Raw genomic sequence first — 57,671 nt, 5'->3', positions numbered from 1 at the left:
CGATCGGTGTGGCTCGGACCAACGGACGGTCTATGCATCTGGGCTCGCGCTCGCTTCGGCGGGTGCGGGCTTAGTTCGTTTCTGCCTGCCATCCCGTCGGCCGTCGACCCAGGGCCCCGGCAAAGTCGTGCCGTGTCCGACTTGAGCGGTCTGGAGTAGAAGCGCCGCTGCTGGCGGCAGTAAGACGGGCATGATCGGTTCAGAAGATCCCTGGGCATCGCCCCGGACCGGCGCCCGTCCGAAGCGATGATCCGCCGACTGTTGCAGGCGATGGACCCGCAGCTGCTGACCGCGGCGATCGGTGTCTGGCTCGCCGGGCGGGCCGTGGCCGACACCCGTGCGGGCCGGCGGGCGATCGCGGTCGACGGCAAGACGCTACGCGGATCCCGCACCACCGACACCACCGCCCGGCACGTTCACGATTGTCGTCACCCTGACGCGGCACCTCGACTGGTCCGGCGCGGCCGAATACGACCTCGACAGCCCCGGCCGCAGGATCCGAGGTCGCCGTCACGGTGTCCCGGGTGTTCGTCCTGCTTAGTTGCGTCAAGGCGCAGCAGCGCAGGCACCGGCGGGGCCGCAGTCAGGGTGCTGGCGTGCCACCCGCGCCCCTCGGACGCGATCTTGGGCGTTTCTACACCGCGGGGCGTGGTTGTCTACCCAAGGTCCACAAGCTCGCCTCGACTCGAACTGGACTACCGCGGCCCTGGTGGGACGGCGTGCGGCGTGGCCCGAGGTGGAAGCCGGTGGCGCCGGTGGGAGCGTGAGAGGGTTGAAGCATGGCCAACCGTCTTGCTGATGCCGCCTCGCCCTACCTGCAGCAGCACAAGGACAACCCGGTCGACTGGTGGCAGTGGTCGGCTGAGGCGTTCGAGGAGGCGCGGCGGCGGGACGTGCCGGTGCTGATCTCGGTGGGGTATGCGGCCTGTCACTGGTGTCATGTGATGGCGCACGAGTCCTTCGAGGATGCCGGCGTTGCGAAGTTGCTGAATGACGGGTTCGTCTCGATCAAGGTGGATCGGGAGGAGCGGCCGGATGTGGACGCCGTTTACATGACTGCCACGCAGGCGATGACCGGGCAGGGTGGCTGGCCGATGACGGTTTTCGCCACGCCTGACGGGGACCCCTTCTTCTGCGGCACCTATTTCACCAAAGCGCAGTTCACCAGGTTGATCGCCTCGGTCACCACCGCGTGGCGGGACCAGCGGGAGGATGTGGTCAAGCAGGGTGCCGCGGTGGTTCAGGCGGTCGGTGGGGCTCAGTTGGTCGGTGGGCCTACCGCGCCGATCTCGGCGGAGCTGCTCACGGCGGCGGTTGAGGGGCTTTTGAAGGAGCACGATCAGTCGTACGGCGGGTTTGGTGAGGCTCCCAAGTTTCCGCCGCACATGAACCTTCTCTTCCTCCTGCGGTATCACGAGCGGACCGGGTCGGCCGAGGCGCTGGAGGCGGTTCGGCACACGTGTGAGCAGATGGGGCGCGGCGGGATCTACGACCAGTTGGCGGGGGGATTTGCCCGCTATGCGGTGGACAACACGTGGACGGTGCCGCACTTCGAGAAGATGCTCTATGACAATGCGCTGCTGCTTCGGGCGTACACGCAGCTGTGGCGGGTGACCGGTGACGGGTTCGCGCGCCGGATCGCTGACGAGACGGCTGAGTTTCTGCTGCGGGACCTGGGCACGCCGGAGGGTGGGCTGGCGTCGGCGCTGGATGCCGACACCGAGGGTGTCGAGGGGCTGACGTACGCGTGGACGCCCGCGGAACTGGCCGGAGTCCTCGGTGAGGAGGACGGCACCTGGGCGGCTGACCTGTTCGGGGTGACCACGGCCGGCACCTTCGAGCACGGTAAGAGCGTGCTGGTGCTGGCCCGGGACATCGACGCTGCCGAGCCGGTGCTGGTGGAGCGCTGGCAGGGCGTCCGGTCCCGGCTGCTCGCGGCGCGGGCGGAGCGTGCCCAGCCGGCCCGTGACGACAAGGTGGTGGCGTCCTGGAACGGTCTGGCGATCACCGCGCTGGCCGAGCACGGGATGCTGACCGGCTCGGCCTCGTCCCGGGAGGCGGCGGTGGCGCTGGCCGGTGTGCTGGCTGACCGGCACCTGATCGGGGGCCGTCTGCGGCGGGTGTCCCGGGACGGCGTGGCCGGGGAGCCGGCCGGGGTGCTGGAGGACTACGGGTGCGTGGCGGAGGCGTTCCTCGCGGTGCACCAGGTCACTGCCGAGCCGCGCTGGCTGGGCCTGGCCGGTGAGCTGCTCGATGTGGCGCTGACCCGCTTCGGTACCGGTGAGGGTGGCTTCTACGACACGGCCGACGACGCGGAGAAGCTGCTGACCCGCCCGGCCGACCCGACGGACAACGCGACACCGTCGGGTGCGTCGGCGGTCTGCGCGGCGCTGGTGTCCTACGCGGCGCTGACCGGGGAGACGGCCTATCGGGAGGCTGCGGACGCGGCGCTGGCGACATTGGGGCCGCTGATCGGCGGGCACCCGCGGTTCGCGGGATATTCGGCGACGGTGGCGGAGGCGGCGCTGACCGGGCCGTACGAGATCGCCGTGGCCACCGGCGATCCGGCAGGCGACGAGCTGGTCGCGGCCGCGTTCCGGCACGCACCGGGCGGCACGGTGATCGTCGCCGGGGAGCCGGACCGGGCCGGAGTGCCGCTGCTGGCCGACCGTCCGCTGATCGGTGGTGCCGCTACGGCGTACGTCTGCCGTGGTTTCGTCTGTGAGCGCCCGGTCACCACCGAGGAGGACCTGCTCACCCGCCTCGGCCGTTGACGGGTGCTGTCAGACTGCGCTGATGCGTCGGAAGAAGATCGGCATTGCTCTCTTCGTGCTGGTGGTGGTGACAGCCGGCCTCTTCGTGCGCAACAGCTCGACGCTGGCGGGCGCTGAGCAGGGGCAACAGCCTTATCTGCTCGCGCACCGGGGTATCGGGCAGACGTTCGACCTGACCGGGGTCACCGCAGACACCTGCACCGCCCAGCGCATCGACCCGCCCGGGACGAACCTCCTGGAGAACACGCTGCCGTCGCTGCGGGCCGCGTTCGACGCCGGTGCCGCGGTGGCCGAGATCGACGTGCAGCTGACCAGCGACGGGCAGCTTGCGGCCTTCCACGACGCGACGCTGGAGTGTCGTACCGACGGGCGCGGCACGATCGGCGAGAACACGATGGCGGAGCTGCGCAAACTCGACGTCGGGCACGGTTACACGGCGGACGGCGGCGACACCTTTCCGTTCCGGGGGAAGGGGATCGGCCTGATGCCGACGGTTCCGGAGGTCTTCGCCGCGGCCGGTGACCGGGAGCTGAAGCTCGACATGAAACGCGACGATGCGGCGGACGGCCGGGCTGTGGCGGAGTTCCTGGCCACCGTCACGCCCGAGGTGCGGGACCGGACGGCGGTGGCCGGCGGGGACGCGGCGGTGGCGGCCGTCCGGGAACGCTTCCCGGAGATGCGGGCGACGTCCCGGGAGCTGGGCAAGGACTGCCTGCTGAGGTACGCGGGAATCGGCTGGACCGGTCACGTCCCCGACTCGTGCCGGCGGCTCGAGCTGCCGCTGCCCGCGCGGTACGGGCGCTGGCTGTGGGGCTGGCCGAACCTCTTCGTCGAGCGGATGCGGTCGGTGGACACCCGGGTGGTGCTGGTTCGTGGCGAGGGTGACTGGTCGGCGGGCTTCGACACCGCCGAGGACGTCGAGGAGATCCCGGACGGCTGGGCGGGTGGGGTCTGGACGAACCGGGCGGATGTCGTCGCGCCGCTGCTCAAGCGCTGATCGTCCGGAGGCGGCCGTCGTGTGCCGCGGTAGCGCCCGCAGGGCGGGTACCGGACTGCTGGGGTTCGGTGAGATGTCGGCCGTACGAAAAAAATGGGGTTGATTTTTGGGGTGAGCTGGGGAATCGCTAGGCTTGCCAGGCGATGGATACCCGAACCGGTCTGCCTGTAGTCGGCATGGTGGGGGGCGGGCAGCTGGCCCGGATGACCCACCAGGCCGCCATTTCCCTCGGCCAGTCACTGCGTGTGCTCAGTGAGAAGCCCGACGACAGTGCCGCGCTCGTCGCGGCGGACGTGCCGATCGGCACCCACACCGATCTCGCCGCGCTGCGCGAGTTCGCCAAGGGGTGCGACGCCGTCACCTTCGACCACGAGCATGTGCCGACCGAGCACATCGAAGCGCTCGAGGGCGAGGGAGTGAAGATCTTCCCGGGTTCGAAGGCGCTGGTCTTCGCCCAGGACAAAGGCCTCATGCGTGAGCGTCTGGCCGCGCTGGGCGCGCCGGTGCCGCGCTGGCGGCGGGTCAGCACGGGCGAGGAGATCGAGACCTTCGCGGGCGGGTCGTGGCCGGTCGTGGCCAAGGCCACCAGAGGGGGGTACGACGGACGCGGCGTCTGGATGGTCGGCTCCCGTGAAGCCGCAGACGATCTCGCGTCGACCGGGATCTCGCTCATCGTCGAGGAGAAGGTCCCGCTCCGCCGTGAGCTGGCGGCGCTGGTCGCGCGGTCACCGTTCGGGCAGGTCGCGGCCTATCCGGTGGTGGAGACCGTGCAGAAGGACGGCATCTGCGTCGAGGTGATCGCGCCCGCGCCTGGGCTGCCGGAAGAGCTCGCTCTGGAGGCGCAGCAGCTCGCGATCGACCTGGCCAACGAGCTGGGAGTGGTCGGCCTGCTCGCGGTGGAGCTCTTCGAGACCGACGCCGGCATCGTGGTGAACGAGCTCGCCATGCGCCCGCACAACTCCGGCCACTGGACCATCGAAGGCGCCCGGACCTCGCAGTTCGAGCAGCACCTGCGTGCCGTCCTGGACTATCCGATGGGCGCCACCTCGCTCACCGCCCCGGTGGTCGTGATGGCCAACGTGCTCGGCGGCGAACCCGGTGGCATCTCCATCGACGAGCGGCTGCACCACCTCTTCGCCGAGGTGCCCGACGCGCGGGTCCACCTGTACGGCAAGCAGGTCCGTCCCGGTCGCAAGATCGGGCACGTGACGGTGCTCGGTGATGATCTGACAACGGTGCGGGCGCGGGCCGCTCGTGCCGCCCGATGGCTTCAGGAAGGCGAATGATGGCACCCGTCGTCGGCATCATCATGGGCAGCGACTCGGACTGGCCGACCATGGAGGCCGCGGCGGTGGCGCTGGCGGAGTTCGAGGTGCCGTTCGAGGTGGGTGTGGTCTCGGCGCACCGGACCGTTCGCAAGATGGTGGACTACGCGGAGTCGGCGGCGGAGCGCGGGATCCGCGCGATCATCGCGGGGGCGGGTGGGGCGGCCCATCTGCCGGGGATGGTGGCGGCGCTGACCCCGTTGCCGGTGATCGGAGTTCCGGTTCCGTTGAAGCACCTCGACGGGATGGATTCGCTGCTGTCGATCGTGCAGATGCCGGCGGGGGTGCCGGTGGCTACGGTGTCGATCGGTGGGGCTCGGAATGCCGGGCTGCTGGCGGTGCGGATTCTGGGTGCGGCTGATCCGGTGTTGAGGCAGCGGATGGTGGGGTTTCAGGCGGGGTTGGAGAAGTTGGTCGCTGAGAAGGATGCGGCGTTGCGGGCGACGTTGATGGGGTAGTGCGGGGGCGCTCCGTGTGCGCTGGCTGCTGTTGCGCGGTTACTAGGGGCGGGCGCCGCTTCTGATGTACAGGGTGGCGCCGATCGTGAAGGCGGCCAGGGCGGTCGGCCAGGAGAGGTCTGCTGTGGATGGCTGAACCGGCCAGGCCCAGACGTCCTCCCAGCCGCCGTCGCGGGCGGGCGCCGCGGCGTAGACCGCACAGACGTAGGAGAACGCGGGTACCCAGGCGAGCCGTGCACCCAGCAGGGCCGCCGCACCGGCGATCAGCCCGATGCACCCGAGGGTGTTGCGGCCCAGGGCGTATACGCCGTAGATCCCCGGGTCTGGCAGCCCGGCCGCTGCCAGTGCGGCCAGGATGGCGGCGGCTGCCCCGAGGAGGTGTCCGGTTCGGATCAGTCGCCAGCGCACCGGCAGGCTTCGCTCCAGCAGTTCGTCCGGCCCGGCCAGAGTCGGGCCCAGCAGTAGGGCGGCCAGCAACGGCGCCAGAATCACCACCGGCACGCGGGCGCCGGGGCCGTCGAAATAGGTCCGGGTGGCCAGCCAGTGTGCGGCACCGGCGGCCAGCAGAGCCACTACCAGCAGCCCTACGGCGAAGCCGGGAAGTCGGCGGGCCCGTAGGAGAAGGCTCATGGCAGGTCCAGCCGGGCCAGCGCCGCCTGATCGCACGCGCGGGTGGCAGCGAGCACGGCGCCCACCCATTTCCGCTGCTCGTTCTCGGACAGGGCGGCTACCTCGGCGGGCGGTTCCCCGCGTGCCCACTGCTCCGCCGCGAAGACCGTGTCTTGAACGCCGGCGGGGATGCCGGCGGAAATGTCGGTGGGACTGCTGGGGGGAATGTCGGCGGTGATGCCGGCGTCCGGCCAGCAGTCGACGGTGGTGAAGGGGGAGCCGAGGTTCGAGACCAGCCAGTCCTCCCGCGCCACCCCGCCGGTCAACTTCGCCTGATCGAGCAGGGAGAACCACAGAACGTCGGTGCGGTCGTCGTCGCGTTCGCGGGCGAGTTCGTCCACCGCCCGCACCGGGCCGCCGGGCACCTCGGCGAGCCGGTCCAGCCCCGGCCCGAGCACCTTCGCCACGTCGTCCAGCAGGAACGCGTTGACCTGCGCCACGCACACCCGATCGATGCAGGCCAGAGCCGTCGCGCCGGGGTCCGCGCCGGGCTCGCCGAAGTTTGCGCCGGCTCGTGCGGGTACCACCAGCAGGGCGGCGGCGAGGACGGCCGGGACGGCGGCCGCCCACCAGTGCCGGGCCGCCAGCAGGAACAGCAGAGCGGCGATCGTCATCAGCCAACCGGCCTGCCAGGCGTGGAACCGGACCGGCCAGACGTCCTCCGCCCAGGCGTAGCCGATCACCGGGGAGAGCCGGGTCCACGGAGACTCGTGGAGGTAGATCGGCACGGCGAGTCCGAGATAGACCACCAGCCCGGCAATCGGTGCCACCACCCGCAACGGCGCGAGCCGTCCGATCAGGACACCGAGCGCCGACGCCGTGACCAGGGCGATGAACCCGACGAGCATGGTCCACCACCAGCCCGTACCCGGATAGCTGCTGCGCAGGCCGACCAGCATGGCGGCCACGGCCAGCGGCGGCACCAGCCCGGCGAGACCACCCAGGGTGACCGCGGCGGAGGCGGCGAGCAGGGGCTGCCAGGTCGGCCGCGGGCTCGTGCTGAGCAGTTCCTCGAGCTGCGCGCGCCGCTCACGGCCGGCTTGCCACGCGCCTGCGGCGACGAGCAGAGGACAGAGGATCAAGAGCGAGACCCTGAGGTACGCCGAGAGCCCACCCCATTTCGCCACCCAGTCGTCCGGGTGCACCACCAGCATCCAGATCATCGCTGTTGCGGTGAGCAGCGCGGTCAGAGGAGGGGTGCCACGCCGCATCTCGGTCTTCAGGAGGCGGCGGATCACGAGCAGGTTCCCCGTACGGTAAGCGGAAGTTGACCTTGTCATTGAGCCTTTTTCAACGTGGCGAGGGCCTCGGTCGCCGGCGCCGCACAACGGCCCGGCAGCTTCAGGCCCGATGCCAGGTTGAAAATTGCTCATTGACGTGCCGCCCGAAGAACGGCGGTGTAACCGCGCTCGATGGCGGAGTCGCCGACGTCCCCGTCACCGCCAGCCGCGGCCAGCTGCTCCGGCGTGCCGGTGAAGACCAGCCTGCCCCCGTCGACCAGGCTGACCCGCTCGCACGCCATCGCCACGTCCTCCACCAGGTGGGTGCTGACCAGCACGCACGCGTCCACGCCCAGCTCACGCAGCAGGGCCCGGAACTCGACCCGCTGCTCCGGATCGAGACCCGCTGTCGGCTCGTCCAGCAGGAGAAGCCGGGGGTCGTTGACGATCGCCTGGGCGATGCCGACCCGGCGCTGCATGCCGCCGGAGAGCGTCTTCATCCGGTCGTCGGCGCGGTCCAGCAGGCCGACCCGTTCCAGCGCCCGGTCCACCGCGACCGGGATCCGGTGCGGCGGCATCTCCTTGAGCCAGGCGAAGTATTCGACGAACTCCCGCGCGGTGAACCGCGGGTAGAAGCCGAAGCTCTGCGGTAGGTAACCGAGCTGCCTGCGGACCGTGCGCAGGTCCTTCCGGTCGGTGATCGTGCTGCCCAGCAGGCGGATGCCGCCGTCGTCGGGGCGGGCGACGGTGGCGAGCACCCGCATCAGGGTGGTCTTGCCGGCGCCGTTCGGGCCGAGCAGACCGTGCACGCCGGTGTCCAGCGCCAGGTCCAGGCCGTCCAGGACGAGCCGGCTGCCGAAGCGGACTGTCAGTTCCTCGATCGCGACCGTCACCGGTGTGCCTCCCGTTTGATCTGCCCGCGGTTCGTCTGCTGGTGGGTGAGGGTCACGGCCGCGATGACGATCAACGCGAGCCAGACCGGGGTGGTCTGCGTGGTGACCAGCTGGGCGCCGCGTTCCGGGGACCACAGGGTTCCGGCGACCAGCACGAACCAGCCGGTGCCGACCACCGATCCGGCGACGGCCGGACCGGTCAGCGTGGCGAGGGCCAGGGTCAGGGCGGTGAGGGCGCAGCACGGGAGCAGCCAGACAGCCGGTGCGCCCAGTCCGGTGGCCAGCCCGCCAGCGGCGGCCACCGGCAGGGAGACGGCGAGTACGGACAGGGTGCGCCACAGGACGATGCGGAGACCGCCGTAGACGGTGGAGCCGACCAGTTCGTCCAGAGGGTCGGTGCGCGGGCCGTACGAGGCGGCGGTACCCAGTACCGGCAGGGCCGGAGCGATCATCAGCAGCAGCCAGCGGGGGGCGGTGCCGTCGGGCATCCAGGTGACCGCGAGGGTGAGTGCCACGGTCACCAGCACGGCGGAGAGCCAGGCGACGCGGGCCTGCGGGCCCGCCCCGATCAGCAGCTGGATCCGGCGTGCCCGGGTGGGCCGGCGGACCCGGCCCTGTGGTGGCAGGTCCGGGGGAGGGCCGGCGGGTTCGTCGTACGGAATCCTGGTCCGGCATGTCCCGCAGCGCTCCAGGTGCGCCTCGACCGACCACACCCCTGCCTCGTCCAGACCACCCTCCACCCAGGCGAGCAGCTGGGCGTCGGTCGCGTGATACGTCATGACAGGGCCTCTCGCAGCAGGCGCCGGGCTCGCATGGCCCGGGTCTTGACCGTTCCCTCGGGCAGGCCGAGAAGCAGGGCGGCCTCGCGGACGCTCAGCCCGTCCAGGACCGTCGCCCGCAGGACCGCGCGCAGTTCGGGGGAGAGCTGCCGCAACGCCTCGACCACCGCGGTGTCCCAGACCTGGTCGAGCGCCTCGTCCTCGGCGGACGGATGCCGGCCGTGCACGTGATCGCCGGCCTCCTCGACGGTCCGCGGGCGGACCGCGGCCCGGCGGCGTGCGTCGATCAGGCGGCTGAGCGCGATCGACCAGAGCCAGCCGGCCACCTCGCCGGTGCCCGCGTAACCGGCGGCCGCCCGCCACACCGCCAGGAACGTCTCCTGGAGCAGTTCGGCGGCGAGTTCCGGATCGGGGCAGCGGCGGCGCAGCCGGACCGAGAGCCACGGCGCGTGCGCCCGGTAGAAGGCGTGGAAGGCCGCCCGGTCACCGGCCGCGATCCGGCGTAGTGCCGCGGCGTCGTCCCCACTCGTTCCCACGTGAAGTAAGGACGCACCGCGGCGGGATTCGGTTCTACCTCATCCGGGACACGACGTTGCGCAGCTCCTGAGCCCGTCGGCGGCTCTCGCTCGTGGCGCCGAGGAACAGCAGGACCACCCCGATCGGCACCAGCATCAGCCACGGGCCGCCCAGCGTGAAGGCGAACCGGAACGCGGCGATGACCGTGGCGATGGTGCCCACCACCACGGGTGCCTGCTGGCGCGACCGCGAACCGATGATCAGCGTGATCACGGCGCCGAGCAGCAGGAGCACCACACGTACGTCCCCGCCGTTGCCGGCCAGCACGATCCCGGCCGTCGGCACGAACGCGGCGAGCAGCGCCGGCCCGTACGCCGCCCAGCTGCTCAGATCCGGCCGGTGGTGCGCCTCGACCACACCGACCGCGAGCGCGAGAACCGCGAACGGCAGCGTGTACGCCTCCGGCAGCCCCACCTCGGCGAGCGCGATGAACAGCCACCAGCCGAGGATCTCGAAGCCGACCGCCAGCCAGAACAGGGTGCGGCGCTGGCTCGGGGTGCGGTCCGGGCGGGACGCCGTCAGGCCGAGCACCGCGCCCCAGGCGGCCAGCAGGGCGGCCAGGTGGGGGAGCGAGTCGAAGGCCAGTACGCCGGCGATGAGGGCGGACGCGTACCCGCACCACTCGACGGTGACCGCTTCGGCCCGGTACTGCGGCAGCCCGAGCCGGGGCAGGGCCGCCTCCAGGGAGAGCAGGGCGGCACCGACCGCCAGCACGCCGAACGCCGCCCAGTGCCGTTCCAGACCGGCCGCGATCGCACCGGTCATCACGAACATCTGCCCCATGAACGCGGTGAACAGCCAGCCCAGGATGCGTGCCATCTGGGTGCGCCCGGCGATCGCGGCGACCAGCCCGACACCGACCGCGCTGCCCAGCGTGAACAGGGTGAGCGGCTGCTCGGCGAGGCTGCCGGCCAGACCGGCTCCGCCGGCGAGCAGACCGACCGCGAAGACCACGTTGCGGGTGGTGCGCAGCAGCGGGGCCCGGGTCACCACCGGTGGCGGGGTGAGCGCCAGGCCGAGCATCGAGATGGTGAAGACGAGCAGCGCGGAACCGGTCGCCGCCGGGAACGACGCGTGCAGGGCGATCGGCGTGATCAGCAGGGTCAGCGCGATGCCGGGCAGCACCACGGGTACGGCCTCGGACGCCTTGCCGCCGAAACCGATCGCGGCGAGCGCCGCGGCGCCGGTGAGCAGCAGCGCGGCCAGTGCGCCGGTGGCGTCGACGTTGCCCGCGTCCGGGGTGACGAGCTCCGGGATCGGCCCCTCCCAGATCGCCCGCAACTGCATGAGCGGGTCGATGAGGGCGGCGCGCAGGGCCGGTGCCAGCGAGAAGAGCGCCAGCACGGTCGGGATCAGGGCCAGCGCCACCGCACCGGTCGCCGGGTCGGCCAGCCAGCGCTCGCCCCAGGCGCCGGTCAGCCCGCTCGATCGGAACGCACCCCGGCGGACCCGGGTGAACCGGGAGGACGGCGGGAACTCGATCGGCGCGACCCGCTCGATGGGAGCGGGCACGGCGCCGCGCAACAGTTCGGCCATCACGCCGAGCAGGGCGGCGGCCGCCGCGTACAGAGCTGTGGAGTAGTCGGTCGGCAGCGAGGTGAGCGCCGTGATCGTGGCGCCCAGCATCAGGCCGATCGTGGCCCAGGGCAGGTATTGGGCGAGGTGCCTGCCGAACGCGGCGAGCAGAGCCAGGCCCAGGCTGGAACCGGCCAGGGCGGCGGTCAGCACCACCTGGATGCCGTGCCCCTGGTCGGCGGCGACGGCGGCGAAGACACCGGGCAGCGCGAGCAGGATGCTGCCGGTGGCGGCACCGCCGATCTGGGCCCGGTGCGGCGGCAGCACGAGGACGGCCGGCTGACCCGGCTCCATCTGAACGAACTCCACGGTCGGTACGGGTTCGTCGGGTGTCGCGGCGACCGGGCGCGGCGCGACCCGGGCCATCACCGCGACCAGGGAACCGAGCAGCACGACGAGCAGCAGGGCCAGTGCGGTCGACCACGGCTGGGCCAGTCCGGTGGCGGTGGCGTGCAGCAGCACGACGGCGGCGACCGCGGCACGGGCCCGCGCCGGTGACGGCTGGACGGCGGCGACCGCTGCCAGCGCGTAGGCGATGGCGACCGCACCACCGACAACCAGCGGCGACCACCAGGGCAGCCCGAACGCCCACGGTGCGCCGATGGTGGCGAGCGCGGCGGCCAGCCCCGAGGCGTAGGACGCATGCGGTTTCGGCATCGCGATCGCGGCCGTGATCGCGATCATGACCAGCGCGAACGGGGCCTGCCAGGCGCCGGGCGGAGGATCGGCCGCGTACTGGCTGAGGTCGGCGCCCCAGAGCGGGCCCGGCGCGGAGAGGATCCGCAGGCCGCCGACGAGCGCCTGCCAACCGGCGATCGCGCCCACCACCAGCGCGGCGATGGCCAGGCCGCGGGCCGGGCCACGCCGCCAGTCGTCCATCAGCACGGTGACACCCATGCCGACCAGCAGCACGACCACACCGGCCACGGCGAGAGGCGCGTTCGGGAAGGCGAGCGCGGCGACCCGGGCCAGGGCACCGCAGATCGCGACGGTGGCGGCCGCGGCGGCGATGTCGGGCCCGTCCAGCATCCGGTCGTTGCGCCCGCGGGCGTCGATCGACTTGGCGAAGAAGAGCAGGCCGGCGGCGCCCAGCAGCAATGCGCCGACCCAGAGGTCGGGTGCGGTGGCGCCGGGCGCGAACAACGCGGCGAACGCCATCGCGAGCGCGCCCAGGCCGGTGCCGACGGTCAGCGGCAGGCTGATCTCGCGGCGGGCCACCTGGAAGACGGCCGCGTAACTGAGGGTGCCGGCCACCGCGAGGAAGCCGGCGGCAAGGGCGGGCACTGTCGCGCCCGCGGTCGGCGGAGGACCGCCACCGGTGTCCGAGATCGCCAGGGCGGCGGTGACAGCGGCGCCCGGCAGCGCGAGCGCGGCGGCCCCCGAGGCCCAGTCGCCGACCAGCCAGGCGAAGAGCCGGACCGGGATCTGGCGGGCCGCGATCGCCACCATCACACCCGCTCCGGCGATCGCGGTCAGCACCGCCGCGGTCAGCCAGGAGGCGCTGAGCGCGGCGCCGGCCCCGAACAGGCCCACCACACCGGCCGCCACGACGTGGGTGATCGCGATCCGGTGGGTGCCCGCCCAGAGGCCCGCGGCGCCCAGGCCGATGGACGCCAGCACGAGCGGCCAGGGCGCTTCCGACCAGGGCAGACTCAGCGAGGCCGGCACGGAGAGGGCGGTCAGCGCGATGCCGGCGACGGCACCCTCGTGCCGGATGCCGACGGGCAGGGCCAGCGCGGCGGCGATGGTCAGCAGCAGGGCGCAGAACGCCAGCAGCCAGCCGGCCGGGGAGACCGACTCGGCCAGCTTCTGTGCGTAGGCGGCGGTGTCGGCGTTCCAGATCGGCCGGGCCGCGGCAACCGGTGCGATGGCGGCACGCAGCGCGTCGACGGCCACGATCAGGCCGATCAGGGTCAGGGCGCCGGCCGACGCGTACTGCGGGCCGCGCCGGATCGGCTCGGCCAGCAGCCCGACGATCGCACCGGTCAGGGCGACCGTCGCGGCGGCGGCGACAAGCGTCCAGCGCGGGTCGACGACGTCGGCCACGCGGGCGGTCGCACCGATCACCGCGAGGGTGAGCACCGCGCCCGCGACGTTCAGCGCGAGCGGGTGCCGCAGCAGGCGGGCGGCGGCGACCGCGGTGGCCGCGGCGGCCACCAGGATCAGGCCGGAGCGCAGAGCGTCGCCCACCACCTGGGCCTGGAGCAGTGCCACCGACGAGTAGATCAGCGCACCGGCGCAGGCCACGCAGAGCAGGAAGAACGTCAGCTCACGCAGCCAGTCGGCCGACGGCGGGGTCGCGGGCGGCGCGAGCGGCACGGAACCGGCCGGGGGTGCGCCCTCCGGACGCGGCCCGGGGAAGATCCGGGTGGGGATCCACCGCCGGCGGGGCCGGGTCAGACCGGGAATGATCAGGTCCGGCTCCTCCGGCCGGGACTCCGGGCGCGGTGGGGCGTCGGCCGCGTACGCCGAGGGGTCCGCCGGGTCGGGCGCGCCCTCCCGGCGGGCGAACCGCTCAGCGTCGTCGTCGGCCTCCGCGAGCGACACCCGGTCGGCGGCCACCGGCCGCCCCAGCGGCCATCGCGGCACCAGCCGCCCCGACCGGATCACGGTGGTGAGCAGCAACAGGTCGAGCACGGCCACGGTGGTCAGGGCCAGGCCCCAGCCGGCCGGGCTCTGGATCAGGGGGTACGCGAGGAGCGGCGCCACCGGCTGGGTGGCGATGACCGTCGCGTACCGGGGGGCGGCCAGGCGCGTGACACCGGCGTAGACGAAGCTCGCGACCGCGGTGAGCGCGAAGGTGAGACCCAGATACAGGGCGACCGGCACGTCCGGGCCGCCGGTCAGCGCGCTGCCGTGAAGCGCGTACAGCGTCATCGGCAGCAGGATCAGGCCGACCGCGGCGATCGTCTCACCGGTCGAGGTCAGGCCCCGCCGGGCCACCCCCGGTGCCACCGTCAGCGCGATGCCGGTCGCCAGGGCCAGGATGAGGGCGCGGGCGAACGGGTTGCTGACCGCCACGCCGGCGAAGACCACGGCTGCCACACCGAGCAGCAGTGCGCCGAGGCCGAGAAGAATGTTCTGCACCGATTGGCTGGAGGCCTCCGGCGGGTGCTCCATGGTGGCCAGTGGTGGTCGCCGCGGAGCCGGCGGCGGGACGACCCGCTCCGTCGGGGGTGGATCGTCGACCAGGAGGGTGACGCCGTCGGTGGCGACCCCGGGCGATCCGCTGTAGGCCGAACCAGGCTCGGCCCAGTCCGGTGGGCCCTCGGCGGGGCGCCGCCGGAAGGACTCGCCTCGTGCGGGCTGCGTTTCCGCCTCGCGCTCCGCCTCGCGCTCCGGCTGGCGGCCGGTGGGCGGCGGGGGCGGCGGGAAGTCGTCGCCCTGCGGCTGGCGCCGGACGCGGCGGCTCTTCGAACCCTTGGACTTCTGCGCGTGCGCGAGGATGTCGCGCTGGAACTGGGCAGCCTGAATCTTGCTCGCGATCTGCGTCCGCTCCTTGGCGGCCTGCATGTCACGTATCTTCAGATCCGCGATGGAGGCATCAATCCGAGCCAGTTCGTCCGCGTAGTCGGGCTCGTCAGCCTTCGCCACAAGACCTCCTTGACCAGCCGGCGGCGCTAGGTATTTAGAGCATGCCGGTACGACACCTCATTAGAACAGTCTCAACCGGGTGGAGATCTGTGGAAACGACCCCGAACCCGGCACTTTTCCAGCACGCGCGGCACCGGGCGGGGATATTCGGCACAGTGCCCTCCTGTTGCCAGAAGCACGCTACGCGCCGGTAACATAGCGGCGGGACCGCCTGAGGGAAGGTTAAGGAGCATGGCTGAGTTCGACGTCTACCGGCTTCCGGAAGACCACGAGACGATCCGCGCCGCCGTGCGCGAGGTCTGCGAGGCGCGGGTCGCCCCGCACGCGGCCGAGGCCGACGAGACCAGCGAGTTCCCCAAGGCGTCCTACGACGCCCTCCGCTCGTCCGACTTCCACGCACCGCACATCCCGGTGGAATACGGCGGAGCCGGCGCGGACGCCCTCGCCACCGCGATCGTGATCGAGGAGGTGGCCCGTGTCTGCGCCTCGTCCTCACTGATCCCCGCGGTCAACAAGCTCGGCACGATGCCGCTGCTCATCGCCGGTTCCGAAGACCTCAAACAGCGCTACCTGACCAGGGTGGCCTCGGGCGAGGCGATGTTCTCCTACTGCCTCTCCGAGCCCGAAGCCGGCTCCGACGCCGCCTCGATGACCACCCGAGCCGTCCGCGACGGCGACCACTGGGTGCTCAACGGCGTCAAGCGGTGGATCACCAACGCCGGCGTGTCCGAGTTCTACACCGTCTTCGCGGTCACCGACCCGGCCGCCCGCTCCCGCGGCATCTCCGCCTTCGTCGTGGAGAAGTCGGACGAGGGTGTCAGCTTCGGAGCACCGGAGAAGAAACTCGGCATCAAGGGCTCACCGACCCGCGAGGTCTACTTCGACAACGTACGCATCCCCGCCGACCGCATGATCGGCGCCGAGGGCACCGGCTTCGCCACCGCCATGCAGACCCTCGACCACACCCGGGTCACCATCGCCGCCCAGGCCATCGGCATCGCACAGGGCGCGCTCGACTTCGCCCTGTCGTACGCCAAGGAGCGCAAGCAGTTCGGCAAGCCCATCGCCGACTTCCAGGGCCTCCAATTCATGCTCGCCGACATGGGCATGAAACTCGAGGCGGCCCGCCAGCTCACCTACACCGCCGCCGGCAAGAGCGAACGCGGCGACGCCGACCTGACCTACTTCGGCGCCGCCGCCAAGTGCTTCGCCTCCGACGCCGCCATGGAAATCACCACCGACGCGGTTCAGGTTCTGGGTGGGTACGGCTACACCCGCGACTATCCGGTGGAACGCATGATGCGCGATGCCAAGATTACCCAGATCTACGAGGGCACCAACCAGGTCCAGCGGATCGTGATGGCGCGGCAGCTTTTGAAGGGCTAAGCGAGCGGAGTTTTATCAGGTCAGACCGGGGTTGGCTGATAGTAGTCAACCCCGGTCTGTTATCTACGAGTCGCGCGTAGATGTCTGCGATTCACGGAGGTGCGATAAAGGCCGTGGCGGAACGCGGATGGCGGGGCCGCCATCGACAGTTGACCGGTGACGTTTACGCAGCTCAATCGTGTTCTTGGTGGCGTTGCCGTTGCGGCATGCCTTCCTCGGTCTACTTGGTTCGTCTTCGGTCGTTCGTGGTTGTCTTCGGTTGGCGTGCTGGGCAAATCCTGGGCACGTCCATCTTCGATGGGAATCTAGCGATCATTTGGCTGTGCCGAGCCCCTGACTGCGGCATCCGAGTTGACGCCGCCTGTATTCGTCCGCTTGGACGGAACTTGGTGGATGGGTGACCCTACGGGCTGGGTTGAGGTGGCATCGCGACGCCAAAACGTCAAGCTTGACCTCTGGCATCACCGCCTCGTTCATGGGGCGCTCTGGATGTAATCCACCGCGAACCAGCGGCAACCCGGTCAGTAGAGCCGGGCGGTTCCGGCCGCATGAGACGTCGGCAGCAGCATCCTGTGCTGGCCGCTTGCTCCCGCCACTGGCGGTACGATCTGTATCGGATCCTGCCCGCCTGCCGGACACGCTATGAGAGGTACAGGACTGTGGCTAAGCTGACCGAGCCGGGGCCTGGCGCGCCGCGCGGCTCACGGTACGCAGATCAGCGGCCGTACGTCGTCATCGAGGAATTCGGTGAACTGGACGGGCCGATTACGGGTCAGGTCGTGCTCAGCCGACGGCTCGACTGGTCCGGGCGTGCGCGATACGACCTCGACAACCCGCGCCGACTCGCCAGCATGTACGAGACCGTTCTGCGCGAGGCGACAACCACCGAGGATCTCCAGCTTTGGCTGAGCGGTCCAACGCTCCTGCGCCTTTGGAACAGCCTGGTCCTTCCGCCGCAGGTGCGACTCGCTTGGGAGGCTAAGCATCCGGTGCTCGCCGAAGCCCGCAGAGCCGCCGCGTAGTGCCACACGAGGCAGAGCCGCTGCACCTCGTGCTCGCCGAGATCGGTCTACGGGCGGGCGGTCCGTTCGGGTTCGCCCTGGCCGGAGGTCATGCCGTCGCTGCGCACGGCATCATCGACAGGCCGAGTGAGGACGTCGACCTTTTCGCCGACTGGCAACGGCGTGCTGACTTTCCTACAGCTGTTGATGCGGTCATCGCCGCCTTCGAAAGCGAGGGGTTCGGTGTTGTGGTCGATCTCCGCTTAGAGACATTTGCCCGGCTGCACGTCAGTCAGGCCGCCGACCCGGGCCAGCAACATCGAGTCGAACTCGTCGCCAACTGGCGCGCTCAATCGCCCGTTGAGATGCAGATCGGTCCGGTCCTGCACCCCGACGACGTGATGGCGGGCAAGATGGACGCCTTGTACAACCGGGCCGCCGCGCGGGATTTCATCGACATCGACGCCGCTATAACTCGTGGCCGGTATACGCCGAAGCAGCTGTGCAACCTGGCGTCGGAGGCCGATGCCGGATTCGATCGGCAGTTCTTCGCGCAGATGCTCGGTGCGATCAACCGTTTCGACGATCAAGACTTCATCGACTACGGGCTCGAACCCGGCCAAGTTGCGGCGATGCGCGAACGTTTCCGGACCTGGCAGGCCGAACTGCAGACCTCGCCGCAGTGACCAAAGCAGGGGCCCCTAATCGGCTCAGCTGATGGCGATCGTGCTGGTTGTTGTTGATCGCTGCTGGATGGTTTTAAGTCGCACTACGTCGATGGAGGAGTTCGCGGAGGTGGACTGAACGCGCTGATGGCCACGTCGGCGTTCTGGGCAAATCCTGGGCGAGGGGTGCCGTGAGCGACGTTTTCGCAGTTCAGGACATATCTTTCCAAGATCACCCAGATCTACGAAGGGACCAACCAGGTCCAGCGCATCGTCATGGCGCGCCAGCTCCTCAAGGACTGACTCTCGGTAGTCGCAGGGCTTGGTCGGCGTGCAGTTCGCCGGCCGGCCGAGGAAGTCCCGGCTGCCCGGCCCGGCATAGAACGGCAAGCGGGTAATGGTGATCGGATTCCGGGCGCCCATGAGCGCAGCGCTGACGCCGCTCGCGGGCTTGGCCTCGCTGGTGTGGGTAAACCGGCTCGGGCGTGGGCACACTTGACGGGATGTCGCGCTGGTTGACGATGGTGGCCGCCTCGGTGGCAGGGCTTGTGCTGGCCGCTGTCCTGGTTCCGGTGGTGGCGACCGCACCGAAGACCATCACCGGTGCCGCGTTCCGGGTGGTGACGTTCAACGTCTGCGGTGGCAACGCCGCGGGCAGGCTCAACGCCGATCCGCCGCAGGGCTGCATGTACCGGCCGCTGGATCTGGCTGACTCCGAGGCCTGGGCCGCTCGGCTGAAGGCGCAGATCCTGACCGGCGGTGCCCGGGAACCCGACGCCGTCATGTTTCAGGAGATGTGTGCCACCCAGCGGGAACTCGTCGCGAAGGAGCTGCCCGGCTATGCGGTGGCCTGGCTGCCCTTCCGGACCAATCACTACGCGTGCCCGGAGTGGGACGAGCGGGTGCGTGACGCCTCCGACCCGGCCGGGCGGGAGTTCGGCACCGCGATCTTCTTCCGGGGCGGGATCACGGAGGGTCCGCTGACGACCGCGCTTCCGGTGGTGGTCCAGGAGAGCGACACCCGGGGTCTGCTCTGTGCCGCATCTCCGATCGGCGGGCGGGAGGCGCTGGTGTGCACCGTGCACAACGCCACCACCCTGCTCGACGAGGGGGCACCGCAGACCGCCGGCCAGATCGAGCAGTGGGCGCGGGGCCGGCCGGTCATTCTCGGCGGTGACTTCAATGCCGGACCGGAGGATTCCCACCTCGGTGTCTTCTACGGCATCGACGGCGGCACGGGCTCGTTCGCCGAGGTCGACCAGGCCGACCGGGAACACTTTCCGGAGCGGTGCGAAGGACGGCTGACGTGCCGGGCCGGCGCTTCCACGGTCACCGGGGGCAATGACAAAAAGGACTACCTCTTCGGTACGGCCTCGCAGCTCGTCTGGACCGATGGCGAGGCCGTCGACCCGGTCGGCCTGACCCGCATCCCGGACCACCGCGCGCTGATCGGCGACGCCGCCTGGCGCGTCACCGCCCACCCGTAGTCATCGCCGTAGTCAACGCCCACCCGTGGGCACCGGCACCGGCGGCGGGGCAGTGTCGGCCGGTGCGGCGGCGACCTCGGAGGGCCGGTTCCGCCGGCGGGTGAGAACCCGCATCATCGGCATCTCCACGCCGTGGTGCAGCACGATCGCCGAGACCAAGGCGAAGCAGAACGTGGCCAGGACCAGGACCAGGGCGGCCACCGTCGGGCGGTGCGGTTCGTCGTCGCCGAAGGTGTGGCGTACGGCGTAGAGGCAGATCTCGTGAACCATGTAGAAGGCGAACGAGATCTCGCCCAGGTAGACGAGCCGCTTCGCCCGCCAGATCGAGGTGGTGCCTCGGACGTCGGCGAGCGCGGCGGCCGGCAGCAGCAGCGTGAAGCCGAGGACGGTACAGGCGGCGTCGCGGGCCAGGCCGTACTCCTCGGGCAGGAAGGCGGCCACGGCCATCCCGGCGGCGATCACCGCGATGCCGGTGATCATGCCCGGACCGCGCCAGTGGCCGCCGCGGACCAGCAGGGCGAGGCACATGCCGAGCAGGAACTCGACCATCCGGACCGGCGGCAGGTGGTACACGATGAAGTGCGCGGACCAGCCGAACGGCTCGTCGAGCAGCTTGACGGCGAACGGCAGCGCCGCGACGAAGAGCAGGGACGATCCGGCGATGCCCCACCAGGCGGCCGGCTTGAGCCGCCGGAGCCCGGCGTAGAGCAGCGGGAAGCACAGGTAGAAGAACGCCTCGCAGCTCAGCGACCAGGACGGTGCGTTGAACGAGTACCAGATGTCGTCGCGCCCGGGCACCCAGGAGTGCAGCAGCGTCAGGTTGTAGAACATCCGCTCGAAGTCGACGACCGGCATGTCCCGCCAGGACAGCAGCAGACAGGCGACCAGGAACGTCACGAAATGGTTCGGGTAGATCTTGGAGAACCGGCGCCACAGGAACCGGCTCGTGGTGTCCGCCGGGCGCACCGACCAGGCGAGCACGAAGCCGGAGAGGATGTAGAAGAACGAGACCCCGGACCGGCCGGCGGCCAGCAGCGAGTCGAGCGCGCCCTGTGCCCGGCTGTCGGCGACGAAGAAGTTGCTCTCACTCTGGATGTGCAGAAAGAAGATCATCAGGGCGGCGATCCAGCGCAGCCCCGTCAGCGAATCCAAGCGAGTGGTAGTAGTCGGCATTTCTAGTCCCCGTGATGTTGCTGAAATTCTCGGCGATGGATGCTAGCCGTTGGTCCCGGCCGCGATGATCACTGAGACCGGGATCACCAGGCCACTCGACTCCGCGTACCGGCCGGCGAGACGGTCGAAGGCCTCCCGGATGCGGTGGCGGACGTCGGCGGGCTGGGCAAGAACCACCGCTGAGGTCCGCACCGTTCCGTCGAGCAGGCCGGTCCAGAGGTCGCCGGCACTGGGCAGCCACTGGGTGAACCCGACGGTGGTGATCTCGACGTCGGTGTAGCCGGCTGTCCGGAACAGATCCGACAGGGCGCCCGGTTCGGCGTACCGGAAGAACGACGGCCCGGATGGAAGATCAGCAGGCGGCGTCGCACCTGCCTCGGCGATCGCGTCCAGCAGGACCCCGACGAACCTGGCCCGTTCCGGCAGGTCCCACACGCTCAGCGCGAGACGCCCGCCCGGCGTGAGCACCCGTGCGCACTCGGCGGCGACGCCCGGCGGATCAGCCAGGTGGTGCAGCAGAAAATTTCCCACCACAGCGTGGAAGGACGCGGCGGCAAACGGCAGCGACTCGGCCGGAGCCTGCCGGAACTCGATCTCCGGGAAGCGGCGCCGGGCCAGCGTGACCATCGCCGTCGAAAGATCAATCCCGATCGGCGCCGCGCCGCGTTCGGCGGCTCGACCGGCAGCCTGACCGGGACCACAAGCGAGATCGAGTACGCGGGAGCCGGCACCCACCCGTGCGGCGTCGAGCAGCGGCTCCACCACCCGGGCGGTGATCCTGCCCAGCAGCCGGTCGTAGCCTTCGGCCCGTTCTTCCCAGCCGGCCTCCTCGAAGCGACGGAACGCCTCCATCCGGCCAGTGTCCCAGATCACATCGACGGGCGTACGCTGCGAGGGTGCTGCAGGTCAGGCTCACGCCGGTCGACGGCGTGCACGTCACCACCCTGATGGACAACTCATCGGACGCTCTGTTGCCCGACGAGGGGCTGGTGCGGCGCTGGGGTCTGAACGGCACGTCAGGACCCCTTCCGGTGATGCCCGCCGAGTTCGAGCTGTCCGGCAGCACCTTCGACTTCCTCCGGGCCGAGCACGGATTCTCCGCGCTTGTCGAAGTGCGGACCGGTGGGAACGCACGCCGGGTCCTGTTCGACACCGGCGTCAGCCCCGACGGCCTGATCGGCAACCTCGACCGGCTGGGAATCGCACCGGACACGTTCGAGGCGATCGTCTTCAGCCACGGCCACTTCGACCACGTGATGGGCCTGCACGGGCTGGCTCGCCGGCTGGGGCGGACAGGGCTGCCGATACTGCTGCATCCCGACTTCTGGCTGCGGCGCCGGATCGTCTCACCGGACCGGACACTGGAGTTGCCGTCGCCGAGCCGGTCGGCGATCGAGGGTGCCGGATTCGCCGTCGCGGAGGAGCAGCAGCCCTCCTTCCTGCTGGACGGGATGTTGCTGGTCACCGGTGAGGTGGACCGGACCACGCCGTGGGAGACCGGTATGCCGCCGGGTCATCAGGCGTTCCGCGACGGCGCGTGGGCGCCGGACCAGGCCGTCCACGACGACCAGGCCGTGGTGCTGCACGTCCGTGACCGGGGTCTTGTGGTGCTGACCGGTTGTGGTCACGCCGGCATCGTCAACATCGTCCGGTACGCGAAACGCCTCACCGGCATCGACCGGATCCACGCCGTGCTCGGCGGTTTCCACCTGCGTGACGGCCCGGTCGTCCCGGCCACCGTGGAAGCGCTGGCCGCCGAGGCGCCCGGGATGATCGTGCCGGCGCACTGCACGTCGTGGAAGGCACAGCAGGCGCTCGCCGCCGGCCTACCCGACGCGTACCGGCCGAACGGGGTCGGCAGCCGCTTCGAACTCTGAACCCGCCCTCGCCGGGTCCTGCCCCGCCGGGTCCTGCCGCGCCGGGTCCTGCCGCGCCGGGTCCTGCCGCGCCGGGTCCTGCCGCGCCGGGTCCTGCCGCGTCGGGTCCTGCCGCGTCGGGCAGCTGCCGCGCCGAACCCCTGCTGGTCGGGTATCCGGGATCTACCCGATGCACCCTGGCCTGCGGCGTTCCTACGGTCGATACATGAAGCGATTCGCCATCGGCGCACTCAAAGCCCTCGGTGTTCTTCTCGGGCTCTACCTTGTGGCCCGCGCAGTCGCCGAACCCTTCGTCATCGACGTCACCGACGCCTCGACCTACCGGAACGACTGGGGTGGCCCGGCCCTCGCCGGGGTACTCGCGGTGCACATGGGCCCCGGCATCCTCGCCGGCCTCGCCCTGTTCGGCGCGGCGCGGCGACGACTCGCTGACCGCCGGAAGCCGGTTCAGGTAGGTGCGGTGACGCCCAGCAGCTCGAGATAGCGCTCCAGGAAGAAAGTGCTCTTGAACTGGGCGGTCTGCTCGGCGCCGAGCACACCCATCCCGGGTTCGTAGCTGACGCCGCCCGCCGGGCCGAGCGGCAGGACGATCGCATCCGGCGCCGCCCGGTATTCGGCGAGGCCGGAATCGCCGCTGATCATGGCGCGGATGTTGGCGGCCACCACCTCGGCGTGCCGGCCCGCGGCTCGGGCCATCTTCAACTCGGGCACCGCTGTAACGTCACCCACAGCGAACACGGTCTCGTACCCGGACAGGCGCAACTGCGGCGTCACAGCAAGCCGGCCGTCCGGCTGCCGGGCCGTGGCCAGGGAAGAGTCCAGGTAATCGGTCCGGACCTGCGTGCCGAAGCACGGAAACCACAGATCCGCGGCAAGCACGTCACCGTCACCGGTGGTCACCGTGAAGGGGCGCGGGCTTCCCGGTTCCGGTTCCGGCAGGCTGCGCAGGGAAGTTCCCAGAAGCAGGCGTACGCCTAAAGCGTCCATCTGTTCGCGAATCTCCGCCCGGAACTCGTCGGGGAACCGCCCGCCGATGAGATCGCTGCCCCGCTCGACCACGGTGACTGATTTCCCCGGCCAGCACGACTTGATCTCGCCGGCGAACTCGATCCCGATCGCTCCCGCACCGAGCAGCAGCACGTGGGAGGAGCGGAGGAGCGCGTCGTGCACCCCGGCCAGCCGGTTCGCTGCCTCGTCCCGCCCGAGGGTGTCGATCTTCGCGGGGAACGGTGCTGTCGAACCGGTCGCCAGCACCACGAAGTCGGCTTGCAGTCGCGTACCGGAGGACAGCTCGACCGCGCCGGCGGACACCCTGGTCGCCCGGTCCCGGAGTATCCGGCCACGGGGCAGCAGTCCGTCGTACCTTATGAAGATCTTGTCGGTCCAGTCCGGACTGACCGCCGCACGCAGCGCGGCCACGTTGTGCACGAAGGTCTCCCGGGGTTCCACCAGGGTGACGTCGGCGACGTCGTCCAGGGCCTTGGCCACTTCGATGCCGCCGTAACCGCCGCCCACCACAATGACGTTCATCGGTGTACCTCTCGCCGATCGGGTTGTCGGGACCGACATTTCCCGGCGGGCGCGGCGGTGGGGAGGCCGCGGTCAGGGTGGTAGTGCCGGGGACACCCTCACGGCCTGCGGCGTTGCTACGGTCGGGTGGTGAGCGACAACGAGCTCGGCCTCTTTCTGCGGACCCGCCGGGAGGCGGTCACCCCGGCCGAGGCCGGTCTCGCGGCGGGTGCCCGCAGGCGTACGCCCGGACTGCGCCGATCCGAGGTCGCGATGCTCGCCGGTGTCAGCGTGGAGTACCTGATCCGGCTCGAGCAGGGCCGCGACCGGCACCCCTCGGCGCAGGTCCTCTCCGCGCTGGCGGGAGTGCTCCGCCTCACCCCTGCCGAGCGGGTCCACCTGCACCGCCTGGTCAAATCCTCCGACGCCGGCTTCTCCTGCCGCGGTGACGCCGGACCGGCTCGCACCGTCCGGCCGACCGTGCGGGCCGTGCTCGACCAGCTCGAACCAGCCGCGGCGGTGCTGGTCAACCAGCTCGGCGACATCCTGGCGCACACGGCCGGGTTCGCCCGCCTCGCCGCCCCGCTCGGCCTGCTCGACGGCACCCCGCTCAACCTGCTCGGCGGCACCCCGCCCAACCTGCTCGGCGGCACGCCGCCCAACCTGGCGCGCTACGTGTTCAGCGATCCCCGCGCCCGCTCGGTCTTCCCGGACTGGTCCCAGGTCGCCGACGAGCAGGTGGCCGCCCTGAAACAGGGCCCGTACCGGTCGAATCCCCACGTCGCCGCCCTGGCCGACGAGCTCACCGTGACGGCGGGCGACGAGTTCACCACCCGGGCGGCCAGCCTGCCCGGCCTGCCCCGAGCCAGCGGCCTGCTCCGCATCACCCATCCGGACGCCGGCCCACTCCGCCTCACCTACGAAACCCTCGAACTCTCCGCCGACGACGACCAGCGCCTGATCGTCCACCTCCCCGCTGACGAGGCAACCGCCACCGCCCTCCGCAACCTCACCCACCCCCTCCGCCTCGTAGCCGGCTGACCCCGTTGCCTCGAGCACCCCGCGTCAACGCTGCACGCCAGCCGACCGCCCCGGCTGGCCGTGAGCGGTGCTCTAAAGGCCGTGAGGCACCCCTGGGCGCCAGCCGGCCGCCCCGGCTGGGCGTGAGCGGTGCTTCGGGGGCCGTGAGGCACCCCTGGGCGCCAGCCGGTCGGCCGGGCTGGGCGTGAGCGGTGTTTTGGGGGCCGTGAGGCACCCCTGGGCGCCAGCCGACCGGCCGGGCTGGGCGTGAGCGGGGCTTCGGAGGCCGTGAGGCACCCTTGAAAGCCAGCTGGGTGGGGCGGCGGGCGGTGCTGGGGAGGGCGCGAGGCACCGCTGGCGGCCAGCTGGGGGAGTTAGGGGGCGGTGCAGAAGAGCATGGGGTTGGGGGCGGGCTGGTGGACCACCTCGTCGAGGGCGAGGAGGCGTTTGGCGACGGAGAGTTCGGCGTATTCCTGGGGGGCCGCGGCGGCGGAGACGGTGAAGTGGGAGGCGCCGTGGGCGGCCAGCCAGTCGAGGACGATGCGGCCTTCGCGGGACGGGCCGGCGCGGTGGTGGAAGACGGGGTGGTGGAAGACGTCGTGGACGGCGACCGGGGTGCCGGGGCGCAGGCGGTCGAGCAGGTGGTGCCGGTACCAGCGGGCGAACGGTGCGGTGTGCACGGCGTCGATGAAGAGCAGGTCGATCTCCTCCGGGCGCAGGTCGTCGGTCTGCCGGACGTCGCACTGGTGGAAACGCCAGCGGTCCTCGGCGAGCGAGGCCGGGATCCGTTGCGGGGCGTGACCCGCGGTGTCGTACGTGTCGAGCGTCCCGTGCCCGTTGTCGCAGAGCGCACGCAGCAGCCAGGTGGTGGACCACCCGTACTCCGCGCCGATCTCCACCACCCGGCTCGGCCGCAGCTCGCGCACGAGCAGATAGCTGATCTCGGTCTCCGCGTCGTCGAGACGCGGCCGGATCCGCGGTTGGCCGGCCAGGAGCGCGGCTTGCGCCTGGCGGGCGGCGCGCAGGGTGTCGGCGTGTTTGAAGTAAAGGCCGACGACCGTGTCCATGTCGATGGTCACGCGGCACCTCCGGACTTCAGTTTTCCCGGAAATCGCCTGGTCATGCGGCGTTCTTTCCAAGAGTGATCTCCGCCATCGCACGCAATGACGACGTACCCGGTACGAAGTACCCGTCGTGGCCGGCCGCGTCCGCGCAGGGCAGGGGCAGCGCACCGAACGCCGGGTCGACCGGCAGGCGGCCGTGACCGACGCCGAAGATGCGCAGACCGGGCAGGCGCCGGGTCCAGTCGTCGGGGGCGCTGCCGGCCCACACCCGGGCACCCGTGTGGAGAGCAGCCCGATTCGGTACGCCCATCCCGGGACTGCCGATCGCCACGACGTCGGTGACCTGCGGCCCGAGGTGCGACACCGCACGACCGGCGACGATCGACCCGTAGCTGTGGCCGATCAGGGTGATCTCCCGATCCGGCCGGTCCTGCACCAGGCCACCGACGAACCGTTCCAGGGCGAGCGCTCCGGACGCCGCCAGGTCTTCGCGGAACGCGTCACGCCGTACACCGTCGGGGGTGTCGTAACCCAGCCACGCGATCACCGCGACCGGCGCACCCGGCGAGAGAGCCTGGATCTGCTCGTGCAGTTGCCGCGCCTGCCAGGCGGGCGCCCGGTGGCGGACGCCGCCGAGCCCGGTGTCGAAGTTGGCGAGCTCGGTCTCCACGCCCGGGATGAGGACCGCCACCCGGCTCGCGGTCGCGAGGTCGCCCAGCACCTCGGCGACCAGCCCGTCGCCGCGCCGGTCCAGGGTGAGGATCTGCCGGTCCGTCCAGCCGGGGTCGCGGTTCGCCGCGTAGCGCAGATTGAGCGGCACGCCGTCGAGGTTGCCGACGACCTCCGGATAGCGCCGGACGAGATCGTCGGCCTCGGCCGGCGGCAGGCCCGCGAACCAGCCGGACACCTGGGCCGCGGTGGCGGTGCCCGGGTCGGGCAGGTTGCGCGGATCGGCGAGCCACTCCGCCTGCCGTGGCAGGGCCGGTGCGACCGCCGCGGTGGGGCCGAACAGCCACACCGCGGGGCCCGCGAGCAGCAGTGCCGTGACGATCCAGATCCGATTCATGACTGGTCCTCCCCGTCGATGTGATGCGTTGCGACGGGAAAGGTAGGTCCGGGGAATCGTCGTGTTCGTCAATCCACGGAGCCAGATGACCCCTAGTACTCAGGTATCAGCGTCTATGCTCGCGGCGATGAAACACGGGGATGAAACAACGCCGCCGCGTGCCACCGTCCGTGACGTGGCCGCGCAGACCGGCCTGTCGATCGCCACGGTCTCCCGCGTGCTGAACGGGCGGTCCAACGTCGCACCGCACACCCGGGACCGGGTGCTCAGCGCGATGGGCAACCTCGGCCGGCAGGCGCCGCAGCGCCGGGGCGGCCGGGCCGAGCGCGCCACCGGCGTCTACCTGCGCTGCCCGTACGTGCTGACCGACTACTTCGGACTGATCGTCTCCGCGGTCGCCGAGGCCCTCGAGCCGCACGGGCTGGAGGTGATCCTCAACGCCGGGGTGGCCGCCCAGCGCGACCGGGTGCTGGCCGGCCTGACCGGGCGGCGCGACGTGGCGGGCGCGGTGCTGATCCTGCCGCCCGAACCCGGCGCCGAGCTGGTCCGGCTGCGCGATCGGGGCTTTCCGTTCGTGGTGGTCGACCCGCGTACGCCACCGCCGCGCAACATCGCCGCCGTGTCCGCCGCGCACTTCTCCGGTGCCCGCCTGCTCACCACACACCTGGTCGAGCTGGGTCACCGGCGGATCGGCATCATCGGCGGGCCGCGCGACTGGATGGCCAGCGACAACCGCTTCGCCGGCTACCTCTCCCCGCTGGCCGACGCCGGTGTGCTGCCGGCGCCGGAGCTGACCCGGTTCGTCGCCGAGCCCACCACCGAGCTCGGGCACCGGGCCGCGGCCGAGCTGCTCGACCTGCCGGAGCGGCCGACGGCGCTCGTCGCGTTCAACGACAAGATGGCGGTCGGTGCGTTGCGGGCGGCGGCCGAACGCGGCCTGCGGGTGCCCGAGGACCTGTCGGTGACCGGTTTCGACGACATCGAGATCGCCGAGGCGTGCCATCCGATGCTGACCACTGTCCGGCAGCCGCTCGGCGAGATGGGGAGGATGGCGGTCAACCTGCTGCTGCGGATGCTCAGCGCGCACCGGCTCGACGCGCTGCACGTGGAACTCGCCACCGAACTCGTGATCCGCGGTTCGACCGCCCCGGCGCGCTTGTCATCAACCCCCTGACGTGTTTCACGGTTCCGGAACCGGAACAGAGCAATCCGGAACCGCATTTCATTGACTGGCCTTAATTGGTAAAGGTTTCCTTCCTGTTACGTCGTCCCCTTGCCGCCGAGCCGAAAGTGCCCGGGCCAAGACGAAGCAACAGGGAGGTCCTCATGTCCCTCCGCAGGATGCTGCTGGCCGCAGCCTTGGGAGTGTCCGCCGGTGCCATCGCGGTCGCCCCGCCCGCGACCGCCGCCGGAGAAACCGTCACCGTTCACCTCACCACCACTTCGGACAGTGGCGGCCGCACTGTCACCCGCGGCCTGCAGCAGCAGGCGAACGTAGCGTTCGGCCCGGCCGGTGGCACGGCCAACCAGACCATCAACGTCAACGAGGGCGTCACCTACCAGACCTTCGAGGGCGGTGGCGCGTCGATCACGGACACCACCGCGTACCTGCTGCGCGGCGGCCCGATCAGCGCCGCCACCCGGGACAGCGTGATGGCCAAGCTGTTCAGCCCGGCCCAGGGCATCGGCCTGTCGTTCGTCCGCAACCCGATCGGCGCGTCCGACCTCTCCCGGCCCGGCAACGTATCGCTCGACGACACGTGCTGCGACCTCAACGACTTCAACACCAACGGGTACGACACGAACGTCCGCGTGCTCACCCAGCAGGCCCGGCAGCTCAACCCGGCGCTGCGGGTGAAGGGCGTGCCGTGGAGCGCGCCCGGCTGGATGAAGGACAACGGCCGGATGGACCAGATGGGCTGGCTCAAGTTCGAGCACTACCCGACGTACGCCCAGTACCTGGTCAAGTACATCCAGAGCTACCAGGCCGCTGGTGTGCCGGTGAACTACATCTCGGTGCAGAACGAGCCGAACTGCTGCCAGGCCGCGAACCCGACGGCGATGAACTACCCGGGTATGAGCTGGAACCCGTCCGGGCTCGTCGAGTTCACCAAGAACTTCGTCTACCCGGCGTTCCGGGCGGCCGGCATCACCACGAAGGTGCTGATCCACGACTGGAACTACGGCGACTACGCGAACTTCGGCGCGGCCATCCTCGGCGACGCCGGCGTCCGCAACGACCCGCTCTTCGGTGGCATCGCCTGGCACGGGTACGCCGGTGACCCGGCGGTCGGCACCCAGGTCCACAACGCGTACCCCTCGGTGAAGCAGTTCAGCACCGAGCACTCGGGTGGCACCTGGATCACCAACCAGCACAACGAGGACATGGCCGACATCGTCAACTACACCCGGAACTGGAGCAGCAGCCTGGTCAAGTGGAGCCTGGCGCTGAACCAGAACATGGGACCGCACAACGGCGGCTGCGGCACCTGCACCGGCCTGATCACCGTGCAGGAGGGCGGCAGCAGGGCCGGCCAGGTCGACTACACCGTCGAGTACTACACGACCGGCCACCTCACCAAGTTCGTGAAGCCGGGCGCGGTACGGATCGACTCGAACAACACGGCGGTGCAGAACGTCGCCTGGCGCAACCCGGACGGCTCCAAGGCCCTGATCGCGCACAACGGCGGCACCTCCGCCCAGTCGGTACGCGTCAACTGGTCCGGACAGTCCTTCGTGTACAACCTGCCGGCCCGCACCACCGCCACCTTCACCTGGTCCGGCAGCGGTACGGGCAATCCGCAGCCCGGCGGCACGATCACCGGCCTGGCCGGCAAGTGCGTGGACGTGGCGAACGCCGCGACCGGGAACGGCACCGCGATCCAGCTCTACACGTGCAACGGCAGCACCGCGCAGCAGTGGACGAGGGCGAGTGACGGCACCCTGCGCTCACTCGGCAAGTGCCTCGACACCAGCGGGCCGAGCAGCGCCGACGGCACGGTCACCCACCTCTGGGACTGCCACACCGGCACCTCGCAGAAGTGGACCTACGACACCGCGACGCAGCGGCTGGTCAACCAGTACGCGAACAAGTGCCTCGACGTGACCGGCAACAACTCGGCCGACGCCACCAGGCTGCAGATCTGGACCTGCGGCACCGGCGCCAACCAGAAGTGGGTGCTGAACTGATGCTTCTCAAGTCGCTGGTGGCGGCCACGGTCGCCACCACCGCACTGACCGGGATCCCCACGCACGGTCGCGAGCCGGTGGTCACCGGGACCTACTCGGCCGGTGCCGCGAAATGGCAGGACCTGCCGGCAACGAAGCTGACCAGGAAGGACAAGCAGAGCGAAGCCACGGTTGTCATCGACCCGAGCCGGACAAGGCAGGACTACACCGGGATCGGGTTCTCCATCGACGAGACGAGCGTCTCCAACCTGTGGAAGCTCACCCCGGCCGAGCGGGAGCGCGCGATCCGGCTGCTCGTCGATCCGCGTTCCGGCGCGGGCCTGGACCGGTTCCGGCTCACCATCGGCAGCCCGGACCTGATCGAGCATCTGCCGTTCTGGTCCTACGACGAGCTTCCCGAGGGTGTCACCGAGGATTGGAACCTCAGGTACTTCTCCATCCAGCGCGACATCGACCTGCACATGGTCGAGACCGTCAAGCTGATCCAGAAGTACAACCCGAAGGCCACCTTCCTCGCCTCGGCGTGGAGCGCGCCGGCCTGGATGAAGACGAACAACAGGTTCACCGGCGAGGTGGCCCTCAAGCCGGGCAGCACCACCGAGCACTACCAGGTGGGCAGGCTGCGCGACGACTGCATCGACGTGTTCGCGCGGTACTACGTCAAGTACCTGCAGGCGTACGCGAGGCACGGCATCAAGGTCGATGCGATCACGCTGCTCAACGAGCCCGGGATGGACGTGGTCTACCCGGCCATGGACATCACTGTCGAACAGCAGAAGAAGCTGACCGTTGCGGTCAAGCGGGAGTTCCGGAAGGCGGGGCTGCGCACCGAGCTCTACGTCCACGACTTCAACTTCTGGGACTGGCGCGACCCGAACAGCACCGCCACCAAGAACTATCACCGGATCTTCGAGGACCCGGCGACGAAGAGGGCGGCGGACGGCATCGCGTTCCACCCGTACTGGGGTGATCCGGCGGTGATGCGGGACGCGTACGAGGAGACCGGCAAGCCGGTGCACCTGACCGAGACCAGCGACCTGTCGGCAGCGACGGTGCTCGCCGACTTCCGGCTGGACGCGAGCTCGTACATCCTCTGGGCGCAGACCACCGATCAGGACGGCGGGACCCTGCACTGGACGGACAAGCGGGACAACAACGTGGACTGGGAGGAGGTCGGGCGTACCAGCAAGTGGCCGAACCGCCTGGTCAAGGTCGACACCACCACGAAGGCCTTCACGGTGCGCGACGAGCTCTACCAACTGGGGCAGTTCGCGCGGTACCTGAGGCCGGGCCATGTCCGGGTGCAGTCGAGCAGCACCGGTGACGGGATCAGCAACGTGGTGTTCCGGGACGGGAACGACTACGTGGCGGTGCTGCGTAACGCCGGTGCTGCGAACACCTCGGTCGAGGTGGTGGCGGGGGAGCGGTCCTTCGTGACGACGGTGCCGGCACAGGCGTACGCAACCTATCGCTGGACCGACCGGACGCGCCCGTCGCGGCACAACCACGCACCGGTCCTGGCCGGCGTGCCCGGCGTCGTCGCCGACCAGTACTCGACAGTGACCATTCCGCTGCGCGCGACCGACCGTGACGGCGACCGTCTCTCCTACTACGCCACCGATCTCCCCGCCGGGGTTCGCCTGGACGCGGCCAGCGGCACCGTCACCCTGACGCCGACGGTTGCGGGCGAGAGTGACCTCACGGTCGCGGTCACCGACGGGCAGGGGTACGACGAAACCACTGTGCACCTCGCAGTCCGCCCCCACGGTGCGCCGGCTGATGCGACGGTCGAGGCCGAAGGTTATGCCGAACAGCACGGCTGGACCGAGGGCGGCGCCAACTTCATCGAGAGCAACGCCGCCGCCAGCGGTGGACGTAACGTCGGCTGGACCGCACCCGGCAACTGGCTCAGGTACCGGATCGATCTCGCCGAGACCGGCACCTACCAGCTCGAACTCGGCGTGGCCACCGGTGGGGGCGCCGCGGTGCCGGACGCGATCTCGATCCGGGACGCCGCCGGGCAGGTGCTCGCCACGGTCACCGTGCCGGACACCGGAGGCTGGGGTGCCTACCAACCCGTACGGGTTCCGGTGGAATTGTCATCCGGCGATCAACTACTCACCGTTTACTGTGAAGCCGGAGGGTTCAATCTGGACTACCTCCGGCTGACAAGGTAGGGGCTGGTCAGTCAACCGGCTGCCGGAGGCGGGCCACAAGCTCTCCTCCGGCAGCTTTGTGTCACGGCACGACGACCTGGGTCTTGTCCTCGTCGTCGGCGGGCTTCGCCGGCTTCGCGGGCGGGATGGCGAGCATGGTGGTCGGCTCGGCATCGGTCTCGACCGGCTTCGGTTCGACGACCGTGACCTCGGTTGCCTCCGCCGGCGTGACCAGCATGGTCGTGGGTTCGGCCTCAGCCTTCGCCTCAGCCGCCTCCGCCTTCGTGGCCGCGACCGGAATGGCCACGGTCTGATCCGCGACCGCGACCGGAAGGGCAACGGTACGGTCCGCTGCCGCGATCGGCATGGCCACGGTGCGGTCGGCGGATGCGGCCGGCATGGCGGGCATGGCGACGGTGCGGTCGGCGGCGGCCGGGGTGCCGAGCGGGACAGTGAGGTCAGCCGCCGGGTGGCCGGTGCCGGCGCGGAACACGGTCGTCTCGGCGATCGAGGCCGGGATGCCCGCCACCTTCGCCGAGCCACGGAAGCGGCCGATCTCACCGATGATCGGCAGGACCGGCGGCTCGTAGCGGGCCCAGCGGCGGGCGCTCAGCGCGGTGCCCAGCAGCGGAATCGCGAGCAGCCCGGCGAGACCGTAGCCGGGCCGGCTCAGGTCGAAGCCCTCCTTCGCCACCTCCGGCGCCCAGAGCGCGGCGTACGCCGCGGGTGAGTTCCACGCCCACACGGTGATGCCCAGGAACGCCGCACCGGCGAGGACCGGGCCGGCGGGGGAGACCGGTGCGAACGTGAGGATCGCGAAGAGGATGCCGGAGAAGATCAGGAGCAGCAGGCCGGAGACCGACTCGGCGGCGAAGAGCTCCCGGCCACGGCTGGAGAGATCATGGGTGAAACCCACTCCGGCCAGCACCCAGATTGCCGGGGCCAGTACGAGCGCATAGAAGATCGACCTGACGTGACGCATGATCGGGCACGCTACCGCGCAAGAGCAAGAGCGACGACAACGCGGGCGTCGTAACGTACCGGCCATGGAAGATCAGCAAGCCGGGCGCCCGATCTCGCTGTCCCGGGTCACCCTCAGCCGGATCATGACCGCGGTGGACGTGAACCTCTACGGCACCGTGCACGGCGGCGTCCTGATGAAGTTCGTCGACGACGTGGCCGGTGCCGCGGCCGCCCGGCACAGCGGCGGCACTGCTGTCACCGCGGCGATCGACGAGATCGTCTTTCTCGAGCCGGTCCGGGTCGGTGACCTGGTCCACGCGTACGCGCAGGTCAACTGGACCGGCACCAGCTCGATGGAGGTCGGCGTGAAGCTGGCCGCGGAACGCTGGGACGCGGTCGGCGCGACACCGATCCCGGTGGCCACCGCCTACCTGGTGTTCGTGGCTGTGGACGTGGCCGGGAACCCGCGCCGGGTGCCGCCGGTCCTGCCCGAGGACACCGCCGATCAGCGGCGGTTCACCGAGGCGCTGATCCGCCGGGATCACCGCCTGGCACGCCGGCGAGCCATCCAGAAAGCCCGTGCCGAACATCACCCGGACGTCGTCTGAACCGCCGTTAGGGTGTGGTGATGACGATAGGCGAGGTGACGGCCGGCACAGTGCTGTGGGAGCCGGCGGCGGACGCCAGGGCGAACACCCGGATCGGCCACTATCTGGCCTGGCTCGAGCGGGAGCGCGGGCTCTCCTTCCCGGACTACGCGGCGCTCTGGGAGTGGTCGGTCACCGATCTGACCGGTTTCTGGCAGTCGATCTGGGACCACTTCGGGGTGGTGGCGCACGAGCAGCCGATTGCCGTGCTCGGTGACGACGGCATGCCGGGGGCGACGTGGTTCCCCGGCGCCACGCTGAACTACACGGAGAACGTGCTGCGGATGCCGGGGCGCGGCGATGACGAAACAGTCGTTTTTGCGTACTCCCAAAGCCGTGAGCCGATCCGAATGACCGCCCGGCGGCTGCGCGACGAGGTCCGCCGGGTCCGTGCCGGGCTGAAGGCCCGTGGTGTCGGCAAGGGTGACCGGGTTGCGGCCTATGCGCCGAACATCCCCGAGACCTACGTGTTGATGCTCGCGGCCGCGAGCCTCGGCGCGATCTTCTCGTCGTGCGCGCCCGAGTTCGGTGCACGCAGCGTCATCGACCGATGGATCCAGATCGAACCGAAAGTGCTGGTGGCGACCGACGGCTATCGGTACGGCGACAAGCCGATCGACCGTCGTGCCGAGATTTCCGCGATCGAGGCGGCGATCCCGTCCATCAAGCACGTCATCACCATCGGTTACCTCAACGGCGGCGGCGACTGGGACGAGCTCGGTGGCGACGACCCGCTGACGTTCGAACCGGTGCCGTTCGATCACCCGCTCTACGTGCTCTACAGCTCCGGCACGACGGGCCTTCCCAAGCCGATCGTTCACGGTCACGGCGGCATCCTGTTGGAGCACCTCAAGGTCCTGGCGCTGCACCACGACCTCGGCCCGTCGGACCGGTTCTTCTGGTTCACCACCACCGGCTGGATGATGTGGAACTACCTGGCCAGCGGCCCGGCCGTCGGCGCGTCGATAGTGATGTTCGACGGTAATCCGGCGTGGCCGAGCCTGTCCGCCCTCTGGGACCTGGTCGACACCGCCGGGATCACCTACTTCGGCACCTCGGCGCCGTTCCTGATGGCCTGCCGCAAGGCCGGCCTCACCCCGCGCAAGCGGCTCAAGGGTGTCGGCTCGACCGGCGCGCCGCTGCCGCCGGAGGGCTTCGCCTGGGTCTACGAGGCGGTCGGCACGGACCTCCAACTGCTCTCGCTCTCCGGCGGGACCGATGTGTGCACCGGTTTCGTGGGCGGAGCACCGCTGCTCCCGGTCCGCGCCGGGGTGATCGCCTGCCGGATCCTCGGTGCCCGGGTCGAGGCCTTCGACGGCGAGGGCAAGCCGGTCATCGGGGAGCTGGGCGAGCTGGTGATCACCGCGCCGATGCCGAGCATGCCCGTCGGCTTCTGGAACGACACGGACGGCAGCCGCTACCGGGAGGCCTATTTCGACGTCTTCCCGGGCGTCTGGCGGCACGGCGACTGGATCACCATCGGTGCGGACGGCACCTGCGTGATCACCGGGCGTTCCGACGCGACCCTCAACCGGGGCGGTGTGCGCCTCGGCACCGCCGAGTTCTACTCGGTCGTCGAGGGCCTGCCCGAGGTGGCCGACTCGCTCGTCATCCACCTCGACAAGCCCGGCGATCCCAACGGTGAGCTGCTGCTCTTCGTCGTGCTCACCGACGGGACCGAGCTCGACCAGACCCTTCGCGGCCGGATCGCGCGAGAGCTGCGTGCGGCGCTTTCGCCGCGGCACGTGCCCGATGCGACCTATCGGGTACGGGCAGTGCCGCGCACGCTGTCCGGCAAGAAACTCGAGGTACCGGTGAAGCGGATCCTCACCGGTACGCCTGTGGAGTCGGCGGCGGCCAAGGGCGCCCTGGCGAACCCGGAATCCCTGACCGCCTTCGCCGAGCTGGCCGTCTCCCGTGCCGACCCCCGGTCAGACCAGCGTCACTGAGACCTTCTCGGTGGTGGAGCGGGCCTCCAGCTTGCTCCGGTCCAGGTTGGCGCAGAGCACCACGGACGCGCCCGCCACCAGCGGCGCGAGCAGCCAGTCGGTCAGGTCCGGGTGTGCGGCGGTGTCGATCAGCACCCGGTCGCCGGCGCCGATGCCCAGCTCGGCGGCGCGGGCGACGGCCGCTTCGATGGCCTCGGAGTGGCAGAGCTCGTAGGGGCCGGCGAGAGCCAGGTCGGCGGGTGCGACAGGGGCGCCCCGGTAGTGGTCGCCGTGGTTGCGAACCTCTGTCACGTAGTCGGAGTAGCCCTCGGGGAGGGTGCGCAGCGGCATGGCCAGGGGAAGTAGGCCGGTCGCGTACCGGTCGCCGGTGGGCCAGCCGGCGGCGGCGTCGACCCGGTCCGGGGTGGTGAAGAGGGCTTCGACCGGGTGGGCGGCGTCGTCACCGAGGTCGGCCGCGACTCCGGCGACCGACACGCCGAGGAGCAGGGCCGCGGTCTGCCAGTGCGGCGGGAGCAGCAGGGCCACTGTGTCGCCGTGGCCCAGGCCCACGCCGTCGATCAGCAGGTTCGCCGTTTTCGAGACCCAGTTCTCCAATGTCACGCCGGAGAGTTCGGTGCGGTCGCCGGTCGCGTCGTCGTACCAGGTGAGCAGCGGTGCGGCCGGGTCGCGGCGGACCGCTTCCGCGAACGCCTGCGGGATCGTGTTGTTCACCGTCCTCACGATAGATGGGTCACTGTATGTAATCGGGCAGGAGCGCCATCGGCGTGCCGGTGTCGCGGACCCTCTCCTGCCGCGTTCCAGGCGTACCCTCGACGGTGACGTTGGCGACCCGCAACGTCGGAAAGTTCCGCCGCAGCATCGGTACGTCAGAGACGCCAAGGAGATGCCTCGTGACCCCCGGTCGCCCCCCGCGAGTGCTGGTCGACGCCACTAGTGTCCCCGCCGACAGAGGCGGTGTCGGCAGATATGTCGACGGCCTGCTCGGAGCCCTGGGACAGCTGGGTCCCGACCGCGTCGACCTGGCCGTTGTGGCGCAGCGTTCGGATGCGGAGCGTTACCGCCGCATGCTCCCCGAGGCCGAGGTCCTTCCCGGCCCGGCAGCGATCGTGCACCGCCCCGCTCGCCTCGCCTGGGAGCAGACCGGTTTGCCGCTGCTCGCCCAGCAGGTCGGTGCCGAAGTCCTGCACTCGCCCTTCTACACCTGCCCGCTGCGAGCCGGATGCCCGGTTACCGTCACGGTGCACGACGCGACGTTCTTCACCGAGCCGGAGCATTACGACAACACCAAGCGGACGTTCTTCCGCAGCGCGATCAAGACCTCGCTGCGCCGGGCCGCCCGGGTGATCGTGCCCAGCAAGGCGACCCGGGACGAGCTGATCCGCCTGCTCGATGCCGACCCGACCCGCATCGACGTGGCCTACCACGGTGTGGACCAGTCGGCGTTCCACATGCCCAGCGACGAGGAGAAGGCCCGGGTGCGCGCCCGGCTCGGCCTCGGCGACTCCGGCTACGTCGCGTTCCTCGGCGCCAAGGAGCCCCGCAAGAACGTGCCCAACCTGATCCGGGGCTGGGCCCGCGCGGTCGCCGACTGGCCGAACCCGCCGGCTCTGGTCCTGGCCGGCGGTCAGGGGCACGACGACGACATCGACCGGGCCGTCGCCGAGGTGCCGCCGCACCTGCGGCTGCTGCGGCCGGGCTATTTGAGGTATGCGGACCTGCCCGGCTTCCTCGGCGGGTCGCTTGTCGCCTGCTACCCGTCGTTCGGTGAGGGTTTCGGCCTGCCGATCCTGGAGGCGATGGCCTGCGGCACGCCGGTGCTCACCACGCCCCGCCTATCGCTGCCGGAGGTCGGTGGCGACGCGGTGGCCTACACCACCGAGGCGCCCGAGCGGATCGCCGAGGACCTGGCCGACCTCCTGCACGACGCCGAGCGCCGCGGGACCCTCGCGAAGGCCGGTTTCGACAGGGCCAAGGAGTTCACCTGGAACTCCAGCGCGGAGGTACACGTAACGACTTGGACTCGGGTCGCGGCTTGATCTTCAACTAAACTCTCCGCACATGAGCGACGAACAGGCCGTGCTGTACGGGGTGGTTCTGGCCGGGGGCACCGGAACCCGTCTCTGGCCACTGTCCCGCGCCGGTCATCCCAAGTTCCTCCACCCGCTGACCGGCACCGAGGCGTCCTTGTTGCAGGCCACGGTGGACCGGCTGGACACGCTGACCTCCCCCGAACGGACCTTTGTGGTGACCGGCGTGGCGCACGCCGCAGCCGTGTCCCGGCAGCTCAGCGCGGTGCCCGAGGAAAACGTCCTGGTCGAGCCGTCACCGCGCGACTCGTGCGCGGCGATCGCCCTGGCGGCCGCGGTCATCGCCCGGCGCGATCCCGACGCGGTCATGGGCTCGTTCGCCTCGGACCACCTGATCGCCGACAAGGCGAGCTTCGCCGAGGTGATCCGGAAAGCGATCGCCGGCGCCAAGCAGGGCCTGTTGATGACGCTGGGTATCACTCCGACCCGCCCGGAGACCGGCTACGGCTATCTCCAGTGCGGCGAGGCCGGCGAGGGCTCCCTGCTGAAGGTCGAGGAGTTCAAGGAGAAGCCGTCGTACGACGTGGCCGAGAGCTACGTGAAGTCCGGCAACTACCTGTGGAACGCCGGCATGTTCGTCTGGCGTGCCGACACGTTCCTCGCCGAGCTGGCCCGCCAGCAGCCCCAACTCGCGGCGGGCGTCAGCCGGATCGCGCAGGCGTGGGACACCGCGGGCCGCGAGGAGGTGCTCGGCGAGGTTTGGCCGACGCTGCCGCGGATCTCGGTGGACTACGCGGTGATGGAGGGCGCGGCGGCGGTCGGCCGGGTCGGCACCATCCCCGGCGACTTCGGCTGGAACGACGTCGGCGACTTCCACACCCTCGGCGAGGTGCTCACCGCGGACCCGTCCGGCAACGTGATCGTGGGCCGCAGCGGCGACGTGGAGCGGCCGACCGTGCTGCTGCGCGACTCGGAGGGCCTGGTCGTGCTGCCCAGCTCGGGCCGGCTGGTGGCGGCCATGGGCGTCCGCGATCTGATCATCGTGGACACCCCGGACGCGGTCCTGGTCTGCCCCCGCGAGCGGGCGCAGGAGGTCAAGCAGCTGGTCGACGAGCTGAAGGAGCTCGGCCACCACGGTTACATCTAGCCAGGTCACATCCAGGTGCTGTCCCGCGTGATCCGCGGGCGGACCCCGGCTAGCGCTTTCGGTTCAGGCGGTCCAGGGCTGGTGCGATCTGGCGGACGGTGCCGGAGGCGAGAGGGCTGGGCAGGGCGTCCGCGGTGAACCAGCCCAGGTCGGCGGACTCGTCGCTGATCTGCTCGGTGGCGCCGGCCGGGCTGCGGACCAGGAACCGGACGTCGAAATGCACCGACGGTTCCGCGGGAGCCCCGTCCGCCGCCCCGCAGCGGACCTCGTGGACGTCCACGTCGATCGGGTCCTCGTCGACGGTCAGGCCCGCGATCCCGGACTCCTCGGTGGCCTCGCGCAGCGCGGCGGCGGCGAGGGTGCTGTCGCCGGCTTCGCAGTGCCCGCCGAGCTGCATCCAGAGGCCGAGCCGGCCGTGCAGGCAGAGCAGGACACGCCCGGCCACGTCGACGACCAGGGCGCTCGCGGTGACGTGACCGGCCCGGTGCGCCCGGGTCATCGCGGCCGGGCCGTCGGCGAGCAGGTCGAGGGTGCGCTTGCGGGCCAGGTCGGCCTCGCCGGAGGTGGCGGTCCAGGTGGTGAGCACGCGGACGGCGTCGTCGTACAGGGTCATGCGGGCGCTCCGAAGGTCAGGGTGACGCCCTCGTCGTCGATGACGGCGGTGGTGGTGATGCCCTCGGCGGCGAGGGCGGCCCGCAGGCGGTGGGCGTCGGTGCCGGTGCGGAGCAGTGCGGCGGCGCCGTCCTGAGCGGGGGTCAGGCGGATGCCGTCGGTGCGCATCTCCAGGAGGGCGGTGAGCAGGCCGTCGAGGGTGCTGAGGGCGCGGTTCACCGCGGCCGGGGCGACGGTTTGGTCCGGGGCGGGCGTGGGGGCGGATGGGGTCGCGGGGAGGCGTGCCGCCGCTATCAGGCCCCGGGTGTGTGCTTCGGCCGTACCCAAACTGAACATGTCGCCGGCAGCCTCCCGGACCAGCACCGCGGCGCCCGCGCCACCACCCGGGCCGTGGGGGTAACCGCGCACCACCGCGACCGGAACGCGGTCGCGCTTGCCCTTGACCAGCTCGGCCGCGGCCGAAAGCTCGTCGATCACGGCCATCTGGGTGAGGCTCAGCTCGTTGCCGTAGGGATCGATCTCGCCGCGGTGATCGCGGAGCGCCTCGATGCCCGCGGCGCCCAGCGCGACGTCGGTGAGCCCGTTGCGCCACGCGCGGCCCATCGTGTCCGAGATGATGACCGCCACGTCCAGCCCGCGCCGCAGGAAGTCGTCGCGCAGGGCGCGGGCCGAGCCGTCCGGGTCGGCCGGAAGCAGCACGAGGTGGGTCTTGTCGACGTTCGAGGCGTCGATCCCGGCGGCGGCCATCACAAAACCGTGGTGCGTCTGGACGATCGTGGTGGCGCCGCGCCTGGCCACGACCCGGGCGGTCTCGCCGGCCAGCACCCGCTGCCGGGCCTCCTCGCGCTCCGGGCCGTCGGCCGGCACCTCGACCAGGCGCCCCTCGGCCTTCGAGACGATCTTGCTGGTCACCACGAGGACGTCGCCGTCGGCCAGCCACGGCGCGGCAGTCATGATCATTTCCGCTAGGTCGTCGCCGGCGGTGACGTCGCCGATGCCGCGGACCGGCAGAATCTCCAGGCCGTCGCTCATCCGATTCCGCCGATCTTCAGAGTCTCGCTCATCCGATTCCGCCGATTTTCAGCGCGTCGGCGACCATCTGGGCGGTGGCCTGTTCGTCGCGCATCCAGAGCGGCACGGCGCGGGTGGCCACGCCGGGCACCTCGGCGCCGGCGTCGGACTCGTCGACCAGCCAGGCGTCCAGCAGGCCGCCGTCGGCGCGCGGGCCGTACATCCGGCCGACACCCGCCGCGCTCACCTCGACCTCCAGCGTGGCCAGGCACTTGTCGGCCATGCCGCGCACCGGCGCGCCACCGATGATGGGCGACACACCGACGACCGGCGCCGGGCCGTCCGCCACGGCCTTCCTGAGCTGGGGTACGGCGAGAATCGGCGCGATGCTGACCACCGGGTTGCTGGGGGCGACAAGTACCACGTCGGCGCCCGCGATCGCGTCCAGGACACCCGCACCCGGCTTGGCGGTCTCCGCGCCCACGAAGACGAAGTTGTGCGTCGGCACCTCGCCGCGGTACCGCACCCACCACTCCTGGAAGTGGATCGCCTTGCGCTCGCCCTCGACGTCGGCGACGACGTGGGTCTCCAGCCGGTCGTCGGTGGCGGGCAGCATCGTGATGCCGGGCTGCCAGCGCTCGCACAGCGCGGCGGTGACCGCGGAGAGCGGGTAGCCGGCGTTCAGCATCGTGGTGCGTACGAGATGGGTGGCCGTGTCCTTGTCACCCAGTCCGAACCAGGAGGGCTCCACGCCGTACTTCGCGAGCTCCTCCTTGATCACCCACGACTCGCCGACGCGGCCCCAGCCACGCTCCGGGTCGGCGGCGCCGCCCAGCGTGTACATGACGCTGTCCAGGTCGGGACAGATTTGCAGGCCGTGCATGCGTACGTCGTCGCCGACGTTGACGACAGCCGTTACTTCGGCGCCGATGGCGCGGGCGTGCGCACGCACGCCGAGGAGGAACCGGGCACCGCCGATGCCCCCGGTGAGGACCACGATCCGCATTCCCTCATCCTCGCGCACCCGCGTCGCGGCTACGGGTTGCGGGTATCGGTTTACGCTGTGCCCCTCGATCCCCGCACCTCGCGCACCGCACTGTGAATCGCCCTGACATCGTCGTTCATCGCACCGGGAGTAATCGTGACCACTGGACCGCAGCCCTCGCCGCCCGGCGAGAAACCGATAGGGCAGTTTCTCCGGCCGCTGCGCGACCTCGCCGTGTACGTGCTGGCCGCCGTGCCCGCCGTCCTGCTCTTCGTCGCCGTCATCGACCTGTTCGGTACCGACTTCGTCGGGCGCACCCGGTACAGCTTCGGCAGCTTCGTGAACCTGGTGACGATCTTCTTCCCGCTGGCCGCGGTGCTGCTGGCCCTGGGCGTGAAGCCGCTCCACCCGAAATCGAAGGTGATCGTGCTGGCCGCGCTCGTCGAGTACGGCGTGGTCGCGTTCTTCGGGCTGATCTTCGGCGTGCTGTTCGGGATCAGCGGGATCGCCTCGGACGACCCGGGAGCGGCCTTCACCGAGCTTCTGGTGCGGGTTTCCTGGCTTGCCGTGTTCGGGCTGGCGGCGTATGCGGTCGTGCAGATCTGGCGTGGCGTGTTCACTGTGCCCCGGCCGCCGCAGCAGCCGGGCGTCTACGGCCAGCCGCAGTACGGTCACCCGCAGCACGGTCACCCGCAGCACGGTCAGCCGCCGTTCGGGCAGGCTCCCTACGGGCAGCCGTACGGTCAGCCCGCCCCGCCGCCCGGCCAGCCGCCCTTCGCCCAGCAGCAGCCGCCGTTCGGTGCGCCGCAGCCCGGATACCCCCAGCAGCCCGGATATCCGCAGCAGCCGGGTTACCCGGCTCCCGGTGCTCAGCCTGTTCCCGGAGCTCAGCATCCTGGTGCCCAGCCTCCCGGTGCCCAGCATCCTGGTGCTCAGCCTCCCGGTGCTCAGCCGCCTTACGGGCAGCCGCAGCCTGGTGGGCAGCCTGCCTGGAACCAGCCGCCGGTTCCGACGCCGCCCGTCTCCGGGGCACCGGCGCCGGGCGCCCAGGTGTCGGGTGTGCCGTTCTCCGAGCCGACCCAGGTCGTGCCGAAGGCCGAGGACCGTACCGAGAAGATCCCCGACGACCGCCCGGGATTCGGTCCGGCCGACCAGGACCCGCCGCGGCACTGAGCTTGACCGGCCCGGGCGCATGCCTCACGGCATTGCCCGGGCCGATCGCGTCCGGGCCCGGCACGTGTTTCACGACACTGCGCGGGCCCGCCGGGCACAGCGGCACCGGAAACGATTCCGGCCTAGGCTGCTTGCGTGGTAGAGGTCAACGTGGAACCGGTACCGACCGAGGCGAGCATCCGCCGCGCACTGCGCCGCGCCGCCGACGGGAAAGCGATCGACGTCGACGAGGCGACCGCGTTGCTCGCGGCGACCGGCGACCAATTCGACGAACTGCTGGCCATCGCCGGCGGCGTGCGAGACGCGGGCCTGCGTGAGGCTGGGCGGCCGGGCGTCGTCACGTACTCCCGCAAGGTTTTCATTCCCCTGACCCGGCTCTGTCAGGACCGGTGTCACTACTGCACCTTCGCCACCGTCCCGCACCGGCTGCCGGCCGCGTTCCTGGAGCGCGACGAGGTCCTGGAGATCGCCCGCCAGGGTGCGGCGCAGGGCTGCAAGGAGGCGCTGTTCACGCTCGGCGACCGGCCGGAGGAGCGCTGGCCGGCGGCCCGGCAGTGGCTGGACGAGCGTGGTTACGACTCGACCCTGGACTACGTCCGGGCGTGTGCGATCGCCGTGCTCGAGGAGACCGGCCTGTTGCCGCATCTCAACCCCGGCGTGATGAGCTGGAACGAGCTGCAGCGGCTGAAGCCTGTCGCACCGAGCATGGGCATGATGCTGGAGACCACCGCCACCCGGCTCTGGTCCGAGCCGGGCGGCCCGCACTACGGCTCGCCGGACAAGGAACCCGCGGTCCGGCTCCGGGTCCTCGACGACGCCGGCCGGGTGGGCGTCCCGTTCACCACGGGCATCCTGATCGGCATCGGTGAGACCGCCACCGAGCGGGTGGAGTCGCTCTTCGCGATCCGCCGCACCGCCCGCGAGTACGGGCACGTTCAAGAGGTCATCATCCAGAACTTCCGCGCCAAGCCGGACACCGCGATGCGCGGGATGCCCGACGCCGAGCTGCGCGAACTGGCGGCGACCGTCGCCGTGGGCCGGATCATCATGGGTCCCCGGGCCCGGATCCAGGCCCCGCCGAACCTGATCGACGACGAGTTCTCCCTGCTGCTGCGCGCCGGGATCGACGACTGGGGCGGCGTGTCGCCGGTGACGCCGGACCACGTCAACCCGGAGCGGCCGTGGCCGCAGATCGACCAGCTCGCGGCGAGGTCGGCCGAGTCCGGTTTTGAACTGCGAGAACGACTCACCATCTACCCGGAGTACGTGCGCCGCGCCGAGGAGGGCTGGCTCGACCCGCGGTTGGCCGCGCACGTGACGGCCCTGTCCGGTCCGGACGGTCTCGCCCGGACCGTCTCACCGGTCGGGCCGGCCGGGACCGTCTCACCGGTCGGCTTGCCGTGGCAGGAGCCGGACGACGCGTTCGGTACCGGCCGTACGGATCTGTTCGCCACGATCGACACCTCCGGCCGGACCGGTGACCGCCGGTCCGATTTCGATGATGTCTACGGCGACTGGGACGAGGTGGCGGCGCACATCAAGAGCGCGCCGGCTCCGATGCCGACGGACGTGGTGGCGGCGCTGAAGCTGGCCTCCGAGGACCCTGCCGCGCTGCTGCTGGAGAAGCACGAGGACAAGGCCATGGCCCTGTTCAACGCGGACGGTGCGGCCCTCGACGAGCTCGCCCGGATCGCCGACGACCTTCGCAAGCAGGTCAACGGCGACGACATCACGTACGTGGTGAACCGCAATATCAACTTCTCGAACGTCTGCTATGTGGGCTGCCGGTTCTGCGCCTTCGCTCAGCGGGAGAAGGACGCCGACGCGTACCGGCTGTCGGTGGAGCAGGTCGCCGACCGGGCCGAGGAGGCGTGGCGGGACGGGGCGTCCGAGGTGTGCATGCAGGGCGGCATCGACCCCAAGATGCCTGTCACGGCGTACGCGGACCTGGTTCGCGCGGTCAAGGAGCGGGTGCCGGGGATGCACGTCCACGCGTACTCGCCGATGGAGATCGTCACGGCCGCGTCGAAGGCCGGTGTGTCCCTACGGGACTGGCTCACCGGGCTGAGGGAGGCCGGCCTCGGCACGATCCCCGGCACCGCTGCGGAGATCCTCGACGACGACGTGCGGTGGGTGCTCACCAAGGGCAAACTGCCGACCAAGACGTGGGTCGAGGTCGTCACGACCGCCCATCAGGTGGGCATCAGGTCAAGTTCGACAATGATGTACGGGCATGTCGACCACCCGCGACAGTGGCTCGGCCACTTCCGGGTGCTGGCCGGCATCCAGGACACGACGGGTGGGCTGACCGAGTTCGTGGCGCTGCCCTTCGTGCACACCAACGCCCCGATCTACCTGGCCGGCATCGCCCGCCCCGGTCCGACGTGGCGGGAGAACCGGGTGGTCCACGCGATGGCCCGGGTCCTGCTGCACGGCCGGATCGACAACATCCAGTGCTCCTGGGTGAAACTCGGCGACGAGGGTACGCGCGTCATGCTCAACAGTGGATGCAACGACCTCGGAGGCACCCTCATGGAGGAGACGATCTCCCGAATGGCCGGTTCGGAGCACGGTTCCGCGCGTACGGTTGCGGAGCTCAAGGAATTGGCCGCGTCGGCCGGTCGCCCCGCTGTCGAACGCACCACCGTGTACGGACGCCGGTGACGGCGTGATCCATTCGGCGGACCCGGGTCGGGGGACCCCCTGCCCCTAGGTCACAAAACGGGTTAAATTGGACTCGGGTGGCCGACCTGGCGTTACCTTCCGGTGGCTCCGGGAGATAGGGCTGGAACGGGACCGTGGAGCGTCCTCGACGCTTCGAGGAAACGGGCCTATTTAGCAGGTTCGGCTTGACGACGCACGTCTTACACGCGTGTAATTTTGGTGGGGTTGTGGGGACGATGTATCACTTTTGCGTCGAACCCACAGAAACACGCCGCGTGCGTGGGGGGTCAGCGTCGGCTTACGCCGACGCGGAAAAATGGAGGCACGCCGATGGAAGCGCAGGTTGAAGGGGTCGACCTGCTCGGGGACGCGCCCGAGTGGCAGGAGCGAGCACTGTGTTCGCAGACCGATCCCGAAGCATTCTTCCCGGAGAAAGGCGGCTCGACGCGCGAGGCGAAACGCATCTGCGGCCGCTGCGACGTGAAGGCCGACTGTCTGGAGTACGCACTCGGGCACGACGAACGTTTCGGAATCTGGGGTGGACTGTCCGAACGTGAACGTCGCAAGTTGAAGCGTCGGGTCGCCTGAGCCCGGCTCCTGGTCGCTCTTCGCTCTTCGGAGAACCGCGGAGCTTTCCGGGCTCTGTGGAGCTTTCTAAGCTTTCTGTGGAGCTTTCTGAGCTCTCTGTGGAGCTTTCCGGGCTCTCTTTGGAGTGACGGTCAGGCCAGTTCGTCCGGATCGACGCCGAGCAGGTTGGCTACCTGTTCGATGATCACATCGTGGACGAGGTCGGCGAGGTCCTCTCGGTCCATCGCCCGGAATTCCAGCGGGCGACGGTACAGCACGATCCGCGGCGGCAACTCGTGTCGCCCCGGACGGCCGGGCAGCAGCCTGGCCAGGGGAACCTCGCCGTCCTCGAGCACATCCGAGTCGTAGACGTTCAGCTCCGGGGGCACATCCTCGACCGCGAACTCGACGCCGGCCAGCTCCTTCGCGTAGCGCCGCTCCAGGCTCTCGACGGTGTCCAGCACCAGGTCGTCGAAGATTTCCGCCTTCGTGCGGGCCAGCGGCACCGTCGCCGGCACCAGCCGGCCGCGGAGGCCACGCCCGTGCCGGTCGCGCCGGGCGGGACGGCCCGGGCCGGAGGTGCGGGACGCCTTCGGTTCCGTCCGGCGGCGTTCGGGGCTGGTGGTCACGCGGTCAGCGTATCCCCACCTGAGCGACATCCGTGGTCAGGCGGGTCGCCTCGTGTGTCCGCGGCGTTAATTCGCCCCAACGGGGCGGCGTGTCTAACGACCATGGCCGAATCGTGATGCGGCCTGGGTCGGCGTGTCGCGGGGCAACACTCCCCAGAATCGCGAGCGGAGAGATAACGTGCCGCCGTGAGGTCACCACGGCGCTGCTCCCGGAACGGCTGTCCCCGACAGGCGGTCGCCACCCTGACCTACGTCTACAGCGATTCCACGGCCGTGGTCGGCCCCCTCGCCGCGTTCGCCGAGCCGCACACGTACGACCTGTGCGAGCCGCACGCCCGCAGCCTCACCGCCCCCCGAGGCTGGGAACTCGTCCGCCACGACGGCGACTTCGCACCCCCACCCCCCACCACCGACGACCTCGTGGCCCTCGCCGAGGCCGTCCGCGAGGCCGCCCGCCCGATCCACCCCCGCCCGGAAGACGCCGACCCCGGCCCAGGCCACCAAACCGGCCGCCGCGGCCATCTCCGCGTAATCCCCCCCTCCCACTAACCCGCGCCTGCGCCGCGCCTGCGCGCCTGCGCCGCGCCTGCGCCCCGTGCTCAGACGCTCAAGATCGCGGTTGGAGCGTGGCCGCTCTCGCGCCAGGGCGGTCAGCGTGGGTAGGCGCACGCATTGACGTTGCGGGCGGGGATTGGGTGTGCGCCGGGCCGTTCTGCGGCTCGGCGGGCGGAATCCGAGCGCTCAGAGGGCTACCAGGCGGAAGCGGTGGTGGAGCCACGGCAGCAGGGTGCGGTAGGCCTTGATGGTGTCCGGTTGGGCGTAGTCGTGGGAGAGCACGATCGCCCCCGGACGAGTGTGCCGCTTCACCAACCTGATGATCTTGTTGCAGTGCTGGCCGTGGGTTTCGTTCTTGGCGTGGTCCCAGTCGCGGGGGTCGACCTTCCAGTAGATGGAGGTCATGCCCATCTGGCGGGCTGTGGAGACCAGCGTGGGGGTGAAGTTGCCGCCCGGAGCGCGCATGAAGCGGATCTTCGCTTTCGGTGCGGCGGCGAGGATGGCGGCGTTGGTGCGCTCCAGGTCGGCCTTGATCTTGGCGGCTGGTTTCTTGCCGAGTTTGAGGTCGTGAATCCAGGAGTGGTTGCAGAGGGTGTGTCCGGCTTTGACGATGTCGCGGATCAGCTGGGGATGCCGCTTGGCCTGCCGCCCGACCACGCAGAAGGTGGCTTTGACCTTCTCCTTGGCGAGCATGCGCAGCAGCTGCGGCGTGTACTGCGGGTCGGGCCCGTCGTCGAAGGTCAGCGCCACGCCCTTGGTGCCGGTGGTGAGGCGGCTGCCGGCGGGGCCGGTGCGGACGTGCTTGTTGGCCGTTGCCTTCTCGACGCGGTCGGTGTCCGGCTTCGGCGCCGGTGCGTGCGACTTGGTGATGGCGGGTGACGGCGAGGCCGGTGCCGAAGCCGTGGTCACGGCCGCTGAGGGCGGTGCGACGGCTTGCGGCGACGTGTGAGGTGATGTCGTCTGGGCCGCGGCGGCCTGGCCCAGAAGACCGGTCATGATCAGCAGAGCGCTGATCGTGAGCGCCTTTCGGGTGTGTGACAGCCGCATCGAGATCCTCCCCAGGTCGTCGGCGACTGCGACGATGCCTGGGAAATGCGAAAAATGCCAGTCTGAGGTCGACTATTTGGCACGAATCAGGCATGAATCCATGCTCGTGTGCGTACGATGACCGCCCGTATCCGAAGGCACCAAGGTCTGGAAGCACCAAGATCTGGTGACGCAGGCGGCGGCCTGCCCGCAGCCGCCTGCGCCACGCTCGGGAGATCCGATGCCGCGCGGCCGGCCGACAGCGACCCACCGACCGCGACCCACCGACCGCGACCCACCGACCGCGACCCACCGACCGCGACCTACAGGCAGCGATCGATCGCGACCTACCGATCGCGGAGTGAGACCACCTCCTGCTCGGTGAGCAGCCGGGATCGGATCAGAAAGCGCACCCCCTCCGGCGCCTCCAGCGAGAACCCGGCGCCGCGCCCCGGCACCACGTCCACCGTCAGATGCGTGTGCTTCCAGAGTTCGAACTGACTCGCCGACATCCAGAACCTGATCGGCTCCGGCACCCCCTCGATCGCCAGAGACTCCAGCAGGACGTCGGAACCGCCGGTACGGAACTCGCCCTCCAGGTAGCACATCGGAGAGCTGCCGTCGCAGCAGCCGCCCGACTGATGGAACATCAACGGACCGTGCTGCTCCCGCAGCTGCCGCATCATCGCGGCGGCCGCGGGAGTCACGTCTACTCGGGTAGCCATGGCCTAGAAGAAGCCCATGGCCTTGGGGGAGTAGCTGACCAGCAGGTTCTTCGTCTGCTGGTAGTGGTCGAGCATCATCCGGTGGTTCTCCCGGCCGATGCCGGACTGCTTGTAGCCACCGAACGCGGCGTGCGCCGGGTAGAGGTGGTAGCAGTTCGTCCACACCCGGCCGGCCTTGATCGCCCGTCCGGCGCGGTACGCCTGGTTGATGTCCCGCGTCCAGACGCCGGCGCCCAGGCCGTACAGGGTGTCGTTGGCGACCTTGATCGCGTCGTCGAAGTCGGAGAACGGCGTGACCGAGACGACCGGTCCGAAGATCTCCTCCTGGAAGATCCGCATCGTGTTGCGGCCCTCGAAGATCGTCGGCTGTACGTAGTACCCGCCGGAGAGGTCACCGGACATCTCGGCGCGGGCCCCGCCGGTCAGCGCGCGGGCACCTTCCTGCCGGCCGATGTCCAGGTACGACAGGATCTTCTCCAGCTGGTCGTTGGAGGCCTGCGCGCCGACCTGGGTGTCGGTGTCCAGCGGGTTGCCCTGCTTGAGGTTCTCCACCCGCTTGACCCCGGCTGCCAGGAAGTCCGAGTAGTGGCTCTGCTGGATGAGCGCCCGCGACGGGCAGGTGCAGACCTCACCCTGGTTGAGCGCGAACATCGTGAAGCCCTCGAGGGCCTTGTCGTAGAACTCGTCGTCGGCGCGGCTGACGTCGTCGAAGAAGATGTTCGGGCTCTTGCCGCCGAGTTCCAGGGTGACCGGGATCAGGTTCTCGGAGGCGTACTGCATGATCAGGCGGCCGGTGGTGGTCTCACCGGTGAAGGCCACCTTGGCGACCCGGCTCGAGGACGCGAGCGGCTTGCCGGCCTCCACGCCGAAGCCGTTGACGATGTTCACCACGCCCGGCGGGAGCAGGTCGCCGATCAGCGAGAACAGGTAGTGGATCGAGGCCGGGGTCTGCTCGGCGGGCTTGAGCACCACGGCGTTGCCCGCGGCCAGGGCCGGTGCCAGCTTCCAGACCGCCATCAGGATCGGGAAGTTCCACGGGATGATCTGGGCGACCACGCCGAGCGGCTCGTGGAAGTGGTACGCCACGGTGTCCTCGTCCAGCTCGCCCGCGGTGCCCTCCTGCGCCCGGATCACGCCGGCGAAGTAGCGGAAGTGGTCGATGGCGAGCGGGATGTCGGCGGCCAGCGTCTCGCGTACCGCCTTGCCGTTCTCCCACGCCTCGGCGACGGCCAGCTTCTCGAGGTTCTGCTCCATCCGGTCGGCGATCTTGTTGAGGATGACCGAGCGTTCGGTGGGTGAGGTCCGTCCCCACGCGGGGGCCGCGCCGTGCGCCGCGTCCAGGGCCTTCTCCACGTCGTCCGCGGTGCCGCGGGCGATCTCGGTGAAGGTCCGGCCGGTCACCGGTGAGGGGTTCTCGAAGTATTGGCCCTTGGCCGGCGGGACGTACTCACCGCCGATGTAGTGGTCGTAGCGGGACTGGTAGCTGACGATGGCGCCATCGGAACCGGGCGGGGTGTAGATGGTCACGGTCCTGCCTCCGTACCTGTAGGGGGTCAGGCCGGAGGCTAATTACAACGACGTTGCAGGAAGGTTGCAGAGCGCGTACTCGCGGGAGAGTTCGGCGACGCGGCGGGCGGCGATCGGGTCGGTGGGCACGAGGGCCGCGTAGGCCTCCCAGATCTCCAGGTCGTCAGCGCCCCACGGGCTGCTCAGCCAGGATTGGACCAGGCGGCGGTCACCCGCCGCCAGCACGGCGGTGCGCAGGCGGTCGTCGATGCGGCGGCGCAGGCGGACCACACCGGGTGCGTCGGAGCCGGGCAGCAAACCTCCGGGGTACGCAGAAAGCGCCTCAGCCACCCGACCGTGATCCAGGAGACGGGCCACCGCGCCGAAGTCCACGTCGAGCTCGGCGCGCAGCCGGTACGGCCGGGAGTCGAGCAGTTCCGGTCCGAGGATGCGGCGCAGGCGCGACAACTCGGCGCGCACGGTCACCGGGTTGACGTCGTCGCCGTACAGGTCGAAGCCGAGCTGGTCACCGGTGCGGCCCTCCGGGTGCACGGTGAGCAGGACCAGCAGCTCGGAGTGGCGCCGGCCGAGCCGCATCCGCTTGCCGCCGACGGTGAGCAGCGCCTCGTCCCGGCCGAGCACGGACACCGCCGGGCGGTCCGGGACCCGATCGGCTCCCAGATACGCCTCGGCGGCCAGCGCGGTGGCCCGGACCAGCGCCAGGCTGTGCGGGTTGGCGAGGTGGTCCCCGCCGGTGACGTCGATCGCGCCGAGCAGCCGGCCGGTGGCCGGGTCGTGGACCGGTGCCGCCGCGCACGTCCAGCGCTGCACCGGGTGGGTGAAGTGCTCGGTGGCGAAGATCTGCAGCGCGTGGTCGACGGCGAGCGCGGTGCCCGGCGCGTTGGTGCCGGCGTGCGCCTCGTCCCAGCGGGCGCCGGGGACGAAGTTCATCGACTCGGCTCCGCGCAGCGTGGACGGGTGGCCCTCGACCCACAGCAGCCGGCCGTGCGCGTCGCAGACCGCCAGGATGTGGTCGCCGTCCTCGGCGAGGCCGCCCAGCAGGTCCCGGAAGATCGGCATGACCCTGGCGAGCGGGTGCGCCGACCGGTACGCCTCGAGGTCGGCGTCACCGATCTCGATCGGCGCGGTGCTGTCCGCCCCGATCCAGGCGGCCGAGCGCGCCCAGGAGTCGGCGACCACCTCCCGCATCCGGTCCGGCCGCCCCTCACCGGCGAGGAAGCTCTGATGGGCACGGCCGACCTGCCGAATCCGCTCGGCGGGGTCGTCTCCGGGAGTCAGCGCGAGCCACGGGTTCACCGGCAGCACCTCCAGACCCACCCATCGTGACGCCGATCACCGTGTGAGACAACTGTGCGGTGCAACCGTGGCCGCGTACCGAAGAAGAAGCCCTTGCCGTGCAGGACGCCCTGCGCTCCCGGGTGATCCTCACGCACGGACCCGCGTCCCCGGCCACCGTGGCCGGCCTCGACGTCGCCTACGACGGTGACCGGCTCGCCGCCGCGGTCGTGGTCCTCGACCTCGCCGACCTCTCGGTACGCGACACCGCGGTGATCCGAAGCCGCCCCGCCTTCCCGTACGTCCCCGGGTTGTTCGCCTTCCGGGAGGTTCCCGCCCTGCTGGAGGCCCTGGAGAAGCTCACCGTCCGCCCGGACGTGCTGATCTGTGACGGGCACGGGCTCGCCCATCCCCGCCGCTTCGGTCTCGCCTCACACCTGGGTGTGCTGACCGGTCTACCGGCCTTCGGCGTCGGCAAGACCCGTCTCGTCGGTGAGCACGAGCCGGTGGGGGAGGCGCGGGGTGATCGGTCGGCGCTGATCGACGCCGGGGAGACGGTCGGCGCGGTGTTGCGTACCCGCGACGGTGTGAAACCGGTGTTCGTCTCGCCCGGCCACCGGATCGACCTGGACACCGCGTGCGACCTGACCCTGCGGCTGACGCCCCGCTTCCGGCTGCCGGAGACCACCCGCGCAGCTGACCACGCCTGTCGTCTCGCGGTTGAAACCTTTCGGGGGTGATCGCTCCGATACCCTCGGGCCAATAGGGGATTCGGGTGAGGAGTAGGTAAGTGTCGGATCTGTCGCAGATCATCAAGGCGTACGACGTCCGGGGCATCGTTCCGGATCAGTTCAACGAGGCGGTGGCGCGGGCGATCGGCACGGCATTCGTCGAGATGCTGCGGGAGTCCGGCGACGAGCCGGATCAGATCGTGATCGGGCACGACATGCGCGAGTCCGGGCCGGGCCTGGCCGCCGCCTTCGCCCGGGGTGTGAACGCAGCCGGCGCCGCGGTGATCAACATCGGTCTCGCCTCGACCGACCAGCTCTACTACGCCTCCGGCTCGCTCGGCCTCCCCGGCGCGATGTTCACCGCGAGCCACAACCCGGCTCAGTACAACGGGATCAAGCTGTGCCGCGCCGGCGCCCGCCCGGTCGGGCAGGACAGCGGCCTCGTCGGCGTTCGCCGGCGGGCCCAGGCGCTGCTCGCCGATCTGAACGCGGAGGCGGACGGCCCGGCCCGAGTGGAGCAGCGTGACCTGCTCAAGGACTACGCGGCGCACCTGCGCTCGCTCGTCGATCTCTCCGGCATCCGCCCGCTCAAGGTGATCGTCGACGCGGGCAACGGGATGGGCGGGTACACCGTCCCGGCGGTTCTCGGCGACCAGGTCCTGTCCCCGCTGCCGCTGGAGATCGTGCCGCTCTTCTTCGAGCTGGACGGTTCCTTCCCGAACCACGAGGCCAACCCGCTGGACCCGAAGAACCTCGTGGACCTCCAGAACGCCGTACGCGAGCAGGGCGCCGACATCGGTGTCGCCTTCGACGGCGACGCCGACCGCTGCTTCGTGGTGGACGAGAAGGGCGACCCGGTCTCGCCGTCCGCTGTCACCGCACTCGTCGCGACCCGTGAGCTGGCCAAGTTTCCGGGCAGCACGATCATCCACAACCTGATCACCTCGGCCGCGGTGCCGGAGATCATCACCGAGAACGGCGGCAAGCCGGTCCGCAGCCGGGTCGGCCACTCCTTCATCAAGGCCGAGATGGCGCACACCAACGCGGTCTTCGGCGGGGAGCACTCCGCGCACTACTACTTCCGTGACTTCTGGTTCGCCGACACCGGCATGCTGGCGGCCATGCACGTGCTCGCGGCGCTCGGCGGCCAGCCGGAGCCGCTCTCGGAGTTCGCGGCGGAGTACGAGCGGTACTCGGCCTCAGGTGAGATCAATTCCACGGTTGCCGACTCCGCCGCCAAGATCGCCGAGGTGCGCGCGGCCTTCCCGGGCGCCGCTGTGGACGAACTGGACGGTATGACCGTGCAGGTCGGCGACGGTGCCTGGTTCAACCTGCGCGCCTCGAACACCGAGCCGCTGTTGCGCCTGAACGTCGAGGCTCGTGACGCCGCGCGGATGGCGGCGCTGCGAGACGAGGTGCTCGCCATCGTTCGTGGATAGGATCGCCTCGAACCATGCTTGGCCCACGACGAAGGAGTAGATCGGTGGCGCTCGATCAGCAGTTGCTGGAGATTCTGGCCTGCCCGGACACCCATCACGCGCCTCTTGACTACGACGCGGACGCGCAGACGCTGACGTGCACGGAGTGCGGCCGGATCTTCCCGATCCGCGACGACATCCCGATCCTCCTCCTGGACGAGGCCATCGAGGGAGACGCCAAGTGACGTCGGGAGTCAACGGCCACCGGATCGCCGACGAGTCGCTGCTCAACGACGAGAAGACGATGCTCGGCAACGACCCGGGCGGCATGCTCCGGGCCACCGCCTCGGCCGGCGCGCAGGTCCGCGAGTCGGCCGCGCTCGCCGCCGAGGTCGACCTGTCCATGCTGGCCGACGAGGGGCGCCCGCGCGCCGTCGTGGTCGCCGGCATCGGCACCGCCGGCCTGACCGGCAACATCCTGGCCACCGTCGCCGGCCCCCGCTGTCCGGTGCCGATCATCGGTCACCGCAGCGCGGGCGTGCCCGGCTGGGTCGGCGCGGCCGACGTGGTGATCGCGGTGTCCGCCTCCGGCCGCAGCCCGGAGGCGCTCGCCGCTGCCGAGGCCGCCGCCCGCCGGGGCGCCCGGCTGGTCGCCATCGGCAATCCCGGCTCCGAGTTGGAGGCGATGGCCGAGCGGGCCCGCGCCCCGTTCATCGGCGTGCCGCGCCGGGCACCGGCCCGCGCCACCATCTGGGGCCTGACCATCCCGGTGCTGCTCGCCGGGCGGGCGCTCGGCCTGGTCAAGGTGACCGAGGCGGACATCGCCGAGACCGCGACCCGGCTGGACAACGACGCCGAGCGGTGCCGTCCGGCCGCCGACTCGTTCGTCAACCCGGCCAAGGCACTCGCGCTCGGCCTGGCCGGCTCGGTGCCCATCGTCTGGGGCTCCTCCCCGCTGGCCACGGTCGCGGCCCGGCGTTTCGGCGACACCCTCGCCGCCAACGCCCGCTACCCGGTCATGGCCGGTGCGCTCGGCGAGGCCGGTCGCGGCCGGGTGGGCCTGCTCGACGGTGTCTTCGGCGGCCTGGCCGAGGGATCGCGGGACATCTTCGCCGACCCGGACGAGGCCGACGAGAACGTGACCCGGCTGCGGCTCGTGGTGCTTCGCGACGGCGGCCTGAACCCGGAGGACGACGCCGACGAGCCGGTCGCCGTCGAGGAGCGCCGCGCCGACGCCATCCAGCAGCTCGCCGACCAGCGAGGGGTGCGCTGCGACGTGCTCACCGCGGAGGGCGGCTCGTCGCTGGAGCGGCTCGCGTCCCTGGTGGCGGTGCCCGACTTCGCCTCGCTCTATCTCGCGCTGGCCCACGGGCTCGATCCGATGGCCGTGCCGGCGATCAGCGAGATGAAGGAACTGTCGAACCTGATAACGGACGGGCTTCAATGAGCGCTGAGGGCGGCACCAAGGCGATCATCGCCGCGCTCGGCGCCAACCTGGGTATCGCGGTCACCAAGTTCGTCGCCTTCCTCCTCACCCAGTCGTCGTCGATGCTGGCCGAGTCGATCCACTCGGTCGCCGACTCCGGCAACCAGCTGCTCCTGCTGATCGGCGGCAAGCGGGCCAAACGGGCCGCGACCCCCGAGCACCCGTTCGGGTTCGGGCGTGAGCGCTACATCTACGCGTTCATCGTGTCCATCGTGCTGTTCAGCCTCGGCGGCCTGTTCGCGCTCTACGAGGCGTACCACAAGTGGCACGAGGGTGGCGGGATCGAGAGCCACGCCTGGGTGCCGATCGTCGTGCTGGTGGTCGCCATCGGGCTGGAGAGCTACTCCTTCCGTACCGCGATCAAGGAGTCGAACCAGATCCGCGGCAAGATCGGCTGGGTGAGCTTCGTCCGCCGGGCCAAGGCCCCCGAGCTGCCGGTGGTGCTCCTCGAGGACTTCGGCGCGCTGATCGGCCTGGTCTTCGCGCTCTTCGGCGTCTCGCTGACGATCATCACCGGCAACGGCATCTGGGACGCGATCGGCACGGCGGGTATCGGCCTGCTGCTGGTCACGATCGCGGTCATCCTGGCGATCGAGACCAAGAGCCTGCTGCTCGGCGAGGGTGCCACTCCGGAGGCGGTGCGGCAGATCGAGCAGGCGGTGCTGGCCGGCGATGGCGTCGAGCGGATCATCCACATGAAGACGCTGCACCTCGGCCCGGACGAGCTGCTCGTCGCGGTGAAGATCGCGGTACCCGGGACCGAGAGTGCCGCGGATGTCGCCCGGCACATCGACGAGACTGAATCGCGGATCCGTGAGGCCGTCCCGATCGCTCAGGTGATCTACATCGAGCCGGACATCTACCGGGCCGATCACGCCTCGGCGGCGCCCCCCGCGCACGCCTGACAACTGTTATTTTGCCGGGTATGACCGTGTACCCGCTGACCGGCGTGATCCGGCCGTACGCCTGGGGCTCCCGGACCGCGATCGCCGAGCTGCAGGGCCGTCCCACCCCCACCGAGGGGCCCGAGGCGGAGCTGTGGCTCGGCGCTCATCCGGGCGACCCCTCAACGGTGCCGGGTCCCGGCGGACCGGTCGAACTCACCAAGCTCCTCGCCGACGACCCGCACTGCCAGCTCGGCGACACGGTCACCGCGGCCTTCGGGACGCGCCTGCCGTACCTGATGAAGGTTCTCGCCGCCGACGCCCCGCTGTCGCTGCAGGCTCATCCCGACGACGCCTACGCGCGCGAGGCCTTCGCCCGCCAGGAGGCGGACCCGGCCGCGCCCAAGAACTACACGGACGCGCACCACAAGCCGGAGATGCTTGTCGCGCTCACACCGTTCGAGGCACTCTGCGGCTTCCGCCCGCCCGCCGTCTCCGCGGACGTCATCGCCGCCTTCGGCCTCCCCCGCCTGGACCCGGTGATCACCGCCCTGCGCACTTCCGACTCGGCTTCCGGCCTGGCCGAGGCGGTGAAACTGCTGCTCACCTGGCCCGCCGGCGACCGCGCCGCATTGATCAACGATGTGGTGGCCGCTGCCGCAGCCCTCCCCGCCGACCACGAGCACGCCGACTCCTTCCAGCTGGCCCGCAACCTCGCCGACCACTACCCCGGCGATCCCGGAGTACTTGTCGCGCTCCTGCTCAACCTGGTCCGCCTCGCCCCCGGCGAAGCGATCTGGATGCCCGCCGGCAACCTCCACGCCTACCTGCGCGGCCTCGGCGTCGAACTGATGGCCGCCAGCGACAACGTCCTCCGCGGCGGCCTCACCCCCAAACGGGTCGACGTGGACGAGTTGCTCCGCGTACTCCGCTTCGAAGTCCTCGACGACCCCCTCCTGCACCCCACCGCGACCGACGGGACCGTCACCTCCTGGCGCGTACCGGTCCCCGACTTCCAACTCGACCGCGTCATCCTCACCGCCGATCGCCCACCCGCACGTCTCCCGGGCGCGGGCCCTCGTCTCATCCTCGGCGTGGCGGGCGACGTCCATGTGGGGGAGGGGCATGGCACCCCCGTGTCGGTCCAGCCGGGCACAGCCGCTTACGCCCCCGCCGACGCGGGAGAACTCACTGCGGCAGGCGTCGGCGAGATCTTC

The 57,671-nt window shown here is 70.5% G+C and carries 49 protein-coding genes (1 of these 49 only partly in view); 28 read left to right on the top strand and 21 right to left on the bottom strand.

Features of this window, described 5'->3' with window-relative positions; translation table 11 throughout:
- Positions 1 to 779 precede the first annotated feature (779 nt).
- The 4 genes from ACFQV6_RS22335 to purE all read left to right on the top strand — a co-directional run bounded on the left by ACFQV6_RS22335 (position 780) and on the right by purE (position 5,554).
- Positions 780 to 2,774 (top strand): thioredoxin domain-containing protein, encoded by a 1,995-nt coding sequence (locus ACFQV6_RS22335; protein ID WP_378029480.1) that lies wholly within the window; start codon positions 780 to 782, stop codon positions 2,772 to 2,774.
- Between the two features lie 22 nt (positions 2,775 to 2,796).
- Positions 2,797 to 3,771 (top strand): glycerophosphodiester phosphodiesterase family protein, encoded by a 975-nt coding sequence (locus ACFQV6_RS22330; protein WP_378029479.1) that lies wholly within the window; start codon positions 2,797 to 2,799, stop codon positions 3,769 to 3,771.
- A 143-nt stretch (positions 3,772 to 3,914) separates the two neighbouring features.
- Positions 3,915 to 5,057 carry a 5-(carboxyamino)imidazole ribonucleotide synthase gene (locus ACFQV6_RS22325; RefSeq protein WP_378029478.1) on the top strand — a complete coding sequence of 381 codons (1,143 nt, stop codon included), beginning with the start codon at positions 3,915 to 3,917 and terminating at the stop codon, positions 5,055 to 5,057.
- On the top strand, positions 5,057 to 5,554 hold the full coding sequence (gene purE, locus ACFQV6_RS22320) for a 5-(carboxyamino)imidazole ribonucleotide mutase (RefSeq protein WP_378029539.1): 498 nt from the start codon (positions 5,057 to 5,059) through the stop codon (positions 5,552 to 5,554). Before ACFQV6_RS22325 ends, purE begins: the two co-directional genes overlap by 1 nt.
- Positions 5,555 to 5,596: 42 nt before the next feature.
- Here the strand turns inward: purE and ACFQV6_RS22315 are convergent, their stop codons facing one another.
- The 6 genes from ACFQV6_RS22315 to ACFQV6_RS22290 form a co-directional block, all read right to left on the bottom strand.
- A complete protein-coding gene (locus ACFQV6_RS22315) occupies positions 5,597 to 6,184 on the bottom strand; it encodes a hypothetical protein (RefSeq protein WP_378029477.1) in 588 nt (195 codons plus the stop codon).
- Positions 6,181 to 7,461, bottom strand: coding sequence for a hypothetical protein (locus ACFQV6_RS22310; protein ID WP_378029476.1), 1,281 nt, complete (start codon positions 7,459 to 7,461; stop codon positions 6,181 to 6,183). The genes ACFQV6_RS22315 and ACFQV6_RS22310 overlap by 4 nt, the downstream gene beginning before the upstream one ends.
- Before the next feature lie 131 nt (positions 7,462 to 7,592).
- The gene (locus ACFQV6_RS22305) at positions 7,593 to 8,336 is read right to left on the bottom strand and encodes an ABC transporter ATP-binding protein (RefSeq protein WP_378029475.1); all 744 of its coding nucleotides are present in this window, start codon (positions 8,334 to 8,336) and stop codon (positions 7,593 to 7,595) included.
- A complete protein-coding gene (locus ACFQV6_RS22300) occupies positions 8,333 to 9,115 on the bottom strand; it encodes a zf-HC2 domain-containing protein (protein ID WP_378029474.1) in 783 nt (260 codons plus the stop codon). Before ACFQV6_RS22300 ends, ACFQV6_RS22305 begins: the two co-directional genes overlap by 4 nt.
- A complete protein-coding gene (locus ACFQV6_RS22295) occupies positions 9,112 to 9,651 on the bottom strand; it encodes an RNA polymerase sigma factor (RefSeq protein ID WP_378029473.1) in 540 nt (179 codons plus the stop codon). Before ACFQV6_RS22295 ends, ACFQV6_RS22300 begins: the two co-directional genes overlap by 4 nt.
- Positions 9,652 to 9,685: 34 nt before the next feature.
- Positions 9,686 to 14,860: an SCO7613 C-terminal domain-containing membrane protein gene (locus ACFQV6_RS22290; RefSeq protein WP_378029472.1), complete on the bottom strand. Its 5,175-nt coding sequence runs from the start codon at positions 14,858 to 14,860 to the stop codon at positions 9,686 to 9,688.
- 231 nt (positions 14,861 to 15,091) lie between these two features.
- On the opposite strand from ACFQV6_RS22290, the gene ACFQV6_RS22285 reads away from it, so the two are divergent.
- The 4 genes from ACFQV6_RS22285 to ACFQV6_RS22270 all read left to right on the top strand — a co-directional run bounded on the left by ACFQV6_RS22285 (position 15,092) and on the right by ACFQV6_RS22270 (position 19,399).
- Positions 15,092 to 16,246, top strand: a complete 1,155-nt coding sequence (locus tag ACFQV6_RS22285) for an acyl-CoA dehydrogenase family protein (RefSeq protein WP_378029471.1) — start codon at positions 15,092 to 15,094, stop codon at positions 16,244 to 16,246.
- A gap of 659 nt (positions 16,247 to 16,905) precedes the next feature.
- The gene (locus ACFQV6_RS22280; RefSeq protein ID WP_378029470.1) at positions 16,906 to 17,268 is read left to right on the top strand and encodes a hypothetical protein; all 363 of its coding nucleotides are present in this window, start codon (positions 16,906 to 16,908) and stop codon (positions 17,266 to 17,268) included.
- A complete protein-coding gene (locus tag ACFQV6_RS22275; RefSeq protein WP_378029469.1) occupies positions 17,268 to 17,933 on the top strand; it encodes a nucleotidyl transferase AbiEii/AbiGii toxin family protein in 666 nt (221 codons plus the stop codon). Before ACFQV6_RS22280 ends, ACFQV6_RS22275 begins: the two co-directional genes overlap by 1 nt.
- Before the next feature lie 482 nt (positions 17,934 to 18,415).
- Positions 18,416 to 19,399: an endonuclease/exonuclease/phosphatase family protein gene (locus tag ACFQV6_RS22270; RefSeq protein ID WP_378029468.1), complete on the top strand. Its 984-nt coding sequence runs from the start codon at positions 18,416 to 18,418 to the stop codon at positions 19,397 to 19,399.
- 12 nt (positions 19,400 to 19,411) lie between these two features.
- On the opposite strand, the gene ACFQV6_RS22265 is transcribed toward ACFQV6_RS22270, so the two are convergent.
- Both ACFQV6_RS22265 and ACFQV6_RS22260 read right to left on the bottom strand, forming a co-directional pair.
- Positions 19,412 to 20,551, bottom strand: coding sequence for an acyltransferase family protein (locus tag ACFQV6_RS22265; protein WP_378029467.1), 1,140 nt, complete (start codon positions 20,549 to 20,551; stop codon positions 19,412 to 19,414).
- Positions 20,552 to 20,614: 63 nt separating this feature from the next.
- The gene (locus ACFQV6_RS22260; protein ID WP_378029466.1) at positions 20,615 to 21,424 is read right to left on the bottom strand and encodes a class I SAM-dependent methyltransferase; all 810 of its coding nucleotides are present in this window, start codon (positions 21,422 to 21,424) and stop codon (positions 20,615 to 20,617) included.
- Between the two features lie 44 nt (positions 21,425 to 21,468).
- Between ACFQV6_RS22260 and ACFQV6_RS22255 the strand changes: the two genes are divergently transcribed.
- On the top strand, positions 21,469 to 22,449 hold the full coding sequence (locus ACFQV6_RS22255; protein ID WP_378029465.1) for an MBL fold metallo-hydrolase: 981 nt from the start codon (positions 21,469 to 21,471) through the stop codon (positions 22,447 to 22,449).
- 205 nt (positions 22,450 to 22,654) lie between these two features.
- Complete coding sequence (locus ACFQV6_RS22250) at positions 22,655 to 22,933, top strand: hypothetical protein (RefSeq protein WP_378029464.1); 279 nt, start codon at positions 22,655 to 22,657, stop codon at positions 22,931 to 22,933.
- On the opposite strand, the gene ACFQV6_RS22245 is transcribed toward ACFQV6_RS22250, so the two are convergent.
- On the bottom strand, positions 22,897 to 23,979 hold the full coding sequence (locus ACFQV6_RS22245; RefSeq protein ID WP_378029463.1) for an FAD-dependent oxidoreductase: 1,083 nt from the start codon (positions 23,977 to 23,979) through the stop codon (positions 22,897 to 22,899). The genes ACFQV6_RS22250 and ACFQV6_RS22245 overlap by 37 nt on opposite strands.
- A gap of 129 nt (positions 23,980 to 24,108) precedes the next feature.
- Between ACFQV6_RS22245 and ACFQV6_RS22240 the strand changes: the two genes are divergently transcribed.
- Positions 24,109 to 24,999: a helix-turn-helix domain-containing protein gene (locus tag ACFQV6_RS22240; protein WP_378029462.1), complete on the top strand. Its 891-nt coding sequence runs from the start codon at positions 24,109 to 24,111 to the stop codon at positions 24,997 to 24,999.
- Between the two features lie 353 nt (positions 25,000 to 25,352).
- On the opposite strand, the gene ACFQV6_RS22235 is transcribed toward ACFQV6_RS22240, so the two are convergent.
- Positions 25,353 to 26,057: a class I SAM-dependent methyltransferase gene (locus ACFQV6_RS22235; RefSeq protein ID WP_378029461.1), complete on the bottom strand. Its 705-nt coding sequence runs from the start codon at positions 26,055 to 26,057 to the stop codon at positions 25,353 to 25,355.
- A 40-nt stretch (positions 26,058 to 26,097) separates the two neighbouring features.
- On the bottom strand, positions 26,098 to 27,108 hold the full coding sequence (locus ACFQV6_RS22230) for an alpha/beta hydrolase (protein ID WP_378029460.1): 1,011 nt from the start codon (positions 27,106 to 27,108) through the stop codon (positions 26,098 to 26,100).
- 127 nt (positions 27,109 to 27,235) lie between these two features.
- Here ACFQV6_RS22230 and ACFQV6_RS22225 point away from each other — a divergent pair, with 127 nt between their 5' ends.
- From ACFQV6_RS22225 to ACFQV6_RS22215, 3 genes are all read left to right on the top strand, one after another.
- A complete protein-coding gene (locus tag ACFQV6_RS22225; protein WP_378029459.1) occupies positions 27,236 to 28,282 on the top strand; it encodes a LacI family DNA-binding transcriptional regulator in 1,047 nt (348 codons plus the stop codon).
- Positions 28,283 to 28,434: 152 nt separating this feature from the next.
- The gene (locus ACFQV6_RS22220; protein WP_378029458.1) at positions 28,435 to 30,297 is read left to right on the top strand and encodes a ricin-type beta-trefoil lectin domain protein; all 1,863 of its coding nucleotides are present in this window, start codon (positions 28,435 to 28,437) and stop codon (positions 30,295 to 30,297) included.
- Entirely contained in the window at positions 30,297 to 32,474 is a 2,178-nt protein-coding gene (locus tag ACFQV6_RS22215; protein ID WP_378029457.1) for a carbohydrate-binding protein, read from the top strand. Before ACFQV6_RS22220 ends, ACFQV6_RS22215 begins: the two co-directional genes overlap by 1 nt.
- 61 nt (positions 32,475 to 32,535) lie before the next feature.
- Here the strand turns inward: ACFQV6_RS22215 and ACFQV6_RS22210 are convergent, their stop codons facing one another.
- Entirely contained in the window at positions 32,536 to 33,435 is a 900-nt protein-coding gene (locus tag ACFQV6_RS22210; RefSeq protein WP_378029456.1) for a hypothetical protein, read from the bottom strand.
- A 64-nt stretch (positions 33,436 to 33,499) separates the two neighbouring features.
- Here ACFQV6_RS22210 and ACFQV6_RS22205 point away from each other — a divergent pair, with 64 nt between their 5' ends.
- Both ACFQV6_RS22205 and ACFQV6_RS22200 read left to right on the top strand, forming a co-directional pair.
- Positions 33,500 to 34,024 carry an acyl-CoA thioesterase gene (locus ACFQV6_RS22205; protein WP_378029455.1) on the top strand — a complete coding sequence of 175 codons (525 nt, stop codon included), beginning with the start codon at positions 33,500 to 33,502 and terminating at the stop codon, positions 34,022 to 34,024.
- A gap of 20 nt (positions 34,025 to 34,044) precedes the next feature.
- Positions 34,045 to 36,012, top strand: coding sequence for an acetoacetate--CoA ligase (locus tag ACFQV6_RS22200; protein WP_378029454.1), 1,968 nt, complete (start codon positions 34,045 to 34,047; stop codon positions 36,010 to 36,012).
- Here ACFQV6_RS22200 and ACFQV6_RS22195 read toward each other — a convergent pair.
- Complete coding sequence (locus ACFQV6_RS22195; RefSeq protein WP_378029453.1) at positions 35,995 to 36,723, bottom strand: TIGR03089 family protein; 729 nt, start codon at positions 36,721 to 36,723, stop codon at positions 35,995 to 35,997. The genes ACFQV6_RS22200 and ACFQV6_RS22195 overlap by 18 nt on opposite strands.
- Before the next feature lie 179 nt (positions 36,724 to 36,902).
- Between ACFQV6_RS22195 and ACFQV6_RS22190 the strand changes: the two genes are divergently transcribed.
- Positions 36,903 to 38,048, top strand: a complete 1,146-nt coding sequence (locus ACFQV6_RS22190; RefSeq protein ID WP_378029452.1) for a glycosyltransferase family 4 protein — start codon at positions 36,903 to 36,905, stop codon at positions 38,046 to 38,048.
- Between the two features lie 40 nt (positions 38,049 to 38,088).
- Positions 38,089 to 39,186, top strand: a complete 1,098-nt coding sequence (locus tag ACFQV6_RS22185) for a mannose-1-phosphate guanylyltransferase (RefSeq protein WP_378029538.1) — start codon at positions 38,089 to 38,091, stop codon at positions 39,184 to 39,186.
- Between the two features lie 49 nt (positions 39,187 to 39,235).
- Here the strand turns inward: ACFQV6_RS22185 and ACFQV6_RS22180 are convergent, their stop codons facing one another.
- The 3 genes from ACFQV6_RS22180 to cofD are packed head-to-tail and all read right to left on the bottom strand — an operon-like array spanning position 39,236 to position 41,815.
- Positions 39,236 to 39,799 (bottom strand): NUDIX hydrolase, encoded by a 564-nt coding sequence (locus tag ACFQV6_RS22180; protein WP_378029451.1) that lies wholly within the window; start codon positions 39,797 to 39,799, stop codon positions 39,236 to 39,238.
- Positions 39,796 to 40,830: a coenzyme F420-0:L-glutamate ligase gene (locus ACFQV6_RS22175; protein ID WP_378029450.1), complete on the bottom strand. Its 1,035-nt coding sequence runs from the start codon at positions 40,828 to 40,830 to the stop codon at positions 39,796 to 39,798. Before ACFQV6_RS22175 ends, ACFQV6_RS22180 begins: the two co-directional genes overlap by 4 nt.
- A 28-nt stretch (positions 40,831 to 40,858) precedes the next feature.
- Complete coding sequence (gene cofD, locus ACFQV6_RS22170; protein WP_378029449.1) at positions 40,859 to 41,815, bottom strand: 2-phospho-L-lactate transferase; 957 nt, start codon at positions 41,813 to 41,815, stop codon at positions 40,859 to 40,861.
- Positions 41,816 to 41,950: 135 nt separating this feature from the next.
- Between cofD and ACFQV6_RS22165 the strand changes: the two genes are divergently transcribed.
- The 3 genes from ACFQV6_RS22165 to ACFQV6_RS22155 all read left to right on the top strand — a co-directional run bounded on the left by ACFQV6_RS22165 (position 41,951) and on the right by ACFQV6_RS22155 (position 46,219).
- Positions 41,951 to 42,967, top strand: a complete 1,017-nt coding sequence (locus ACFQV6_RS22165; RefSeq protein ID WP_378029448.1) for a hypothetical protein — start codon at positions 41,951 to 41,953, stop codon at positions 42,965 to 42,967.
- 135 nt (positions 42,968 to 43,102) lie between these two features.
- Positions 43,103 to 45,631, top strand: a complete 2,529-nt coding sequence (locus tag ACFQV6_RS22160) for a bifunctional FO biosynthesis protein CofGH (protein WP_378029447.1) — start codon at positions 43,103 to 43,105, stop codon at positions 45,629 to 45,631.
- Between the two features lie 330 nt (positions 45,632 to 45,961).
- Positions 45,962 to 46,219 carry a WhiB family transcriptional regulator gene (locus tag ACFQV6_RS22155; RefSeq protein WP_378029446.1) on the top strand — a complete coding sequence of 86 codons (258 nt, stop codon included), beginning with the start codon at positions 45,962 to 45,964 and terminating at the stop codon, positions 46,217 to 46,219.
- Positions 46,220 to 46,350: 131 nt separating this feature from the next.
- Here the strand turns inward: ACFQV6_RS22155 and ACFQV6_RS22150 are convergent, their stop codons facing one another.
- Positions 46,351 to 46,857, bottom strand: a complete 507-nt coding sequence (locus ACFQV6_RS22150) for a metallopeptidase family protein (RefSeq protein ID WP_378029445.1) — start codon at positions 46,855 to 46,857, stop codon at positions 46,351 to 46,353.
- A gap of 156 nt (positions 46,858 to 47,013) precedes the next feature.
- Between ACFQV6_RS22150 and ACFQV6_RS22145 the strand changes: the two genes are divergently transcribed.
- Positions 47,014 to 47,376, top strand: coding sequence for a DUF3499 domain-containing protein (locus tag ACFQV6_RS22145; protein ID WP_378029444.1), 363 nt, complete (start codon positions 47,014 to 47,016; stop codon positions 47,374 to 47,376).
- A gap of 192 nt (positions 47,377 to 47,568) precedes the next feature.
- Here the strand turns inward: ACFQV6_RS22145 and ACFQV6_RS22140 are convergent, their stop codons facing one another.
- From ACFQV6_RS22140 to ACFQV6_RS22125, 4 genes are all read right to left on the bottom strand, one after another.
- On the bottom strand, positions 47,569 to 48,429 hold the full coding sequence (locus ACFQV6_RS22140; protein WP_378029443.1) for a polysaccharide deacetylase family protein: 861 nt from the start codon (positions 48,427 to 48,429) through the stop codon (positions 47,569 to 47,571).
- Positions 48,430 to 48,755: 326 nt separating this feature from the next.
- Complete coding sequence (locus ACFQV6_RS22135; RefSeq protein WP_378029442.1) at positions 48,756 to 49,133, bottom strand: DUF779 domain-containing protein; 378 nt, start codon at positions 49,131 to 49,133, stop codon at positions 48,756 to 48,758.
- Positions 49,134 to 49,136: 3 nt separating this feature from the next.
- On the bottom strand, positions 49,137 to 50,660 hold the full coding sequence (locus ACFQV6_RS22130; protein ID WP_378029441.1) for an aldehyde dehydrogenase family protein: 1,524 nt from the start codon (positions 50,658 to 50,660) through the stop codon (positions 49,137 to 49,139).
- A 42-nt stretch (positions 50,661 to 50,702) separates the two neighbouring features.
- A complete protein-coding gene (locus ACFQV6_RS22125; RefSeq protein ID WP_378029440.1) occupies positions 50,703 to 51,956 on the bottom strand; it encodes a GAF domain-containing protein in 1,254 nt (417 codons plus the stop codon).
- A gap of 59 nt (positions 51,957 to 52,015) precedes the next feature.
- Here ACFQV6_RS22125 and nfi point away from each other — a divergent pair, with 59 nt between their 5' ends.
- The 6 genes in view from nfi to manA are tightly spaced (at most 59 nt apart) and all read left to right on the top strand, a layout consistent with a single transcriptional unit that may run on beyond the window.
- The gene (nfi, locus tag ACFQV6_RS22120; protein ID WP_378029439.1) at positions 52,016 to 52,675 is read left to right on the top strand and encodes a deoxyribonuclease V; all 660 of its coding nucleotides are present in this window, start codon (positions 52,016 to 52,018) and stop codon (positions 52,673 to 52,675) included.
- A 50-nt stretch (positions 52,676 to 52,725) separates the two neighbouring features.
- On the top strand, positions 52,726 to 54,105 hold the full coding sequence (locus ACFQV6_RS22115) for a phosphomannomutase/phosphoglucomutase (RefSeq protein WP_378029438.1): 1,380 nt from the start codon (positions 52,726 to 52,728) through the stop codon (positions 54,103 to 54,105).
- A 44-nt stretch (positions 54,106 to 54,149) separates the two neighbouring features.
- The gene (locus ACFQV6_RS22110; RefSeq protein WP_378029437.1) at positions 54,150 to 54,329 is read left to right on the top strand and encodes a Trm112 family protein; all 180 of its coding nucleotides are present in this window, start codon (positions 54,150 to 54,152) and stop codon (positions 54,327 to 54,329) included.
- A gap of 59 nt (positions 54,330 to 54,388) precedes the next feature.
- A complete protein-coding gene (locus tag ACFQV6_RS22105; protein WP_378029537.1) occupies positions 54,389 to 55,531 on the top strand; it encodes an SIS domain-containing protein in 1,143 nt (380 codons plus the stop codon).
- A complete protein-coding gene (locus ACFQV6_RS22100; protein ID WP_378029436.1) occupies positions 55,528 to 56,475 on the top strand; it encodes a cation diffusion facilitator family transporter in 948 nt (315 codons plus the stop codon). Before ACFQV6_RS22105 ends, ACFQV6_RS22100 begins: the two co-directional genes overlap by 4 nt.
- Positions 56,476 to 56,495: 20 nt before the next feature.
- A protein-coding gene (gene manA / locus ACFQV6_RS22095) for a mannose-6-phosphate isomerase, class I (protein WP_378029435.1) crosses the window boundary here: on the top strand, positions 56,496 to 57,671 show its 5' portion. The gene runs 24 nt beyond the window's last position; the window shows 1,176 of its 1,200 coding nt (coding positions 1–1,176); it begins with the start codon at positions 56,496 to 56,498; its stop codon lies off the right edge, out of view.

Origin of the sequence: Actinoplanes sp. GCM10030250 (genome assembly GCF_042666575.1) — a bacterium.
In the GTDB taxonomy this organism is placed as follows: domain Bacteria; phylum Actinomycetota; class Actinomycetes; order Mycobacteriales; family Micromonosporaceae; genus Actinoplanes.
Note: the sequence above shows the minus strand (reverse complement) of the source record. Positions and strands in the feature narration are given on the sequence as shown.

Coding starts and splice junctions, on each gene's coding strand:
- ACFQV6_RS22225 (WP_378029459.1), top strand. CDS start 27,236: ATGAAACACGGGGATGAAACAACGCCGCCGCGTGCCACCGTCCGTGAC.
- ACFQV6_RS22180 (WP_378029451.1), bottom strand. CDS start 39,799: ATGACCCTGTACGACGACGCCGTCCGCGTGCTCACCACCTGGACCGCC.
- ACFQV6_RS22260 (WP_378029466.1), bottom strand. CDS start 21,424: ATGGAGGCGTTCCGTCGCTTCGAGGAGGCCGGCTGGGAAGAACGGGCC.
- ACFQV6_RS22300 (WP_378029474.1), bottom strand. CDS start 9,115: ATGACGTATCACGCGACCGACGCCCAGCTGCTCGCCTGGGTGGAGGGT.
- ACFQV6_RS22335 (WP_378029480.1), top strand. CDS start 780: ATGGCCAACCGTCTTGCTGATGCCGCCTCGCCCTACCTGCAGCAGCAC.
- ACFQV6_RS22230 (WP_378029460.1), bottom strand. CDS start 27,108: ATGAATCGGATCTGGATCGTCACGGCACTGCTGCTCGCGGGCCCCGCG.
- purE (WP_378029539.1), top strand. CDS start 5,057: ATGGCACCCGTCGTCGGCATCATCATGGGCAGCGACTCGGACTGGCCG.
- ACFQV6_RS22215 (WP_378029457.1), top strand. CDS start 30,297: ATGCTTCTCAAGTCGCTGGTGGCGGCCACGGTCGCCACCACCGCACTG.
- ACFQV6_RS22220 (WP_378029458.1), top strand. CDS start 28,435: ATGTCCCTCCGCAGGATGCTGCTGGCCGCAGCCTTGGGAGTGTCCGCC.
- ACFQV6_RS22285 (WP_378029471.1), top strand. CDS start 15,092: ATGGCTGAGTTCGACGTCTACCGGCTTCCGGAAGACCACGAGACGATC.
- ACFQV6_RS22330 (WP_378029479.1), top strand. CDS start 2,797: ATGCGTCGGAAGAAGATCGGCATTGCTCTCTTCGTGCTGGTGGTGGTG.
- ACFQV6_RS22105 (WP_378029537.1), top strand. CDS start 54,389: ATGCTCGGCAACGACCCGGGCGGCATGCTCCGGGCCACCGCCTCGGCC.
- ACFQV6_RS22140 (WP_378029443.1), bottom strand. CDS start 48,429: ATGCGGCTGTCACACACCCGAAAGGCGCTCACGATCAGCGCTCTGCTG.
- ACFQV6_RS22150 (WP_378029445.1), bottom strand. CDS start 46,857: ATGTCGCTCAGGTGGGGATACGCTGACCGCGTGACCACCAGCCCCGAA.
- ACFQV6_RS22200 (WP_378029454.1), top strand. CDS start 34,045: ATGACGATAGGCGAGGTGACGGCCGGCACAGTGCTGTGGGAGCCGGCG.
- ACFQV6_RS22250 (WP_378029464.1), top strand. CDS start 22,655: ATGAAGCGATTCGCCATCGGCGCACTCAAAGCCCTCGGTGTTCTTCTC.
- ACFQV6_RS22210 (WP_378029456.1), bottom strand. CDS start 33,435: ATGCGTCACGTCAGGTCGATCTTCTATGCGCTCGTACTGGCCCCGGCA.
- ACFQV6_RS22270 (WP_378029468.1), top strand. CDS start 18,416: ATGTCGCGCTGGTTGACGATGGTGGCCGCCTCGGTGGCAGGGCTTGTG.
- ACFQV6_RS22315 (WP_378029477.1), bottom strand. CDS start 6,184: ATGAGCCTTCTCCTACGGGCCCGCCGACTTCCCGGCTTCGCCGTAGGG.
- ACFQV6_RS22205 (WP_378029455.1), top strand. CDS start 33,500: ATGGAAGATCAGCAAGCCGGGCGCCCGATCTCGCTGTCCCGGGTCACC.
- ACFQV6_RS22135 (WP_378029442.1), bottom strand. CDS start 49,133: ATGGCTACCCGAGTAGACGTGACTCCCGCGGCCGCCGCGATGATGCGG.
- ACFQV6_RS22100 (WP_378029436.1), top strand. CDS start 55,528: ATGAGCGCTGAGGGCGGCACCAAGGCGATCATCGCCGCGCTCGGCGCC.
- ACFQV6_RS22245 (WP_378029463.1), bottom strand. CDS start 23,979: ATGAACGTCATTGTGGTGGGCGGCGGTTACGGCGGCATCGAAGTGGCC.
- ACFQV6_RS22155 (WP_378029446.1), top strand. CDS start 45,962: ATGGAAGCGCAGGTTGAAGGGGTCGACCTGCTCGGGGACGCGCCCGAG.
- ACFQV6_RS22325 (WP_378029478.1), top strand. CDS start 3,915: ATGGATACCCGAACCGGTCTGCCTGTAGTCGGCATGGTGGGGGGCGGG.
- ACFQV6_RS22175 (WP_378029450.1), bottom strand. CDS start 40,830: ATGAGCGACGGCCTGGAGATTCTGCCGGTCCGCGGCATCGGCGACGTC.
- cofD (WP_378029449.1), bottom strand. CDS start 41,815: ATGCGGATCGTGGTCCTCACCGGGGGCATCGGCGGTGCCCGGTTCCTC.